Genomic DNA, 50275 nt, shown 5'->3' on the forward strand with positions numbered 1-50275 from the left:
TCATAGTTGACTCCTCGTTTTTGAGTCAACTAAAGCAAAAACCTTTCCAAAATTATACATTTAAGAATTATTTAAAATTTCATTGGATTTGGCTGGAAAAAAATTATTTTAGCTTCAACATTAATAGCATCATTAGCTTATGCTGGTGATAATGCTGTATTAAACAGTGCTTCACTAGGAATTCAAGCAGGTACAATGGGGGCTGGTTTAGATTACTCTAAAAAAATAGAAGCATTGGGTGATAAAACAGTTTTTAAAGTAGCAGTTGCAGGGTTTAATTATAGCACTGATTATGATGATACTAGTGTCCATTATGATGCAGATTTAAAACTTGCGAATATTGGTCTCTTGCTTGATTACCATCCATTCTCTGGAGGTTTCTATATAAGTGCAGGTGCATACTATAACGGAAACAGCATTGATTTTCAAGCAACACCTACAAATGGAACTTATGATATCAATGGCAACACATATGATGCCACTGAACTTGGATATCTTAAAGGTGAAACCAACTTTAATAAGTTTGCTCCATTTATTGGTATAGGTTATGATAACTCTATTTTTGGAAATGGAAATTTATTTTTAAGTTCAAAATTAGGTGCAATGTATCAAGGCTCTCCAAATATTGATCTGACTGGAGTTTGTGGACAGGCAATTGAAGGTACTGCTAAGTGTGTTCAACTTCAAAATGACATTGAGATAGAACAGCAATCTCTTAATGATGATGCAGATAGCTTCAAATGGTGGCCTGTAATTAGTGTAGGTGTTACATACAAGTTTTAAAATTTTACATTAAAATAACACTCCCTTTTCAGGGAGTATCTACAAAAAACAACTATATCTTTTATTGAATATTTATAGAGAATATAGGAAGTAACATAGCTGTTACAATAAACCCTATTACTCCCCCTACAAACAGCATTAATGCTGGTTCAAGAAGAGAAAGCAGTACATCTAATCTATCTTTATTCTCTTCAAAGTATAGCTCTGAAAGATTTTGCAATATTGGTGATACTTCACTTGTCTCTTCACCTATTGCTATAGCTTGCAAGAAAGATGGATCTACTTGAAACTCTTCAGACTTTAATGCAATAGATAACTTTTTCCCTTCTACTACTTTTTGAGCTGAATCAAGAAAAAGAGACTTTATGACACTGTTATTTAAAATTTGTGCTGAAAGGTTTATAGCTTGAACAAAAGGTACACCTGACTGCACCAAAACTGCAGCCATATATGAAAATTTTCCAAGCTCATTTTTTTCAATCATTGGACCAAAAAATGGTATAGAAAGTAAAACTCTATCAACCGCAGTACGAAATGCAGGTATTTTGGCTCTTGAAATATAAAATAGTATGATTGCAGATATTAATACTACAAGCATATGCACCCAATAATTTGAAAATATATTGCCCGCATTAATAACAAATTTTGTAATAGGAGGCAACTCCTGTCCCATTTGCGTAAATATGTTTGCAATTTTAGGAACAACATAAGAGATCATAAAAGCAACCATACCAATAGAAGCAATTAAAATAAATGCTGGGTAAGCGAATGCTCCTTGGATCTGTTTATTGATCCGCTCTCTCTCTTTTAAGAAAGTAGACATCTTTTGTAAAACACCAGCTAAAATTCCGCTCTCTTCAGATACTTTGATTGCTTGTTTGTAAAATGCCGGCAGAATTACTACAGACTGTTTTTCCATTGCACCATAGAGTGTTTTTCCCTCATCAATGGCAGTAATAAGCGTTTGAAGAAAAGTCTCTATCTTTTTGTGATGCTCATACTGGTTTTTAAGTAGACCAAGTGCTTTAACTAGTGGAATTCCAGCTTTAATAAAAATGGCAAGGTCTCTGCTTATAACTGCCAACTCTGAAGGTTTAATGCGATAAGCACGTTTTAAAGAGAGCTTAGGAAGTAAAGATTGTTCAGCTTTAATATCTGTATAGAAAATACCTTGAGATTTTAACCTTTGTTTAACCTCATCTATACTCTCTGCCTCTAATTGACCTTTACGCTTTTGACCCTTTTTATCTATGCCTCTGTATTGGTAAATCATTCGTAAGCTTTCAGTTTAATATCTATCACTCTGTCTCTTGCAGATTCTACATCATTAAACCTTACCGGATCTGCATAGGCAAACATAAGTAAAGCCCCTTTGCCATCATCTACAATAATCTCGTCACCAGCCCCATTTTTTCTAACTTTATATCGAAAATATACAGGTATTGGCTTTTGATCTTCATCTATAACCGGATCAAACTCTACCTCTTTTAGAGTTTCATCAGGCATTAATCTATAAACTATTGGCTTTTTCTTAAATAGTTGTAAACTCATTTTTGAAAGTTCATTGTCAAAATAGATTTTGCACTTTTTTGAGTTATCTTCTAAACACACTACTTCTGCTGATTTATAAAATCTGCTATCTCGCAAAATTTTTGGCAAATCAGAGAGTTTTATCTTTTTTTCTTCATTTTGAGAAAATTTAACAGCAACCAATGCATATATGAAGCCAATTATTACAATAACCAACATTAGTTCAAAGAGGGTGAATCCCCCTTTGAATCTATCTATTTGCATTCAGAGAGACGTATATCTTTATTCTCTTCACTGCCGCCCTCTTTACCATCGGCACCTAAAGAGATGAGTTCAGGCTTTCCATCCTCTTCAAGATAGACAAAAGGATGCCCCCAAGGATCTTTTGGCAAGTTATTATCTTCTAGATAACCAGATTTTGCATAGTTTGGCAGGTCGTCAGGAGATGGATTTTTTATAAGAGCTTCAAGTCCCTCTTCAGTTGTAGGGTATCTTCCATTATCTACTTTAAACATTTTTAGAGCTTGTGAAATATTTTTCATCTGAATACAGACTAGTTTCTGTTTTGCCTCTTCACTTTTTCCCGTTAAACTTGGCATAACAAGTGCTGCAAGCAACCCAAGAATAATAATAACTATCATCAATTCCATCAATGTAAATGCACCACGTTGTTTATAAACCCTACTCTTATTCATCATAAACTCAACCCCTTATATTGTATAAATATTGATGGCGCATTATAGCATATTAATAATGTATTAGTTTTTGAGTAAAACCTCTGCTATATTTGATTTAAGCTCTTCTGGAGTGCCTTGTATGTGAGGTGGGAACTGTGTACGATTAAAGGTTCTTTGACGTTTTGCCAGTTGTCGTGTGTGTATGCTGATCAACTCTTTAGCATCTTTTAATGAACACTTTCCATCAAAATAGTCCAAAATCTCTTTCACTCCTATAGCTTTCATAGGGTTATGGTTTCTGCCATATTTGTATTCAAGATTGGCAATTTCATCTACCAATCCCATTTCAAACATTTGATTAGTTCGTAACTCTATGCGTCTGTTTAAAACTTCTTTATCTATGCTTATCTCAAAAAGCTCAAGATCTTTTGCTACAGGTTTTGGAGGATTGTTTTTAAAGTATAAAGATGGAGCAGTACCTGTTTGGTAAAAAATTGTAAGAGCTTTCTCTATGCGGTACCTATCTGTGGGCATTAAATTTTTTGCATACACTTCATCAATTTTACTTAAAAAAGAGTAAGCCTTTTGCAGATCGCCCATCTCTTCTTCTACTTTTTTCTTTGTCTCTTCATCTATCTTTGGAAGTTCAGAAATTCCTTCTATAAGAGTTTTAAGATAAAAACCTGTTCCACCGACTATAATTAAATTTTTATTTTGCTCTTTGCAAAAGTCAACAGACTCTTTGTAGAGATCTATAAAGAGTGCTACATTAAATGGTGTATCTACATCTATTACATCAATCCCAAAGTGCAGTATGTCACCTCTTTCAGTTATAGTTGGTTTTGCAGAGGCTATGTCTATCTCTCTATAAAGAGCCAAAGAGTCCAGTGAGAGTATGACACAGTTATAATTTCTTGCCAACTCTAAAGATAGCGCGCTTTTACCTGATGCTGTCGGACCTAAAATAGCTATAGTTTTTATCTTATAACCTTTTATTTGGTGTTATTTACTGCCAATGTTTCAATGTTTGAGATTATATGATAAAATTCATTTAAAAAAAAAGGTGGGTTTTGAGATTAGTTAAATGGTATAAAGATTTTAACGAGCTTATTATGTTTCAACACTCTGTCTTTAGCTTGCCTTTTATTTTCATTGCAATGATAGTATCTGCTAATGGATGGTTTGGTTGGAAGCTTTTACTTCTTGGCGTTCTTGCAGCAGTCAGTGCAAGAAATTTTGCGATGCTTGTAAATCGTTACTTAGACAGAGATATTGATGCAAAGAATCCACGTACAAAAAATCGCCCTAATGTAGATGGTCGCTTTTCTGAAACTCAGCTACGTATTTTGATAATAGTAAATGCAATATTTTTTATTGCTGTGGCGTATGTTATAAATGATCTTGCCTTTTGGCTATCTTTCCCTATTTTACTTATTCTTGGCGGATACTCCTGGTTTAAACGTTTTTCTGAAATGGCACATTTGGTTTTGGGTCTCTCTCTTGGTTTGGCTCCTATCGCCGGTGCCATTGCTGTTGAAGGGACCATTCCTATGTGGTCTGTTATGCTTGCAGTAGGTGTAATGTTTTGGGTTGCAGGATTTGATCTGCTCTATTCACTGCAAGATATGGAGTTTGACAAAAAAGAGGGGCTCTACTCTATTCCTTCCCGTTATGGAAGTGATGCAACTATGTTTTTGGCAAAAATATTTCATACTATAGCAGTGCTTTTTTGGGCATTTTTTGTATCAACAGCAGAACTTGGATTTTTTGCTTGGTTGGCTGTTATTGCATCAGCAGGAATGCTTGCATATGAGCATCATATAGTTAACAAAGATTTTACAAAGATTGACAGAGCCTTTTTTACTGTAAACGGATATTTGGGATTTATTGTACTTGGGCTAATAATAGTTGACAGGATAGTGCAATGAATAGTGAAAAGATAAGATTGATTCCAGCTCCTTTAGAGATTTGTTATAACATTGCAGATAAAAATGCTGAAGCTTATGAGAGAGAGTATCAACTACTTAGTGAAACTGATGATGATCCAATAGGGCAATGGCTTAAAATTGCCAAAGCAAAGGGTGAAACAAAAGAGAGTGATCCTGTACTTCTTAATCTTTTAGTAGAGCTTCACCGTAAAGTCGATCAACTCACCCAGCTAGTAAAAAATGAAACCCCTGAACGCATTGAACTTCCTCACTCTACAGAGATAGAATCTATAGGATTTGAGCATTTTCAGCTTAAAGAGCCAAGATTTAAAGCGGGTGAGCAATATTATGGCAGGATTGAAATGCCTATTTTTCCTAAAAGAGATGTTCCTGTATGGTTTGTAGCTTTAGATGAGAAGATTGCACGAATAGAGAGAATTCATGACAGAGATGAAAAAGAGTGGAACAGTTATGTTGTTGCACGAGAACGGGTTATGATCAGGGAGATGAAGCGTATATGATTTTTTACTTTTTCATTTGGAATTCATCTTAGGTAAAAAGTAGATTTTGATGAAAGGCTATATGTGAATGAGATAGTACTAATGATCGCAGCATTAGCAACTGTTATGCTGATTGTGATCATATATTTAACAATTAAAGATAAAGAGAGTACAAGAAAGATAGCAATGCTAGAAACAGGCATTGATACATTAAATCAAGAGCTTTTTAGAATAACCAAAGAGATAGAATCTCTTAAAAAAGAGTTAAAAGAGTCAGATGAAAAGGTTTTGGAAATAGATACAGAGATGATAGACTCTATAGTGCATAACAAGCTAAAACCATTTGCTGTGCAGATGCAAAATATGGATGAAAAGATAACCTTTTTATCTGAAGATCTATTTGAAAATCTTGAACGCATCCAAAATCAGATGAGACATATAACATTTGCCAATGACCATACAGTACCTAGCGAAAAACAGATTTTACAGTTGCATTCACAGGGAATGGATGCTGAAAGCATTGCAAAACAGCTTCGCCTTGGAAAAGGTGAAGTAGAATTAGTATTGAAGTTCTCAAAAATCCATGCTTAATGTTCATCCAGAGTGGCAAGAGACCATAAAAACTGCATATAATGCATTAGATGAAGATTACAGAAACTTCATAGAAAATGGTGATTTTATTCCTGCACGCTCTAAAATATTCAATGCCTTTAAAACTCTTCCAAAATCAAAAGTAAAATATATCCTTTTTGGTCAAGACCCCTATCCAAGAGAAAAATCAGCTACAGGACATGCATTTATAGATGGTGCTGTAAAGAAAATTTTTAGTGACAAAGGGTTAAGCAAAGAGGTTAACAGAGCTACAAGTTTAAGAAACTTTGTAAAAATGGCACTGGTAGCTGACGGTTTTCTTAGTCCAGATGATCTTTCTCAAGAAGCTATAGCAAAAATAGACAAATCTTCTTTAATAGATACCATAGATGAGTTAAGGTGTAATTTTGAAAAGAGTGGCGTACTTTTACTAAATGCTGCACTACTATTTGAAAATAAAAAGGCTTCTAATTCTCATGCAAAGTCTTGGAGACCATTTATGCGTGTATTGCTAGAGAAATTAGATCAAGATGTCGAACTGATCCTATTTGGCAATTTGGCAAAAATGATCAAAAAAATTCCTGAATCTTCAAGATTTTTGCATCATGAAATGGAGCATCCATACAATCATACATTTATTTTAAACCCAAAAGCACAAGATTTGTTTGGACAAATGAAACTTTTGCAAAAAAAATAGAATTTTTTTCAAAAAACTCTTGAAATTGTAAAAAAAAAAGTGTATAATTCCCGTCCACAAAGAGAGATGCGCTCGTAGCTCAGCTGGATAGAGCACTGGTTTGCGGTACCAGCGGTCGCACGTTCGAATCGTGCCGGGCGCGCCATTTCAAACTCCAACCTACAATTTTAAATCTTTTAACTTTTCATCCAATTTAGATGTTTTTTAAACTGAGAAGGATCAAAAACTTTATCTGTATATACTCTAACATTTCCAAGTCTTGCACGTTTTAGTACAGAGTTATAAAAGTTCTCTTCTTGCCCTTTTCTCTTCTCCCTTTGATAAATATTTACAATCAATGCTCGTGCCGTACGTCCAAAATAGTCAACTATTGCATCATATTTATAAACAAAAGAAAGACCGTCCAATCGATGAACATATTTGCATTCAACTGTACCTATGCGATTATTTTCAATAAATAGAACATCGAACTCATTTATAACGTGGCTTTGTTCTTTTGAATGAGCTAAAAAGTCTATTTTACAACCCATTTTTACATCTTCAAATCCTGCCTCTTTACATTTCCAATATACATACTCTTCAAAAAGCTGACCTTGAAGTCTTCTTTTATTATGCTCATATTTAAGTTTGTTATTTTCAAGAATATCAATGCGGTTAAGAAGTTTCATTATGTCGTTGTAATGATTGTATGGAAAATCTTTACTATTGTTTAGTAAAGCTCTGCGAACATTTTGAAATCTTTCCTCATTCTCAAAAAGCTTGCAAACACTCTCTTTATCTTTTATAAACTCCTTTTCATCTATATACTCTACTATCTCATAACCTAGCATTGAACAGTATGTTTCTATATCCATTTCATCAGCGCTCTTTGTTGTAACTCTGCCATTTTCAATTTTGAAAATAGTATTGTCATATGCGTCATAACTTAAAAGAGCAGCTCTGTTTTGCAGAAAGAAAGAACCTAATATAATAGTAGGAGCAGCATTGGCATCAGATGAGAAAAAGATAACCTTCATACTATCTTTTGTAACTTTTTTGTAAAGATTGTGAATGCTCTCTATAGCTGTTTCATAAAAAGTCTCTGTATCAACAGACCAATTTAGTCCTAGTTTTTTACTGAAATGTTGCAAATTTCTCTTAAAACGAAAAGCTCGTCTCTGCTCCTCTTTATTATTATCTATAAGCAAAACAATTTCTCTTATTTCATCTCTAAGCGTATATATAGCTCCAAGTGATTGCGCTATATCTTCCCCTAAAAGCAATACAAGACGCACAGAAAATCCTTTATTGACTGTAATTAGACTGTTTGCATTATATTAGGAGTTTAATAAATATTGACTTTTCCAAAAAATTACTTAACAAAAAGAAAATTGATAATTAAGCGGTTTTAGTTGGCTTAGTCAAAGTAGTGATGTTTATGAGTGTCCAATGTGTGAGAGTAAGGATATTGTTATCATTAAAAGCGATGTTAAAGAGGAAAAATGAGTAAAAAGCTTTTTTTACTGGGTGGTTATGATGATCTGGCTATACTTATTCATACAATCTTAAAAGAGGTGATAAGTTGAATATTGAAGATAAAATAGTTGAAAAAATTAATTCTATTGAAGATGTTAAGAAAGATTTTCACAAACTATGGATAAACAAAGATAGTTTTAAGAAACATATTGAAAAAAGATTAAAACTGTCCCATATAAAAGATAAAGATGATTATATTTTTAAAACTATTGATTGTGTAATCAATGCAGATGAATATATATTGGCAATTCATAAAGATAGTTGGAATAATTTATGCTACAATAAAAATAATAACTGGGCTGTCATTTTTAATGAAAATGGCGAGATTATGACAAGTTATAAAGTTGAACCTGACAAAAAAGGTTTTGAAGAGCTTCATAAAGAGGTTGGTGGGAAAATAGAAAAAGGGGAAGTAGATGAGAGAGTTAGAGAAGCTTTTAAAAGATTACGAGAACGATATAAATCATTGGGAAAGTGATTTTGGAGAGGGGCATCTTTTTTTAGCTAATAGAGAAGCATTGATTCCTTTTGAAAAAACAAAAGAGGTGATTGAACTTGATAAAAAAGCTTTAAATGTTATTGAAAAAGATAAAAGCAAAGGAAGCGACAAACTATTTTTACTAAAATTAAGAGATATTATTTTAAACAATATTAACAAAAAAATAGATGAATCTTCTAAGGTGGCTTAACCTTCCTATTAAACCACCGCCTAACTCTAATCTTACATTATTAATACTTTTTTACTTTTAAGTTTCTGATTCTTTACCGGCAGGAGAGACAAATTGATCATTAAGTTTTCTAATGGCTGCTCTGCTGTAATCCATTATATTTTCCAGCTTATCAACTACTCGTTGGCTCCAGCCTTTGCCCCAGACACGCAATACAGGTCTAAACCATTTTGTATTGTATTCTATAGCTTTTGCTATTGCCTGATCTTTTTCTGCCCAGCGTTTAATTTCTAAATTTGCGTAAACTTTTCTTACTTTAAAGTGTATAAATATAATCAAAACAGTAATAGCAGCAGATATACCGCCTATAACTTCTACAGATGTTGGAAGTATGCCTGTCATAAAAAGTGCACCTGCACCACCTATGAAAATTAAGCTTAAAAGAGTATCGGTAATGACTACTCTTTTACCCCATCTACTAAGAGATTCACGAAGCTTTGGAAGTTTGTTATTGATTATATCTTTTGCAAAGTCTTCAAGTGCTTTAGAGATTCTGTAGGCACGCTCTACTTTAACTCCCTCCATACGCTCCAAAATATGATTTAAATCTTCATCTCTCTTGCGTTTAAGTCTCTCTGCAATAGATGGATCATCAATAGGATTCATAGCTTCTTCACTATATATTGCAAAGAAGTTGCCTGAAATCAGCCCTTTTTGTGAAAGAGCTCTCTGCCACGAGCCAATAACATCTTCAAGGTTATCTTCTCTTGCTGTTGTATCTATCTGATTAAGAATATAGAGTATCTTATCTCCATCTCTATGGCGTACTGTCTTTCCGACAAGATGCTCAAGTGTATCACGCATTGCTCCAGGTTCAGGATGGCGAGCATCAAAGAAGATAAGAACAAGATCAGACATATCTATGATGTGACTGGTAATACGAAGAATAGAATCACGCTGACTGTCAGCATCAAAACCAGGAGAGTCTATCAATATTCCGCCTTTAATGGCATCAGACTTGACAGTTTTAAGTTGAAGATATAGGTTTACACGACTTCCTTCACCCTGCTCTACCTTTTCTACCTCTTCGCTGATATTGTAAAAAGGAAATCTAGGATCAGCATCTAGTGCCAAGCCTGGCAAAGTAGTAACTTTCTCATTATTGCTGTAACAGATAACAGTAAATTTATCATCTACTGCCTGATTACCGCTTTGCTGAACTTTTTGTCCAAGGTATTCGTTGATAAAAGTAGATTTCCCTGCTGAAAAAGTTCCTAAGATAGAGATTAATGGCCACCAAGAGATATTTGCCGTATAACTCTCATCCTGAGCCAACAGTCCAAGAGAGTGAGCTACTTTATCAAGATTTTCATACTCATTTATTACATCCAAAAGGACAGGGTTTTCCTCTTTAAGATGCTGCTTTAATTTTTTGTATCGCTCATTAGGTGTCATTGACTCTCCTTTTAAAAAATTATCTCTTCATTTTCAATAATCTGATCCTCTTTAGGCAGTGGAGATTTGTCGGTATATATCAAATCTTTACCATTTTGCATTACGTGATAAACTCCTTCAGGCTCTTTAAATTTTCTTTTAAACTCAGGATGAATTTGTATGAGTTTTTGATAAAAATACCTTACAACCGGTGCAGCTGTCCTTCCACCTGTTTCACGTCTTGCAAGAGGTGTATTGTTATCATTACCAAACCATACAACAGCTTCTACATCTGGTGTAAATGAACAAAACCATGTATCAACACTTTTGTTTGTAGTTCCTGTTTTACCTGCTACATCCATACCTTTAACACGAGCATTTCGCCCAGTTCCTCTTTTAACAATATCTCGCAAAATATCAACCATCAAGTAAGCTTGTGATTCTGAGTAAATCTTTTTTACTTTAGCATTATAATGTTTAATCAAACGACTATTATTGTCATATATATTTGTCACAAGTCTTGGTTCGTGCAATCGTCCCATATCTGCAAATACTGTATATAGTCTTGCTACCTGCAGAGGAGAAAGAGCAATATTTCCAAGAGCTATAGAAAGATTGTATGGTAAATTCTTCACTCCTAAAGGGCTCAACTTTTTATGTAGAGTCATTATGCCTATCTCGCTGACTAGATTTATGGTAGCAAGGTTTCTAGAGTGTATAAGGGCTTCTCTTAAAGTGATCATCCCCTTATAATCTTTCTCATAGTTTTTAGGCTGCCAAAGCTTTTTGGTATCTCCACTTTCAAAACGGTAGGTACGTGCAATATCTGCAACCTTACTTTCTGGATTATACCCCAGCTCAAGTGCTGTCTGATAGATAAATGGTTTAAAAGCAGAACCTACCTGCCGTCTGGATGATACAGCACGGTTAAATGCACTTTTTTTATAATCAACGCCACCTACCATAGCCAAGATATCTCCACTTCTACCATCTAGAACAACCATTGCTCCGTTAAATACTGAAGTGTTAGTATCATCATTTTGGTGTCGTTTTAAATATGCATCATACCCATAATTAAGTGCAGATTTAGCCATCTGCTGATACTCTAAATCTATGGCAGTTTCAATTTTATAACCGCCTCTGCGAATATCAGGATACTCCTTTTGCAGCATATTCATAACAGCATCTACAATGTAAGGTGCTCTGTTTTTTGTTAATGTATCATCATATACTTTTGGAGCCTCTTTTATCTCTCTTAAATATGTCTCTTCATCTATCCATCCAAGAGCTTTCATACGATTTAAAACACGGTTTGCCCTTGCCATTGCATTGGCATAATGACGAGTCGGATCGTATGCGCTTGGAGCTTTTGGCAATCCTACAAGTACCGCTATCTCTTTTAGCGTCAACTCATCTAAATCTTTACGAAAATACCCATATGCAGCTGTTCTTATGCCATAATACCCATGACCAAAAAAGACAGCGTTTAGATACCTCTCTAGTATCTCCTCTTTTGAAAGTAGTTGTTCAAGGCGAATAGCAAGAAGAGCCTCTTTTATCTTTCTTTCTATCTTCTTCTTACGGGTAAGCAGTGTTGATTTGATGAGCTGTTGAGTAAGCGTAGATGCACCCTCTACCATTTTACGGGCTTTGATATCTTTTATAATTGCTCTAAAAATTGCCTCTGGATTTACTCCGTGATGTTCATAAAAAAGAGTATCTTCTATGGCAACAAGAGCTTCTATTACTCGACCTGGAATCTCTTTGTACGGTACATAGAGACGATGCTCCTTTTCAAATACATTAGCTAAAAGTTTACCGTTTCTATCAAAAATCTGTGTAGTTTTGGGAGGATTATAGTGTACTAAAGGCTCTACTTCATGGGCAATTTCAAAGTAAAAATATACCAAATACCCAAAAACTGCAAACCCTGCCAAAAAGAGTAATCTAACAATCCATCTAAATAAAAACCTTATCATTTTCTAAACTCCCGATTTGCAAAACCAGCTTCTATGAGTGCTTTAGTATACTCTTTTGATGGAGCTCTTAAAACCTCATCCATTAATCCTGTTTCTACGACTTTTCCTCTTTTTATAACTGTAATTTCACTGCAAAGTTTTGAAGCTGTAGATATGTCGTGTGTTACAAAAAGCATCTTGAACTTCAACTCTTCTTGCAATTTTAGTAAAAGTTTTACAATAACTTCTCTAAGATCCGCATCAAGTGCTGTTGTAGGTTCATCCAGTAACAGTAACTTAGGATTTGTTGAAAGTGCCATAGCTATGACTACTCTTTGCAACTGCCCACCTGAAAGTTCTGGAGGAAAGCGGTTTAAGAGTTTACTCTCCAGCCCTACCTGCTCCATCATTTGTGGTGCCAAATCTTGAGAAATAATCCACTGATCTTTAATTTTTGTTAGAGGAGAAAGTGCTGTAAATGGATTTTGCGGAACATAACCTAATGTTTTACCACGCTCCAACTTAAAGTCACTTTCCGTCTTCATTTGTGCTTTAAAGCCTTTTGGCAACATTTGCAGCAGTGCTTTAAGGGTAAGGCTCTTTCCACTACCACTCTCACCAACAAGAGCCAATGAGTTTGCAATTGAAAAATTTATATCAACATATATTTGGTTATCTTTGCTGATTTTAAGAGAATGGCAGTGAAATATATTCATAAAGCACCTTAATGCTATAAAATTTTTTTTAAATTTGTATCAAATAATAACTTAATTAGTACAAAAAACCAAAAAGCCAAAGTGGTATTTTAGTTTTATACCCTATCTCAATATCATCAACTGCTAAAAAACTATTTGGCAAATCTTTAATTTGATCAAAGCTCTTATTTTTACCACCAATCTCTACTATATATTTTTCATCAATTAAAAAGTCTCCTATTTTTGAGTAGTTTACTTTATGATTAATCGATATTGAATTAATAAAAAATTGTTCTCTTACTGTTCCAATCTCAGAATTTTTACAAAAAGTGTAAGTCAAATTTGGATTATCAAGATATAGTTTTGCAGGTTTTTTAAAGTGGCTTTGCTTTTTGTTTAACATATCAACTCTGCATAAAACATTTCCAAGAGTCAGATAGTGAATATATCTATAAAGAGTCTCTCTACCTATTCCAATATCTTTTGCAAGATTTGTTAAGTTTAGTTCATAAGGTTTTGATAGACACAAAAGCTTAATCAGTTGTTTTAGCTTATCGATATTTGCTATATCTATATGGAAAATATACAATAGATCGTTTTCTATTACTGTGTTGATGCTCTCTTCAACTTTAAGTTTATAACTTTTTGGAGCTTCAAAATAGTATGGATAATACCCAAACTCAAGATACTCTTTAAAATATACAAATGGTTTAAACTCTTTTGTAAGACTATTGGCTATATTTGTATGATTTTCTAAAATTTCATCAAGGGTAAAACTTTGAAAACTCTTACCTAGCTTTAGCTCTAAAAACTCTCTAAAACTTAATCCTTTAAATCTATATAACACTGCCCTTCTGCTAAGATCTGCTTTGCTATGTTCTAAACTTATTGCACTGCTTCCGCTAAAGAGAACTTTTAAGTCTAAAAAATCGTAAATCTCTTTTAACTCTATCTCAAAATTTTTGATTTTATGAATCTCGTCAATTGCTAAAATCTCTCCGCCATATCTGCTAAACTCTTCTGCAATATCATAGAGTTTAACTCCTGAAGCCATTATGCTATCTGCACTAAAGTAGAGAGTTTTATCGAAATCAAACTCTTTTAAGTATTGAATCAAAAAAGTGGTCTTACCAATTCCTCTTGCTCCAAGCACTCCTATTAGTCTATTGTCAAAGTCTATCTTTTCATAAAAATATCTTTTATAGGTAGAAGTTATGAGTTTTGAGATTTTATCATACTTAATTCTAAGTTCATCTAACATTTTTAGCCTTAAATGTCTTATCTATAGAACAAAATTGTATATAAATGTCTGTTAAAGCAAGCTTTTATCTCAAGCAAGCATCAATCTGATCAAAAAGTTTTCTGTAATGTTTAGGTTTTACAGATGTACGTAAAATAATTCGTAAAATTGGCTTGCTTACAGTAGGGGGACGGATGGCTCCTACTTCAAACTTTTGAGATTTTAAAATATCTCTTATTCGCATAGTAGTCTCAATGTCTGGTATCTCTACTGGAACTATCATCCCTTCTGGGTATACTCCCATCTTGGCTCTAACTTGATCTTTTAGACGATCTATCTTTCTTTTTAGCTTCTCTTTTTTTCTCATAATATAGTCAAAGTTAGTTGATGCTAAAGCTATGTCAAAAAGTGAAGGTGCTGTAGCGTAGATCAATGATTTGGCGCGATTGTGCAAAAAACTTACTATCTCACGTGAGCCTAAAATATAAGCTCCATAACTTCCATAAGCTTTTCCAAGTGTACCCATCTTGATATGAAGGGAATTAGGCTTGATGTTGTAATGATCAAATACCCCAAGCAGATTTGGTCCTACAGTACCACTACTGTGAGCCTCGTCAACGATCATCAATGCATCAAACTTTTCACTTATCTCAAAAAACTCTCGTCTAACCATATCACCTTCCATAGAGTATATCCCCTCTACAGCAATGATACGGCGACCTTTTAGCTGTGTAGAGTTTAACTTTTTTAAAAGATCATCTGGATCATTATGTTTAAACAGTACTACTTTACCCTGCACCAGTTTTGTAGCCACCATTCCACTTGCATGGTAACTCTCATCTATAAAAAGAACGTCAGACCTTCTAACAAGTGCTTCAATAAGCCCAAGATTTGCTAAAAAACCACTACCTACTACAACACCGGCTTCAAATTGGTTTGCTTTACAAAGAGCATCTTCAAACTCTTGATGAATAGGATGATAGCCACCTACAAAAAGAGAGGATTTTGGTGCGTGGTATGGATAGTGAGATAACTTTTTAAAGGCAAGTTTTAAGAGTTTTGATTTATGTGCAAGACCAAGATAGTCATTGCTTGCCATATCAATAGATTCAAAATCAGAAGAGATTGGCTGGCGAAACCGCCCTGCTTTTTTTAGTGCTGTAAGTTCTTTTTCATACATTATAAATGTTACTACTTTTCATAAAACTAATTTAAGATTTTATTTAATATAATGCCAAAAGGAAGGGGGCATTAAAGCCCCTTTATCTTTATGCTTACCCGTAGATTCCAGACTCTAAAGGTAAGCTTTAAGACAAATCGCTTCAAAAGCGACCTCCTTTTGGCTATTTCCCCCTAACGGGGGAGTTTATTATATCAAAAAGCTATAACCATCTTAAAATCTTCTCAACTGTCAAACCCATTGCACACGACTCTAAGCCTTCGACACTTTTTATGTAAGGTTTACAAAAACCTTCAACCATACAGGCTCCGGCTTTACCACGCCACTCACCACTTTCAATGTAGTTTTTTAGATCAGTTTCATCAAACTCTGCAAATCTATAAACAGTTTGAGAAAGGTCTATAAACATTTTACTCTTCGATTTATAAGCCATACAGGTAATAATAGCCACATCGCTTCCGCTTTGCAGTTTTAAAAGCTCTAACGCCTCTGCTTCATCTTTTGCTTTACGTAAAATCTTGCCGTGAGCCGTTACAACTGTATCTGCACACAAGATTGGTAAATCTAATCCAAAACAGCTCTCACACGCTTGCATCTTTCCCATAGCAGCGTGATAGACAAAATCTTTAGGCACTGTATACTCTAATGTATCTTCATCAAAATCACACCCCACCTGCTTAAAAGCTATACCACTATTTTTGAGTATACTTGCACGAGTAGGAGATGAAGAGCCAAGAAGTAACATCTGTTAAAACCCTCTTAATGTAATGCCAACTGCCAATGCAACAACACCAAGTGCAATATTCAAAGGAAGCATAAAGTTAGGAATAGGCGACAACTGCTCTTTTGCACCAGCCAAATCACCTGAGACAAATAGTCTTTCAGCTTTATTGCGTTTAATAAACATTAGTGAATAGTTAATTGTCATAATTGTCCAAATTGCCTCTTTGACATGCACCATTCCATACAGAGGTGTTCCTTTAAAGCCCATACCTATTGCCATAATACCGCCGGTAATAATTAAAATTACTATAAACGGTAAAACAATCATAAAGAGACGCTGCATTATCTCCAATGTTCTTGCCATCCGCACTTTTGGATCTTCTATGTGTTGTAAACTTGGATGAACAGCACCTCTTATAGCTATCATACCACCAACCCAAACAAAAGCACTAAGAACATGCAAAAATAGTATAAAAAAAGCATAATCAGCAAAAATTGTAATAATAGCCTCTTTCATAATCCCTCCCCCTTTTGCATCTATTACAAATTCTCTTTCAAATAAGCCATCGCTTTCTCTTTAGCCTCACCAATCTTAGAAGCATCTTTCCCGCCGGCTTGAGCAAAATCGTCACGACCGCCGCCACCGCCGCCAAGGATTGGTGCTATCTGCTTAACCCAGGCTCCAGCTTTTACAGATGTGTTTTTCTGTCCAGCGGCGATTAGAACCTTCTCACCTTTTCTTTGGAAAAGCATTACAGCCACTTTGTCGTGTGCATTTTTCAAATCATCGATCATAGCTTTAATGTCACCGCCTTCAACCTCATCGACTACAACAGTAACACCATTTATTGTTTCAGCTTTTACATCGCTTTTTTTACTCTTTTGAGCTTCAACTAACTCCTGTTTTAACTGTTTAATTTGAGATTTAAGCTTTTCAATGCCAAGAATAGGATCTTTAGCTTTAAGCTCACTCTCTACTTTTGCAAGTGTGCCACGCATATTTTTAACAACTTCATACGCTGAATGACCACACACTGCCTCAATTCGACGAACACCGGCACTAACACCACTCTCTTTTGTGATAAGAAACATTCCAATTTCAGCAGTATTACGTACGTGCGTTCCACCACAAAGCTCAATACTACTGTCGCCAAAGCTTACTACACGCACCTTGTCGCCATACTTCTCTCCAAAGAGAGCCATTGCGCCTTTTGCCTTGGCTGACTCTATATCCATCTCTTCTGTTTCACCATCAATGCCACGTTCAACTCTGTCATTTACCCACTTCTCAACAGAAGCAATCTCTTCAGCACTCAAAGCTTTTGGATGGCTAAAGTCAAAGCGCAAACGATCAGCCTCTACAAGTGAACCGGCTTGACTTACGTGATCTCCCAAAATCTCTCTCAATGCACTGTGAAGCAAGTGAGTTGCACTATGATGTTTTGCTATCTCGTGGCGTGATGTATCTACAACAGCTTTAACAAGATCTTTTTCGCAAACTTTTGTAACTGCTTTGATTTTAGAAAGATTTAAATCAAAGAATTTTTTTGTATCAAGAACTTCAGCAACTGTTTCGCAAGTATCTATGCTTTGCAATACTCCAACATCTCCAGCTTGTCCACCACTTTCAGCATAAAAAGGAGTAGTATCAAGCATTACCCAACCACTCTGCTCTGGCTCTAGAGATTCAACACGCTCAAATGAGTCATTTAGCAGAGCAACTACTTTGCTCTCACTTGTTAAACTCTCATACCCTACAAAACTGTTTTTGCCAAACTCCTCTATAAGAGCTTTAAAGTCACCCTCAACCTTGGCATCACCGCTTCCCTTCCAAGCTGCTTTAGCACGCTGGCGCTGTTCTTGCATCAAACGCTCAAATTCAGCAATATCAACATCTATGCCTCTATCTTTAAGCATATCCTGCGTCAAATCGAGCGGGAAGCCGTAAGTGTCATAAAGTTTGAAAGCAACAGAACCGCTAAAGAGATTTTTAGTGTTTGCCAACTCTTTTTCAAACAGCTCTATACCTGCTGAGATTGTCGCAAAGAAACGCTCCTCTTCTAACTGCATCAACTGCTTGACTGTCTCTTTCTTATCTACAAGGTAGGTGTAGTGTCCGCCCATTATCTCAACCAACACATCAACCAGTTTGCACATAAACGGCTCACGCAGACCAAGCATATAGCCATGGCGTACTGCACGGCGAAGAATACGGCGAAGCACATAACCGCGCCCTTCATTAGAGAAGTTCACACCTTGAGCCAATAAAAATGTTGTTGAGCGTAAGTGATCAGCAATTACACGGTAACTTGCACCACTCTCATATACATACGGCTTACCAACCATCTTTTCAACAGCACGGATAATTGGCATAAAGAGTTCTGTGTCATAATTGCTTAGTTTACCCTCTTTAACTGCCATAACACGTTCAAGACCCATACCGGTGTCGATTGAAGGCTTTGGAAGAGGTGTTAAATTGCCATCTTTATCACGCTCGTATTGCATAAAGACAAGGTTCCAAATCTCTAAGAACCTGTCTCCGTCACCTCCCATGTAGTCTTCTGGACCATTAAAGTGCTCTTGACCCTGATCATAAAAAATTTCACTACACGGTCCACAAGGTCCTGTATCTCCCATTTGCCAGAAGTTATCTTTATCACCCATACGCAAAATGCGATCAGGTGCAACATATTTTGCCCAAATCTCTGCAGCTTCGTCATCACTCTCATGTACTGTAACCCAAAGCTTTTCAACAGGAAGTTCAAGCACTTCAGTTACAAACTCCCACGCATAGGCTATGGCATCCTCTTTGAAGTAATCGCCAAAACTAAAGTTTCCAAGCATCTCAAAGAATGTATGATGACGTGCCGTATGACCAACATTTTCAAGGTCGTTATGCTTACCACCTGCACGAATGCAAGTTTGACAACTTGCCGCTCTAGGAGGATTTGGCACAGGTACTTCACCTGTAAAAACTGTTTTAAAAGGCACCATACCTGCATTGGTAAAAAGAAGCGTCGCATCATCAGGAACCAGCGGCGCACTCTCATAAATCTTATGCCCTTTAGAGGCGAAAAAATCCAAAAAAGCTCGTCTTATATCCATCTTTTTATTACCTTGAAAAAAAATTACTCTGATTTTATCGAAATTCTTTTGAAACATCCATTTGTCGATATTTATATCTTCATTTTTATTTCTATTTTCAACTAAAAATCATATAATATTTTGATACAATTGACTTTTTAATTCAAGGTATGAATATTTTGTAGGAGAAAAAATGCAACAAATAGATGTGAACTCAGATGAGTTTCAAGCTGAATTGGAAAAGACTTGGAAATTTGTTGAAAAAGTAAATAAACAGTTTGGCTTTGTTCAAAATCCGGATAGTGAGATAAACGATGGTGTTGCAATGGGGCTTGCTAGAAATAAGCTTATATATGGTAAGCGATACTGCCCTTGTTTTATGGTTATAGGTGAAACACCAGAAGAGAGAAAAGCAGCAGATAACCGCATCTGTCCTTGTAAACCTGCATTAGAAAAAGAGATTCCTGAACAAGGTTACTGCCACTGTGGTATCTTCTGTACTCCAGAGTATGCACAAAAACATGCAAAAGAGGATGCTGCAGAAGAAGCTGCACATCTTCACTCAAGAGGATTAAGCAAAGAAGAGGCTCAATTACTTCTTGAAAAAGATCAATTAGATGGTGACGAGCTTGAAGCATTAATCGAAGCAAGAGATCTGGGAATGGTTAAATTTGAACTAATTGATGTTCGGGAGCAGATGGAATTTCAGATGGGTCATATTAAAGGAACTGATGAGTTATGGCCAACTTCTCAATTTTATGATTGGTTTGAAAAGATTCAAAATAAAAAAGATGATTATATGATTCTTTATTGCCATACAGGAAGCAGAAGTTATCAAGTTCAACATATAATGAAAGCTCAAGGCTTTAAACATATTGGCAACCTTATGCATGGTATTGTCTCATATAATGGAGAAATTGTAAGATAAATTATTATCTGTCTATGCATAGTTTCATTAATTTATGACTCTATGCATAGAAATAGCTCTAAATTAAAATTACTACTCTACATAAATCCAAAAACTTTCATATCTTGAAATATTATTTTCAACCCTAGGTAAAGAATCACCTATTAAGTTATCAATTTCACTGTTTGATGTATATACAAACCACTGATTGTTTTTATACAAATACAGTATTTTCAGTACTTTATTTTGAGAATTAATTAAAGTATCTATTTGTTCTGGTGTTTTGTCTTCATTTACTCCAACCAAGTACCATCCTGAAGTATATAATGTTGCAAAATCATCTGGATCATTTTGTAATTCATCTAAAGAAAAAAGTATGGTTGTTGATGTAGTAGTTTTTACTACAAACCCCTCTTTAGAATTTAAGTCTTCAAATCTGTCTATTTTTACAGAATTACTGATCTCATTTGTATTATCCCAAAGAGCCCATCTATTCCCAAGATATTTAAAAATATACTTTATACTTGGTTTACCAAAAGTAGTATTTAAATCTTGTGAATGCAAAGATGCTTTTACAGGTAAAGATATAAAGTTCCAGCCTTCATTTAATGCAACAGACAAATTTCCTTCTGTTACAACAATATTTAAACTCTTTTTTATAGTATAACCACTATCAGTAATTACAGTACACTTAACTTCATAATTTCCAGGATTCTTGTAAACGTGTAAAACATAAGAGTCTCCATCTACACTTGTCCCATCTCCAAGTTCCCAATATATTGACTCTACGGAGCCAAAAAGGGGATTTAAGTAATAACTAAGATTTATATCTAAAGGGGCCGTACCAACTGTTTTATTAGATATAATATCAAGAGCATTAACTACTTGCAAATTGAAAGATTGTGTATCTGATGCTCCTTCTTCATCAAAAAGAGTCAACGTAATAGTTGTGTTACCTTCCATATCAGGTTTAGATGATACTTGTATATATATTGGACTGTTATAATCAGCTTGAGTAAGCCATTGTGTATTCCAAGTTTTATTTATATCTACTAATGATGTATTGCTTGACTCTATACTCAAATTCAGATCATCTCCTTCAATATCATTTAAATCAAGTGATATATTAAAGTCATCAAAATTTACTGGTTTTAGTATATCATCAATTAAAGATATAGAAGGAGCATCATTTTGTTCCTGAATATAAACAGTATAAATTACAGTATCTGTTATTCCATTTACATCAACTTTTAGTGTTAGAGTAATAGTTCCTGATTGGTTGGGCTTTGGAGTGACAATAAGTACACCATCTTCAATAACTACATCTACAATCGATGGATCTGAAACAGTTACTTCAAAATTACTGTCATCTAAAGGTTGTTCTACTCCTTCAACAATCAAAGGAATTTCAAAGCTGGTAGAATCTTCTACTATTGTAGTTTCATTACTCTCTAAATGCCAAATAGGAATTGATATCCAGTTAGAAGAATTTAAATCAATAGTAAATAAATTATTAGTGCTATTTATAACAGTTTTAAAGTCATTTGAACCATTATTTTCACTATATAGTTTACCATCACTAAAATTGTACCAGTAACTTAATGTTTGATTCTCTTCTAAGTCGATCCTTATACTAAAATTATTATCAGGATTATATACTGGAGCTGAAATATTCATATCTCCATCATAAATATTATTTATCAAATTTGGATCTATTGAAAAGTTTTCATAATTGCCATCAACTCCAACAATCTGTATATTAGTTATATTATGTTCACTTAAATTAATATTTAAAAGACTTAGATTTATATATATTGGGTCTACAAATACTGTAATAAATTGTAAACTTTCATTATTTTCACCTTGTAATAAAATTGTTGTCTCTCCTACTGATTTATTTGTTGGTGAAACTTTCAAAGTTGTATTTGAATAAATAAGAGTTGCAATAGCAGTTTCTGGGTCTAGAGAAATAGTATTATCATAACTTCCAGAATATTTAGGAAGCGTAATGTTGGCACTGTTATCTGCATTAATATGGATATTTTCTATTTTTGGCCATAAAGTAGAATTAATGACTTGATTTAAAATATCATCTCTTGCTGCTGCATTTAGCATAATCTCCATCTCTGTATCACCAACACTTTTATATATACTTCTATATACAAAACCACCATCATGTGAAGATAGAGCAAAAGCATTTTCATCAAAAATATAACCTTCTACATTTGGCATTAAGACTATGATATCTGGGGAATTAGCATAGGTTAGATTGTCATCTTCATTATATCTGTATGTTTTGTCCGATAATCTTATCCAACTTCCGGCATTTGAATTTATTATATTTCCATATATATCTTTTTCCATCAATATGCCTGAAGTATTATTTTCAAATACAAGATATTTTGAGCTGTTTAATTCATTAAAATATATAGCCATTTTACCTGAACTGTTTCTATCATTTATAAATGTATCTATAGAGGTATAATTGTTATTATCATAATCTTTTTCTAATCCAATAAGTACAAAATCATCTTTCAATATTTTTTTAACTGTCAGATATCCTTTTGCATCATTTGAAAAATTAAAATCTATATAATTTTCACTATATACACTTTGTAAAAGTTCAGACTCTAATATATTGACTAATTTAACTTCCATAATAGAGTATGTATCACTTTCATTTGATTCATAAACTGTAACAACATTTTGCTCATCTATATTAAAAGATAAATTATTATGATACACAGGACCAGTTATTGAGGTATTGGTAAAGTTATATTTTATCTCTCTTATTATCTCATCTTCTAAAGCAACTTTTCCTGTATCTATATCATAATACCCATTTTCATCTATATAGCCGTCAATCCAATATAAATTTAAAGGCAACTGGTAAAAGATTGATTGATTATCATCATACTCTTGCAAAGATATTCTTTTTCTAATATTGTACAGGTGAACTTTATTCACATTTTCAAAACTATACCAATTATTACTATCTAAATTTAGAAAAAGAGTATTATTTGTTGCATCTATTTTAGTAGTAAAATTAGTATCGTCTTTATTTATATAAAGTTTAAAATCACTAAAATTAAGCCAATATTGGGAACTGTCATTTAGATCGAAACGAATAGAGTAATTGTGGTCATAAGGAATATTATCTTTTAAAATTATAGTATTACTGTCACTTATAGAACCAGATAAAAGTATTTGCGAACCATTTTCATCTACAAGATAAATAGAAGTAATATTGCGCTCAATATTGGTAAGATCAAGCCTTAAATCAAAATGTTTTGCATACTTTAATGCTCTATTGTAGTAATCATAATAACTTATATAAACTTCATCATCTTTATTAAATGTCACATAACTTTCAAAAAACTGTTTTACTCCATTTGCACCTGGCTCTATATTTTCGACACTCCATTCTCCTTGCCTATTACTTGCATACAACAGTTCATTACCTTCCATGTATGTAATATGTACTTTTGCATTAGAATCAACATTTATGGACTCTATATATAGGTCTGAATTGGAGGTAAGATTTACTATCTCTTTAGTCCAGTTGCCATCTTTATTTGTAAGATATATAACTTCATATTCATTTATATCAGGATTTGCCACATATACAATATGAACAGATTGATTTTTATCAACAGTAATAACAGGCTCATAATATGTAGTATAACCTGTATTTTCTTTTACAATCGAACCATTTTTATCTGTTGCATACCATATTTGATCTTCAATTAAATATACAATATGAAACTTTTTCTCATCATCAATGTCGAGATTACCGGCATATAGATTTGAATTATGATCTATTACAGTTTGTACAAAATCTCCAGATAAATTGCTCTCTAAAGTAAGATTCATTTCATTAATGTTTGAATCATATAGGTCTAAAAGCATATATACATTAGAATTTTTATCTATATTGATATTTCTAACATTAGAATTTTCAATACCAGTTTTAATAATCTGTTTATCCAAACTATTATTGCCAACTGAGGCATAAGTTAAATTACCATCAAATGTTAAATAGACAATATGGCTTATATTATTTTCATCTATACGAATATTACTTATTGGCTTTAATCCTGATTTAACTGTATCTATATTCCGATCTACTGTTGTCTCATTTGCCTCATTTTCTGAAATAAGTTTCAATGAGGTTGAAAGACTTGAATAGATATCATAGTTATCTAGATATGCTATATGGTATTTTCCATAGTTATCAACTGTAATAGTGCTGTATCTACCAATATCTTTACCACTATCTACTGTTTGCTGCACCCAACTATCCGAAACATTACTAATATATTTAAGATTATTTTGTGAAAGATAAGTAAGATGAACTTTATTGTTGTTATCTGTAATCAATGAGGTGTAAATATTGTAATCACTACTCCCTTCATACATTACATCAAAAATTTGTCCATAATCTATATTCTCATCAAGAGTATTGATGCTCCAGTCAGTACCATTAAAATCAGCAAGTTTCAATGCTCCGCTGTTAGTGTGATAATTATATAAATAACTGATGTAAATCGTATCATTTTTATCTATTGCAATTGAAGTATAACTCTTTTTTTCTAAAGTAGCCGTCGAAACAGTATCTATTTGCCAATCGCTATCTTTTTTTGCATGTCTTATATAGTAATAACCATTTTCATCACTGCTTGCATAACTTATATGTACTATATTTTTGCTGTCAACTGCTATTGAGGAATATTCACCAACTATTGCATTGGCAGTTGAGTCAACTGTCTCACTTTGCCAACTTCCTCCTGAATTTGTTGCATAACGCAATACTACATCACCACCTACTATACCATCATAGCTTATGTGTATACTATCATTTGCATCAACAACTATAGATGAAAAAGTATTGGCATTTTCATCTATATTAGTTATATCCCAGCTACCGGAACTATTTGTTGCATATGATAAATTACCATCAATAATAAAGCTTATATGAGCAGTACCATCTGCTTCAACAGCTATAGAGGTATCTACAGCATAAATATACTCTTTCGAATACACAAAATCGGATGTCCAAATACCACCATTATTAGTAGCAAATTTAATACTGTTATTTATAGCATCAAAATAACTTACATAGAGTTTATCATTAGAATCTATTGCTATAGAAGCCTTACTTCCAACAGAAAGATTATCATCAATTATTTCATAATGCCAAGTTATGCCGTCAAAAAAAGCATGATAAAGCTTATCACCACCATAAACTATATGTGTTGTATTATTGCTATCAACGGTTACAGATCGTTGAGATGGTAGTTTTATAAATTTTGGATTATATGCAAAGTCAATTTTCCAATTGTTTAAAATATAAGTGCTTTGACTTGCTACTGCATCTTGTAAGATAAAACTGATAAAAAATAGAAAAATAGAAAATATTTTTTTCATTGTTTAGTTCCTCCAAAAACCCCTATTGCTGAACCATTAGATATACTATCTAATTGAAAACTACCTCCAATACTTTCAACATTTGGACCATAAAAACCTCCATTAATATTTCCACTAATTCCTTCAACATCACTATCACTACTTGAAGCTATACTATTACTTTCAAAATAGTAAGGAGTTACTAAACCATCTGTAATCTCAAATTTCCAGGTTGGTTCATCAGCAGCTTGAAATTGCATTACACCTGAAAGTGTCTGAGCACCAAAATCTATACTCATATCAAATGTTCCTGTTGCAATTTTACCGTTTGTAATAGCGGCTACATCACCTGAATAACTAGCTGTAATATGATCTGTAATATATCCTTCAACTGCTTCTGCCGGCGAAACTGTACCATTAACCCAAGTATCTACAGGATTATTTTCATTATCCATCCAGTATCCAAATGACATATAGTCATCACTATATAATGTTTCTTCTAAACCACTATCTTCAATAGTATCTATATCCACAGTTGTTTCACCATTTGAAGGATTAGGAATATCTACTTCAACTGTTGTACTTTGCGATGGATCATAAACTTCTGTATTAGGTGGACTTGATATGCTTCCTGCTTCAGCATCTGTTCCTGCTGTCTCACTATCTGTAGGATTCGGTATATTCTCTGATACAGTTTCTATTTCATTATTCACTGTATTTATAATATCATTTGAGTTTTGTGTATTAACAGTATCTTCTGTAATTTCTACAATGGTATCTATATTTTCAGCTATTCTTACTATATCTGTATCTGTTACAATTACTGCATCAGAGATTTGATTTGAATGTTGTTCTATTGCAATATCAAGATTTTGATTATCAGTAGTTTTATTCTCTGTATCAGCTACTAGCTTTTCATCATTGGAAACATCTTGATTACTACTAGTTGTCTCATTGCTTTGCTCAGTTTTAAAAGTTTCATCTTTCTGCTCTTTTTCTGTAGAAGTTTTTTTTATTTCTTTATTTTTTTTATCTTCTTTTGCTTTCTTTTTACTAAATTCATCAATATCTCCAGCTACAAAGTCTCTTGGAGGTGTAGGAGAAGAGTTTGGTTTTACTTCTGTTATCTTTCCAGCCTCAACATAAACACTTTTACCATTAAAATTAGACATAACACTTATAGCTCCCTGAGTACAAGCTATTTTATCACCTTTAATAGGGGATGCTTCAATAATAATTTCTGTACCTCTAATACCTATAGTTGCATTCTTCGTTTTTAACTTAAACTTTTTAGGTGCTATTTTTCCTATTTTTCCTGTAATTGTTCTAAACAAACCTTTTGTCATACCAAATGATACTTTTGATTTTTTAGAATCCTCAAAAAGATACTCTTTTATTGAAAATTTACTATTTCTTCCAATAGTTACAACTGTTTTATCATTAAATATCAACTGTACTTTACTATTTTCTTTAGTTATAACAATATCTTTATCTTCTATAGAACTACCAGTATTGGCTATGATTTTTTTTCCAGACCTTTGAATATAAGCTTCTCCTTTAACAGCAGCAACCACTCCAACCTTAGCAACTAAACTATATGCTGAAATCATAAAAATAATAAATGCAATCAATAACTTTTTCATAGCTAAAACTCTTTAATAATATTTATATTTGCATAACTTTTTTTATATGCAGAAGATGGATGATTTGAATAATTTTTTATATGTCCTATACTACCCTGAAATATAAATCCTTTACTCATTTTTTTAGTAAAACTGATTGAAAAATTGTAGTACCTGTCTTTTCTTTTTGTTCCATAAAGAGAATCTATATCTTTGTATTTAATATCTCTATACAATAGTTTTAGACCAAAACTTTTATCTTCAGTAAATTTATATACAGTACCTAACCCAAGAGCAATTGCATCTAAATCAATATTTGTTAAAACACTATCAATTTTTCTCTCTTGTTGGTAACTAATTGTTGGATTAATAAAAAACTTATTACTTAACTTTTTTTGTATCGATAAAAATATTTCATAAAAATTTGCATCTCTCTCCTTATTTAATAAACTTTCAGGTATTTTTCTTTGAAATTTTAATGAAATTTTGTACATAAAAGTTTTTGACAACATATATTGTAAAGATGGAGAGAAGTAAAAAGTATGTAGATATGGATTAGAACCATAAAACATTCTTTCATAGCCAATAGCTAAATCTACTAAATATTTATTTTTCCTATAAGAAATAGCAGGAGAGTAACTATAAAAAAATATATTTTTATCTGAATATTTCTCCATTGTTTTCAAAAAAAACAAAAAGTTATTTTTTAAAGCAAAACCTCCAGGATTACCAATATCATACAGATGATTTAATATGAGTATCTCTTGATGAGCATAATCACTGTCATATGTAACAGTATTGTCAAGATTTATCTGTAATTTTGGAATATAATATTGTTCATCAACAGGAGAGTTGTTTACATTGGAGTCATAAGATATTCCGACAACTGCTATTGCTTTTAAAAAAGATTTTTTTCTAGATTTTTCAATTGCTTTCAAATATTTTTTTACATTTAGTTTTACCTGTACAGGAATGTTCTCTTTTAATATTTCTTCAAAAAGATTTTTTGATTTATCTAGTTTTTTAGTTTCAAAATATATCTTTGCAATTTCTAACTTTGCTCTAATATTAGTAGGTTCAAGCATTAAAACTCTCTCAAATGCACTAATAGCCTCTTCAAATTTTCCTAGTTTATATGCACTTCTTCCAAGATAGTATTGCCATTTAATATTTTTTAAATTATTTAATAAATATCTATTTAATACCTCATAAGACTTTTCATATTTACCATTTTTATAGTAGTAAATTGCTCTCTTTAATTTTTGGTCTTCTTTTTTATTTATATTTGAATAATTTTTTAAATTACTTCTACTACTGTGTAATTCTGTACTATTATTTCCTGCATTAAGAATAGAATAAAAAAGAAGTAAAATAAAAATCTTTTTCACACTTTTTACCTTAAATATAAAATGCAACTTTTTTCATTTTACTTTAGAGTAGATTATGGTAAACTTAATTTACTTAATAGAAAAAAATTATATTATAAAGTAAATTTTTGTTTAAAATAACTGGAGTTAAAAGCTAATGATACTATGAATAAAAAAAAATTATACATCATATCTACTTCCATAATAGTTACACTTTCAATAATATTCGGATATTTATATCATTATGAATTACTTAATCCTTTTGATAAAAAAATAGTAGATCTAATGTTCAAAATTAGAGGCTATCAAATACCTAGTAAAGATATTGTCATCATAGATATTGATGAAAAAAGTTTGAATGAACTAGGACAATGGCCCTGGTCTCGCAATAAAGTTGCAAAAATTTTATACAATCTTAAAAATGCTGGAGCCGGAATAATAGGTCTTGACATCGTTTTTTCAGAACAAGACAACAGTTCTCCTAAAAAAATTTTAACAGAGCTTGGAATAGAATATCAAAATGCTCCCGATTATGATGAAATACTTGCAAAAGCAGTTTCTGAAACACCAACTATTCTTGGATATATATTTGATTTTGAAAATGACAGTAATCTAGAAGGGAGTTCTCCTGAAATTCCTGTTATTTTTATAGAAAAAAATCGTCCAAAAGAGTTAGATTTTATAATTAAAGCAAAACGTGCAATACTAAATATTCCAATTATTCAAAACAACGCTTATTCTAGTGGTTTTTTCAATACAATTCCAGATAACGATGGTATTGTTCGTACAGTCCCACTTATAGTACGTTACGATGACTCTATTTATCCATCTTTGTCATTAGAAATTGTGCGAGCTATAATTGGAGTTAATAAAGTTTATATTAATTATACTTCATCCGGTGTCACATCTGTACAAATGAATGATTTAATCATACCAACCGATCGTTTTGGAAGATTGCTTGTTAATTTTAAAGGACCAGCTAAAAGTTATACTTATCTTTCTGCCTCAGATATATATAACAATAAATTTAACTATGATCTTATTAATGGAAAAATTGTATTAATTGGAACTTCAGCATCAGGATTACTAGATCTTCGAGCTACTCCATATGATAGTACATTTCCAGGAATTGAAATTCACGCAAATACCATTGACAACTTAATAAATCAAACATTTATCACTATACCTGACTGGATAGAAGTTGCTGATATTTTAGTAATGATTACAATATGCTTAATATCTGTAATTATATTCTCAATAACACCTCCATTTTTATTAACACTATTTATACCTCTTATTTTTGGAGGTTTTTTTATATTTTTATATAAAATGCTTTTTGAATATCATATTTTACTTAATACTATATTTCCATTACTTCTTTTAATATCACTATTTTCTATTTCAACAATAATTAATTATTTTTATGAAATACGTATTAAAGAGATTATAAAAGACAAATTTGCAAAAAAAGTTTCTCCTCAAGTTGTAGAGGAGTTACTTAACAGTCCTGAATCTGATGCATTTGATATAAAAGAGAAGGAAATTACAATATTTTTTAGTGATATTAGATCTTTTACTTCAATTTCAGAACAGATAGGAAACCCTAAACGTCTTATTGAATTACTTAACAGATATATGACACCAATGGTAGATATTATTATAAACAATAAAGGAACAATTGATAAATTTATTGGTGATGCAATTATGGCTTACTGGAATGCACCACAAAATTTAGATAATCACCAAGATGCAGCTGTAACATCTGCTCTTGAACAGCTGCAAATGCTTGAAAACCTTAATAATTCATTTAAAACTGAAGGACTGCCTGTTATAAACATAGGAATTGGAATTCATACAGGATTAGCAACAGTTGGGGAAATGGGTTCACAAGGACGGAACGATTATACTGTAATTGGTGATAATGTAAACCTTGCTTCAAGACTTGAGGGATTAAATAAATATTATGGAACTCAACTTATCATTTCACACTTTACAAAAGACAAACTTCATAAAACATATATTACACGCGAACTAGATACCGTGTTAGTAAAAGGGAAAAAACATCCAGTTACTATATACGAAGTTCTTGGATTTGGAACTCCAGATGAGAAGTTGAAAAAAGAATTAAACTTATATGAAAAAGCCTTATCTAAATATAAAAATAGAGATTTTACTGATGCAAAATATTTTTTTGAAATAATCTATAAAAATTCTCCAAAAACTCTTTATAAAATATATATTGAACGTTGCAACAACTTTATTAAACATCCTAATAAATTTAATGCAATTTATGAATTTACTACCAAGTAAGTGAAACTTCATCAATCTGTTCAGGATGTAAATGTTTTTTAGCATATTCAAGATAAATTTTTTTTTCATAAAAAAACTTTACCATATCATAATCTAACTCATTATCTTTTGCCATAAAATAGAGAATTTTCATTGCTTCAGAAAGTTTTTTTGGTGTCTTATATGGACGATCCGGTGCAGTCAATGCTTCAAATATATCTGCAATAGCTAAAATTCTTGCTTCAAATGGAATTTCATCACCCTTTAATCCATTAGGATACCCTTTTCCATTTAGTTTTTCATGGTGAGCACCTGCAATTTCTGGAATACGGCTATATTTTTTAGGAAACGAAAGCCTTTTTAAAATCTTTTGTGTTTCAATAACATGATCCATAATTTTTTTTCTCTCTTGGTCAGTTAATGTACCTTTTCTGACACTAAGAGCTTCATATTCATCTTGTTCAATAAGTTTATTTAATTTGCCATCAATTTCTACAAATATTTCATCATATATCTTTTTAAGTCTTTCAACTTTTTCATCACTAAAAAACTCACTCCCTCTATTTGACTCTTCTAAAAAATTCGTAATTTCATCTAAAATTTTATTATCAGAGTATTTGCTATTAATATACTCTTTCTTATATGTTTTGCCAATATCTCTTTTTAATATTTCTATTTTTAATTTTATGCAATTAATTCGATCATAAATACTTTCAAGCTTTGTCTGTTTGTTTATTAAAAAATCAGGTGTTGATATTTTGCCAATATCATGCATTAATGCTGAAAGATAGATCTGTTGCAACTCTTCATCATTAAAATATATATCTTTATATATGCCACTATTATCTGAGACTATTGCTTTTGCAAGCATCATAGTAATTTCAACCATACGGCGAATATGGTCACCTGTAAATGGTGATTTTTCATCTAATGTAGTAGCAAGAGAGTTTAGAAAAGATATTAACATATGCTCTAAATCATATATTAAAAGCTGATTGCGCATTAAAAGTGCTGCTTGTGAAGCCAATGATTTAGTAATATTCTCATCATCTTTACTAAAAGGAACTATATCTCCAAGATTATTTTGTCTATTAATAAGTTGAAGTACTCCTATTACTTCACCTTCATGATTTTTCATAGGTATAACAAGCATAGATTTTGATCTATATCCTGTCATTTGATCAAACTTTTTTGTACCACTGAAGTTATAACGCTTATCATTATATACATCTGCTATATTTATAACCTTGCCAGTTAAAGCAGATGCAGCAGCAACCATTTCCCAATTTTTGTCTCCATTTTCATGGTATAAAGGAACAAGAGGCCAATCTGGTTTATCTTCTGAATTTAATCCTTTATTTATTTGCAAAGTTTCATTTTGAATTATTTGAAATTCAAGATTTTTATGCTCTTGATCCATAATATAAAGAGTCCCGCCATCAGCATTTGTAAACTCTCTTGCTGCATACACAATCATATTAAAAAGTCTGTTTTTATCAGTTTGTGCTGTCAACATTGTTCCAATATGCATTAAACGAGCAAAATTTTCATCAGAATTTTCAAATTTATCTATATTTTTATGTAGTCCGCTTTCATAGTCTATGAAATCACCATCATCAATTACTGTTACACCTATTTGTGAAAGTTTTATAGACTTTTCTATGTTTTGTAAAATCTCCTGTTTATGTGATGGTTTTATATGATTTATATATATATTTATATCTTTTCGTTTTAGATTAGAAAGTTGTTTTTCCAATATTGAAGGAGTAAGATGACAACTTACTTTTGCTAAAGACTCATATCCATTAGGAAATGATACTTCAAAAATAGCAGCAGTAATATTACTATTTCTATTTATCTCTTCTGTAATTGAAGGACAAAGATAAGTATCAGATGAAAATAGTATTGAGTTTTTGCCATTATCTATAATATATCCACAACTTCCTTCCATATGATGGTTTTTTATTGGTATTAATGATAAATCCCTTATTTTAAAACGCTGACCATACGATAATGGTACTAAAGTTACAACAGGTTCTCCCCTGTCATTAATAGCTATTTTTGTATAATCAGTCCAAATTTCATTACAAAAAATATGATTTTTTATATTTGAAAGAGTCTTTTCAATCCCATAAATATAAAATGTTTTATCTCTTTTATCAAAAATACTATCTATTAGATATGGAATATCATTTATATGATCAAGATGTGAATGAGTTAAAAATAGATGATTGATCTCAGTAAAGTCATATTTATAACCTTTAATTATATTACCTGCATCTATTAAAATATCTTGAGCAACCTGAATACAAGTAGTAAAACACTCTTTTGTCTTACCACCATATGATCCTAAAAATTTAATTCCTTCCATTAGAAGCCTTTTTTAACTCTGGTTCTGGCTTACCAAAATAGTACCCTTGAAATTGTTCTATTCCAATATCTTTAGCAGCTTTAAAAACCTCTTCACTACTTACAAATTCAGCTACAGTTCCAACTCCAAGAGCTTTAGAAAACTGAACTATTGATTTTACAATTTGATATGATTTTTCATCATTAGGAAGATTTCTGATCAATGATCCGTCTATCTTTATAAAATCAGGTTGAAGTGTTGCAAGATATGAGAAGTTTGAATAACCTGTTCCAAAATCATCAATCGCTATCTTTGCACCTAAACTCCTTATTGTCTCAACAAAACGCTGAGCTTCTTCATAACCATCCATACTTTCACTCTCAAGTAGTTCAAAAATAATTCTCTCAGGTTCAGGAAATCTTTTCACTTCCTCATAAATCATGTTCATAGTATCTCTATTAAGCAAATCTATAATACTCAAATTTATTGATACTGCATAAGGTAATGATTTAAATTGCTCAAAACTTTTTTGAACTACTACTCTTGTTAAAGAGTGGTAATATTTTGATCTTTTAACCACATCTAAAAAGAGCCCAGGAGGTACTATATTGCCACTCATATCGATCATTCTAACCAATGATTCATATTTGATTATATTACCATCTTTATCAACAATAGGCTGATAATATGGAACAATATGATCTGACAATATAGCTATTCTAACTGCTTTAAGCATCTCAATATTTTGCTTCTCTTCAGCTCTTTGTTGTGGTTTTTTATCATAAACATAAACATCAATATGCCTATTTTCTGCTTCGTGTACAGCTATATCTGCTTCTTCAAGCAAAAATTCATTAGATGTACTAACACCCACATGAACTTCAATATTTATATCAAAGTCTAACTCTTCAAAAATAAATGTACCCTCTTCTATATCTATAACTATATTTTTCAAACATTCAACAAACTCATCAAGAGTCCTATCTTTAAATCCAAGTAGAACAAACTCATCTGAACCACTTCTATATAATTTTAACTCCCCATTATACTCTTCAATCATTGCAGAAATTCGTTGAGAAAGTGCAAGTAAAATCTGATTTCCTACCTCAACTCCATAAGTATCATTTATTGATTTAAATCTGTAAATATCAATAAGTGCCAATTTACAATCAGGCATAGATTTAATATCTTTCTCTAATGCAACTCTATTTGGAATTTTTAATTCAGGATCCATTAATATTTGCGACTCAAGTTCACGCCTAACCTCTTCTAACTCTTTTGTTCTGGAAGCAACAGCCTCTTTTAACTGTGTATAATAACTACGCAACATTTTTCCAAGTTCAATAAGATCATTTTTAATTAATGAAATTTCATCATCTCCCTTTTCGGGTTTTATTTTGTCAACAATATCAAATTGTTTATGCCTAAAAGCTTCACTCAATTTATATACTGAATCTATTCTTGACTTTAAACGTCTTGCAATAATATACATTACTAAACCAAAAAGCAAAATCACGGCTAAAACTATAGAGCCATGCATCAGCATTCCAGTTAAAAAGTTTTTATTATATTCTGAAATAGGATGAAGTACTCCTACTTTTCCTATCTCCTCACCTCTAAAACCTATAAGTGACTGAAGTGTAAGCAAATACTCTTCATCCTTAAAATCAATTGTCTGTACTCTTTTTGAAAAATCAATTTTTTCTATTATTGTGTTATTTACACCTTTTGTTTTTGCACCCAAAAGCCAATCATTCCAAGATTTTCCCAAATTAGCATAATATTTGTATGCATTAGGTGAAAGATAACGTAATGCCTCTAACCTATAAGTTAAAAAAACAGGAACTTGTACTAACTTTCCTAAAAAATCAGGGAGCCACTCTAACTTTGCACCAAGAGAAAGCCCTCCAAGTATTGTTCCATTTTTATCAAAAATAGGATATGTAGAACGTACCCCTGCATAAGATTTGCATACCATTAAGTGGTCACTTGGCTTAAATGAACTAGTAACCCAAACAATATCACCACGCACATTTTTTACATTTATAGGCTTAATTGAACTATTTGAAAAATTATAAAAGTTTTCTGCAGGAGGTTTAAAAAAGTGAATTTCATAAAGTAGTTTTTTACTATATGCAAGTTTCCAAAAACTACTTAAATGTTTTTCTATAATTTCAGGCTTATTATAAAGATAAGCATCGATTACCTCTTTATCATTTGCAATCATCATTGACAAAAGATGCAACTGCTCCTTTTTTAACCTTAGTAGTAAATTCAAATCACTAGAATCAGTTTTTAAAAAAGTTTGTTTATATTTTTCTAACCCACTATAATAGTTTGTTATCTCAGCAAGAAAATATAAAACTACTATAAATAGCGTAGTCAATATAACAAAGCGGAAAGAAATTTTCATTTATTGTAGTCCATCATAAAAAATTGTAAAATAGAGCATTACTTATTTTAAACTTATATTTTAACATTTCCTATATTATCATAGTAACATTAAAAAAAAATATAAACCTACTTAGGCTTTAACTAAATCAAGAATAGTTTTTACAATCTTACAAGCTCCATTTTGACTTATCATTGTTCCAAGTCTCTTACTAACTACTTCTATATTTGAGTCAATAATATTTAAAAAAATATCTCTCTCCAACATATTTTGTCTTACAACCCAACCTGCATTCATTCCAACATGGTAAGCAGCATTATAGTATTGATGATCTCCTGCAGCATAAGGGTAAGGAATAAACAGAGTTGGAATTTGAGCAGCGGTAAGTTCCCACAATGTACTAGCTCCTGCACGACTTACAGCAAGATCTGCTTTTTCAATACGTAAATAAATCTCTTTATCAAATGCAAAAACATCTGCTTCTATATTTAATTTTTTATACTCTTTACTTACACGCTCATAATCACGCTTGCCAGTCTGATGAATAATTCCAATTCCCAGTTTTTGAAGTTCTGGAGCAAGTTGCAAAGCAAAATCGTTAATTGCCTTGGCTCCTTGACTTCCTCCTAAAAAAATAACTCTTTTAACTTCAGATCGCACACGAGCAGTTTTAAAAAAGTTTTCACTAACAGGGTAATCTACAGGGTCACTGCCATATGAAGAGAAAAAGTGTTTAGAAAAAGGTTTTAAAATCTTATTTAAACGACCTGTGAGAGCATTTTGTTCATGTATAAAAAGTGGTATTCTTATCAAAATAGCAGCAAATGATGCAGGAGCAGCAGAAAAACCGCCTACACTGAGAACTGCATCAATATTGTGAGCTTTCATAAACTCTTTTGCCTGCAGCATTGATTTGAATATTTGTGATATAGAGTAAAGTTTGTCTAGCCCTTTTTGATTGACTACACCTCTAGTAGGAAGAAAGAGCTTATCTTTAAAATCATCATCTTTTTCAAACCAGGCTCTGTCTTGTCCACTTTCAGAGCCTATGTAGTATGTATTTATACCACGCTTTAAAAGCTCATCTTTCACAGACCTGACAATAGCTAAATGCCCACCAGTTCCACCACCAGTTAAAAGAATGTTACAATGTTGCATAAATATCTTCCAGCATTCCTAGAAGCTTTTCATAACTTATATTTGAGTCACTCTTTAAAATCTCTTGCATTACGACATTATCTTCTTTCCCATTCCAAACCTTCTTGTAAGAACCCTCTTTATAGCCGTGTTGCTGTCTAAATTGGTTGAGTGCATTTTTACCTATATAAAGTCGATATACATCATCAAAACTCATTCCTGTAGCATCAACACACTCCCAAAATTGACCAATAAGTTCTTCTTGATATACTTCATCATCAGTTTTGATCAATGCCAGTGCCATCAATGTCTCAAATGGTTCTAACAACTCATCTATTCTGCTGTTTTCACTCTCACTCCACTCTTTTGGAAGTTTTATACTGCTATTTTTCATTACTGAGACTGCAAGTTTAGCTGCATCTTCACTACTTTGAAATTGTAAAAGATAACTCATTACAAAGTGCCAAATATCAACCATCTCTATCTTGATATTTTCCAAATCTATTCCACCGGCAATATTTTTCCAATGCTTCCAGCTAAAACTATCGATTAATTCTGCACTCTCCATAACAATACAACGTTTCCAATTTATAACTTTTCCCTGCTTGGTAACACCATCACGCCAATGAGGTCCGTTTGTATCGTCATTCAACCTCTCTTGCAATTTAAACATCTCTACCATTTTCTCAGTCATGCTAAGGCTCCTTCGTAAGTTTGCTCTTTAAATATTAGTTTCATTTTTATACATAAAAATGTAGTAGCTTCCTTTTGTTTTTCCAATTTTTTTTAAAACACCTTTTTTAACTAGGTTAGATAAAATCTCTCTTGCTCTTCTCTCTTTTATGTTTAAAATTTTTTCTACATCATTTGAAACTATTTTTTCATTTTGTTTTAGAACTCTAACTATTTTTTCTTCTTCAAAAGATAATTCGGCGATATTCGGCACTTTTTCGGCGCTATTCGGCACTTTTTCACCAGTTTTCCTATAAAAAACTATACTTATAAAATTTCCACTCTCATCTATTTCAAATTTGATTCCTTTTTCATCACATAATTTTTTAATCTTTCCAATGCCACTACCCCAACTTTCAATATATTTTAGTTCTCTAAATAAATTTGCCAAGACTCTGTTTCTAAGTTCACTTCTCCCACTCATCACTTCTTCAAGAGTTAGTCCATTTGGAAAACCACCTGGTGAAACAATCTCAACCATATCATCATAAACAGCTACTTTTATATCACTATTTCTTGTATAATCTCTATGTATAACTGCATTTAAAAGTGCTTCTCTAAGAGCAATCAAAGGAATTTCTAGCTCCTCTTTTAGTTGCAAACCTTCAACTTTTGCAAACAGATTTAGATGATTTTGTAAAAATTGTAAAGTATTATTTAAATTACTAAAGAGATCTTTATTAAACTCTTTTTTATCTATAAATATCTCTTTCGTAACTCCTCTAAATCTCGCACACTTGATTGTGCTATTGTCAAATTTACCAAGGGTTATACATAAAGCATTTGTAGGTAAATCACTACTATTTAAACTTTTAATCAGCTTCAAGTTTTTTAACTTTTTGTAGTCGCAACTTTTGCCTATTTTTTCAAACTCATTATAAATGATATTAAAATTTAAATTATCTAAACCTATTTCAAAATTCTCTTCTTCATCAAAACTTTTATTAAATCTTTGTCTTTGAAGCTCTGTTATCATTACCTCATCTGCAACTCTATTTGTTGATCCAACTCTAATTATTGTACCTTTTAGCTTACCTTTGTTTTTTAAGTAATATGGTAAAAGTGAACCACGAAATACTTCAACTACTAAAACAACTTTCCCATCTATATTTTGAGCATAAATTTCTGGTAAAATATTTGGATAACACAAATCACTTACAATTGAGCTAATCTTTTCTTCATACTCAAAAACTCTATCTTCATCAATTCCAATAATTTCTCTTTTATCATTTACTCCAACTATGATCTTTCCGCCACTAGTATTGCTAAAAGCAATAACAGTTTTTGCAATTGCTTCATTTGATGGTAGTTTCTCTTTTAATTCAAGTTTTTTACTTTCACCTTTTTGGATTTCTTGTTTTAACATCTTATTATCTTTTTAATACGTTATATATTCATCTCTACATTTTAACTTTCTTGCTCATAGAAAGAGCCAGACCAACTCCTATTGACATAGCAACAATTTGAGAACCGCCATAACTTAAAAATGGTACAGCAATACCTTTAAGAGGTATAACCCCGCTGATACCAAGGGCATTTATTAAAAATGCAAAACCTATGATCATTGCTAAACCAGCACAATAGAGATAATTGACATTGTTATCACTTCGTCCAGCAATTTTAAGTAGTCTAAAAATAACAACCATCAAAAGCATTACAACAGCTGCTACACCAAGGACTCCTATCTCTTCAGCCATCCCTGCAAGCACGAAATCCGTATGTACTTCACTTAAAAAGCCAAGTTTTAAAACTCCATTTCCAAGACCAACCCCAAAGAGTCCACCATTGTGAATTGCGTGTAAAGAGTTACTGATCTGGTACGGCTCTTCTGCCAAATTTACTTTTGGAACTGCACTTGCCCATTGAGGAAAAATCTTGGCAATACTGTTTTGAATCATATAGTACCAGCCTTTAAAACGCTCAATACGGTGGGGAGAGGTAACAACAAACCCTGCTATAGCAATTGCTCCAACAAGAATAGATGCACCAAAAAACTTTAAACTGCTACCTGCAAATATCATCATTCCCAAAAGTGTAAGTGCCAGCAAAACTACCTGTCCCAAGTCATTTTGAAAAATAGCAATTATAAACATTACAGCAATAAATATTATGAAATATGGCAACAGCATGGAAAGCTCTTCTTTTAGGGTATATCGAAACTCTTTTGAGCGTTCCATATGTTTAGGTAATACTTTACGGGAAAAACTCCATGCAATGAAATAGGCAAATCCAATCTTAAAAAACTCAACAGGTGCCAAAGATAGTGGACCTAAGCGAATCCATCGTTTTGCCCCTCCAACTTCTCTGGCTATAGACTCAGGCAAAAACGGAATAGCAATCATCATTAATGCAGAGATAATAAAAATAGAAAATCCAATTTTTGTAGCTACTTTGTTTGAATCTTGTCGTGCAATAAACCACATTAAAAAAATTCCAATCATTCCAGCACTAAATTGACGTATAAAAAAGTGCCATGGCTGTACATTAAAAAGTAGCACAGTATATGCTGAGAGCGAATAACTGAAAATTATTCCAATAACAATTAAAGCAGTAGTAGCTAAAAATAGAGGTCTGTCTATCATGTTTTCTCGTAAAAGATTTTTTGATATTATATGCTACTTTAACTGATAAAAGGTTTGTCTCTTATGATACTCCATAATCTATTACTTACAATTTTGTTTCTGCTCTTACTAAATGGATGTGAATCAACAAACCATAATGTTGAGAAACCAATAGAACCATCATTTATTCAATACTCCGTAAAATCATATAAACAGACAATGCAAATTTTAGACAGATTGGGATATACACAAGAAAAATTTAAAAAAGGAATGAAAAAAATACCAAAAGTTTTAATAACTCATATAGCAATGAGATGGGGAAGAGATGCAAAAAAGATTCCTGTATCTACCAAAAAAAGTATCTTTTTAAGGTTAATGGCATCTGAAGCTCTTATTGCCAATGAAGAGGTAAAAAAAGATAGAGAAAAACTTTTGTCAATTATAAATAAAATTGGACACAGCCCAATAACTCGTCAAGAGTCTGAATGGCTTAGAAATATAGCTAAAAAGTATAAAGTTATAAAGTCTGATTCAGATATTTTGTCAAAAAAAGAGATTAATAAACTTGTTCAAAGAGTTGATACTGTTCCTCCATCTTTAATAGTCGCTCAAGGTGCAATAGAGAGTGGATGGGGTACATCCAGATTTGCAGTTGAAGGAAATGCTCTCTTTGGTCAGTGGAGCTTTAGCAATAAAGCACTAAAACCAAAAAATCAACGTAAACACCTTGGAAACTATGGTCTTGCAACATTTGATACACCGCTTGATTCAATAAGATCATATATTTTAAATTTAAATACTCATCCGGCATATAAAGAGTTTCGCAAACGAAGGATGATGCTAAGAAAAGCCAACCTTCCGCTAACAGGCATAGCACTGACAGATACACTAAAATCATACTCAGAAAGAGGAGAAGAGTATGTTAATGACTTAAACCGCTTAATAAAGTCAAATCACCTTGAATGGTTGGATTATGCACAGTTAAGCAGTGAAAAACCTGTTATAATTCATCCAGAAGAGTAGATAAATCAAAAATTTGGAATGGTTTTTGCTTGGATAAATTTACAGTTGACAGGAGGGTTTAGATGGAGATAAATCACGCACATACCTTAATGGCTAAAGCTCTTGATTATAGGGCATTAAGACAAGATTTAATAAGCTCAAACATTGCAAATGTAGATACACCTTTTTATCGTTCAAGAGATATTCTTTTTGAAGATGCTTTAGTAAAAGAGCGTGAAAAACTTCATAACCTTCCATCTAAAAAGTTGCAAATGGCTGTAACAAGTCCAATGCACCTTCAAGGTAACGAGAATGATTTTCCTCCAAAAGCAGAGATTTTCTTCCGCGATGGACATATGGCAAGAAATGATGGAAATACCGTTGACCTTGATGTAGAGACAACCGAAATGGCAAAAAACGGTACTATGTACAATGCATTGGTTATGGCATTAAAGAAAAACAGTATGCTATTTAAAAGTGTCATAGACTCTTCAGCAAAAATATAAAGGGATTGATAGATGAGTTTTTTAAACAGTTTTGATATAAACGGTTACGGACTTTCAGCGCAACGTTTCCGTGTAAATGTCATCAGCTCAAACATCGCCAATGCAAACACAACACGCACAGATGAAGGCGGTCCATACAGAAGACGAGAAGTTGTTTTTAAATCTTTCAATTTTGATAAAGTTTTAAATAGTAAAATTGAAGAAAAGAGTGATTTTCTTCCATATGAAGATCCTTTGGATGAAGGAATGGAAAACAAAACGGCAGTTCCACCTTTAATGGGTGTATTAGTTGACAAAGTTGTACGTGACGACAGTGAACCTAAAATGAAATATGACCCTTCTCATCCAGATGCTAATGCCGAAGGGTATGTTGCCTATCCAAATATTAACCCTGTCGTCGAAATGGCCGATCTTATAGAAGCTACAAGAGCTTACCAAGCAAATGTAGCAGCATTTCAAAGTGTCAAATCAATGGCAACAAGTGCAATAGATCTGCTAAAAGCGTAGTTAACAAGGATTAAGTGATGGATAAAAACATTCAGAGTATTGGGCAGCTTTCAACAAATGATCTGCTTCAATCTAAAAACAAGAGTACAGCTAAAGTTGAAGGTAGTAGTTTTGGCGATGTTCTCAAAAAGTCCATCGGAGAGGTAAACGATATACAAAAAGCCGGTGAAAAAGCGATGGAAGATATGGCAACCGGACAAGTAAAAGATTTGCATCAAGCTGCACTGGCTATTGACAAAGCTGAAATGAATATGAAACTTATGCTTGAAGTAAGAAACAAAGCTATAAACGCTTACAAAGAGATTCTGCGTACACAAATCTAACAGGACTGCCGTGTCAAATTTTTTCTCATCTTCAAAAGAACTGGACGAACGTATTGGTAAAAAGACCAAACTTCTCCTGCTTCTTATTATATTTACTTTTGGTATATTTGTCTTTATTGGCTCTATCTCACACACTGCTATAAAAGAACGCCATATTCCACGACTTGTTATCAGTGAAACAAACAGAGCTTTACGTGGAGATATACTGAGTAAAGAGGGTTTTAAACTAGCATTTAGCCAAAAACTATATAAAGCTATGGTAAATACCTACAACATTGATCCTGACAAAAAAGATCTTTTTATAAAACTTTTTAGCATCTACAGTGGAATTAGTGAAAAGACAATTAGAAAACGGGTAAGCAAAAAGGGAAATGTTGTTCTATCTTACTCTATAGATGCTAACCGAGCCAAATATCTAAAAGAGTTGGCACGAAAACTTCGAATTTTAAAAGTATTTATTCCATATGAAGATAAAAAAGGTCATATCATCAAGTATGGTCTTAGCCTTACAGAGAGTGGAGAATCAAGAATTTTTTCATACAAAGATAGCTTTGAACCTATTTTAGGCTTTATGAAAAAGAGTGAAGATGATGGCTTTACCAGACCAATTGGTGTTAAAGGATTGGAAAAGTCATACCAAGAGGCACTACGTCCCATACAAAATGGCATTGTTGAAGGATTAAGAGATATTGGAAACAGTATTATTTTAGATGGAAACAGTTTTGTTAAACCACCTATTAATGGAATGACCCTTCTTTTGAATATTCCAATGAGTCTGCAAAAAAGCATTGAAGTAGTTTTACAGAAAGCTAAACGTGAATTGCAGGCAAAAGAGATTGTAGCCATTGTTATGGATTCTAAAACAGGAAAAATCAGAGCAATGGCAACTTCAAACAGATTTGATCCAAGCCACATAAGAAAGAGAGATTACCCTTCACTAAATGTAACTGCTATAGAATATACTTACGAGCCAGGTTCTGTTATAAAACCAATCACATTCTCTTTATTACTGCAAAATCACAGAGTAAATCCATATGACATTGTTAGAACCTATAATGGTCGCTATAAACTTGGACGCAAAATCATTACTGACGAACATAGAGAAGAGTGGATGAGTGCAGAAAATGTCATAGTTTACTCTTCAAACATAGGAATTGCTCAGCTGGCTCAACGTCTTGATGGAATTGACTTTATTGAAGGATTTAAAAAATTTGGGTTTACCCAAAAAACAGGCATAGACCTTCCATATGAACATGTTGGAATTATGCCAAATACTCTACAGATGGAAAATGAAATTTACAAAGCTACTGTAGGCTATGGGTATGGAATAAGAACTACACTCATACAACTAGTATGTGCATATAATGCTTTCAACAACAATGGTCGTATTTTAGAACCTAAAATTGTAGATACCATCATAGACCATACAGGTAAAAGGTACCAAGTTGAATCATTTACAGAGCCAAAACAAGCTATAACTGCAGCAACTGCGACACAGATGAATAAAATACTTCAAAAAGTTGTAAAGAAAGGAACAGGTAAAAAAGCCAGAACAGAAGGTTTAATTATTGGTGGAAAAACCGGTACTGCTCACATAGCTTCTAAAAAAGGTGGTTATGCTCAACTATATAACAGTACCTTCATAGGATTTGCTAATGATAAAAAACATCGCTATACTATAGGTGTACTGGTTAGAGAGCCTAAAAAACCACATAGCTACTATGCTTCACAATCTGCTGTACCCGTCTTTAAACAAATTGTTGATGTTTTGGTTGAGCAGGGAGAGTTGATCCCTGAACGCTCAAACCCATAAATTATCTATAAGACGAGTCTTCCCTACTTTTGCCGCAACAAGAATAATACTGTTTTGTATCTTAACTTTTTTCAAAGGTCTAAAGTCTCTATCTACAATGGCAATATACTCTACATCTATATCTTTCATAATTTCAGACATTTTAGCTTCAATTACTTCACTTGAAAATTCACCCGCCATAATAAGCCTTGAAGCAGCTTTTAAAGCACGTGAAATTGACAAAGCACGCTCTCTTTCCTCAGCAGAGAGATATACATTTCGGCTACTAAGAGCTAATCCGTCATCTTCTCTAACTGTCTCAACAGGAACTATCTCATAAGGTAAAAAGAGATCTTTAGCCATCTTTTGCAAAATTACAAGTTGCTGTGCATCTTTCTTTCCAAAATATGCTCTGTCAGGCTGTACAAGATTTAAAAGTTTCATTACAATCTGAACAACTCCGTCAAAGTGTCCAGGACGACGATTACCCTCTAAAATATACCCAAGGTAGGAAGGAGCTTTAAGCTTAACCTCATCAGAGTGGTACATAGAAGAGATTTCTGGCATAAATAGAATATCAACTCCGGCAACTTCACAAATCTTTTTGTCAGCCTCTTCTCGTCTTGGGTATTTGTCCAAATCCTCACCAGGCAAAAACTGAGTTGGGTTTACAAATATAGATACAACTACATTATCATTCTCAGCTCTAGCCTTTTGTATAAGAGAGAGATGACCTTGATGCAAAGCACCCATTGTAGGAACAAATCCTACACTGCCTGAAAATTTACTAATAGCATCTTTAAGTTCTTTTATATCTTTTGCAATTTTCATCAATAACCTTTATATAAAGTAAACATCTGTAAGCGACTTAATATAGTATAATTACGCAATTATATCAAAGGGATGAGTCCAATGGATAGTTATGAATTTTCAGAACTTATGAAAAAACTCAAGACAAAAGTTGAAAATATCAAAAATATTATTAAACCAGATACAATTAAGAAGAGACTGGCTGAAATCTCTGAAATGGAGATGCAAGAAGACTTTTGGAGTGATGCCAAAAAGGCTGGTGATATTCAAAAAGAGAAGAACCGATTAGAGCGCATCTTGAAACGATATGAAGATGCTGAAGGTGCAGTGAGTGATGCTCTGGATCTTTTTGAAATGGCAACAGAAGAGAAAGATGAAGAGACTCTGGAGCAACTCTTTTCAGAAGCACCTGAAATAGAAGAGCGTGTTAATAAAGTAGAGATAGAAGTTATGCTAAGCGGTCCACATGATGCAAACAATGCCATCGTCTCCATTCATCCAGGTGCAGGTGGTACAGAGAGCCAAGATTGGGCAAGCATACTTTATAGAATGTATCTAAGATGGGCAGAAAGACATGGCTTTAAAGTTGAAGTTCTAGACTACCAAGAGGGTGAAGAAGCAGGCATAAAAGATGTAAGTTTCATCATTAAAGGTGAAAATGCTTACGGGTACTTGAAAGTTGAGAATGGAATTCACCGCTTGGTTAGAATAAGCCCATTTGACTCAAATGCAAGACGGCATACATCTTTTACATCTGTTATGGTTTCACCTGAAATTGATGATGACATAGATATTGAAATAGAAGATAAAGATTTGCGCATAGACACATACCGTGCTTCTGGTGCAGGTGGTCAGCACGTCAACAAAACTGAAAGTGCTATACGCATTACGCATATACCTACAGGCATCGTTGTACAGTGCCAAAATGACCGCAGTCAGCACAAAAACAAAGCAACTGCAATGAAAATGCTAAAGTCAAGACTTTATGAGCTAGAGCTTGAAAAGAAAAAAGCTGAAGCAGATGGCATAGAAAAGAGTGAAATTGGCTGGGGACACCAGATACGATCTTATGTTTTAGCTCCTTACCAACAAGTAAAAGATACACGAAGCGGTCAAGCATTCAGCAATGTAGATGCCATACTAGATGGTGACATAGACAAACTCATAGAAGGTGTGCTAATAGCCGAAGCAGAAAAAGGCAAACAGGAGTAAAAATGAGTGCAGGATGGAGTTGCTCACACCAAATTGGAAATATCTGCGATCTAATAAACAGACCTTGCGAACCAGGTATGAAAGGCTGCACCCTTTATGGGAAAGCAGTCTTTGCAGACCCTAAAACGCCATCAAACGAAGCAGTACGCCGCAGAGAAGAGATGCAAAGAAAAAAAGAGATGGAAGAGCTTATGAAAAATGCGGCAAAAGGGTTTTAACTATCCTAACAAACCATAATTAAGGAAACGCTTCAAATTTTGTATAAATCCAAAATAAATATAAAGAAGGATTTACAATAATGAAAGCACAGGCAAATATAACAATATTTGCCATTTATTACAAAAGTGTTTATATGCAATATAATTGAAAAAGTGATAGCACATTGAAGCATTACACTCCACTGACTTTATCTTACACAATTATTGGTTTTTTTGGTTGCCACTTAGACAGCGTATTAGATATAATAAGAGTATGAGTCCCGAAGATGAGGTTCGGGGGAAAGGAGATATTATGGGCTGGGGAGCATTTTTATTAGGACTTTTAATCGGTAGTGCAGATACTGGTCCTGAAGAGGGAGCCAAACCAAGAAACACTGGTCCAGAAGGAACTTTTCTTGGTCCAAACGATCGCAGAACTCAGCGTGAAAAAAATCACAAAGCTCAAGAGTATGCTGATATTGCTTTAGAGAGATTACCACAATATGTAAGAATGTATAATGCACCAAACCAAGATCAGCTTGATAATGTACTAAAAGCTTTTGAGAGTGCTGCAAAATTAGAACTTAAAGGCGGTACAAATGTAATTAGAATGGATCAGGATATTGGCAAAAGCAATGCACAAGCTCTTAAAGAGTGGAATGATATTAGAGAGTATTTTGCAATTGGCTTGGCTGAGGTTGCTAGACTATTTGGAGGACGTGTATATAACGCCTTGACTGAACACTACTCTGACTACTTCCTAATGGAAGTTAGAAAGTTTGTGGCAAAGCATCCATTAATTGATGAAGGGGTATTACAAGATAGATATTGGTTGTTTGAACAACATAGAATGAGATTTGGACAAAGTTGGCTTAAAAGAGGAGATGAAGAAACTGCTCGAAAAATTGCCAACATAAAAACAAACTATGAATTATTCAAATTTACTGCTGAAAAAGAAATTGAAAGACGACAAAAAAAATTATTAGATTTAAATATTCCAAGAGAAAAGTGGAAACCTCTTTTAGAAAAATATAAAGACATCCGATTGCAAGACAGAATTCCTACAATGGATGAATTTAAAAGATCATGGGATATAGCCACATCTCTTGATAAAATGATTGATTAATTGCTTGTAATCATCTGATCAACAACCCTCACATTAGAGCCCTCTCTGAAGTTAAGCCTAGAAGCCCAAGTTGTCTCCGTCATTCCATCAGATGACGGAGCAAGAGGGTTTGAGCCTGTTCTTTTTGCACTAGTTGGTATTTTTACCACCTTATCATTTTTTTCTAATCTGTATGCTGCATCATTTATCCTTCTTAAATCCCTATTAATACCTTCCCCATTCATTCCCTTTATAAACATATTTTTACCTGCCTTGGCAACAGTTGCAGTATTAATAACATTTCCTACAGTATCTGCAATATACACACCCGTTAAGAGCCCAGTTCTTCCAGTACCTGATTTTACCGCTGCATCCCAAGTTGCAGAAGTTGCAGCATCATGTCTTAAGTGTGTTTTGTTACTTACGCCACTGTCTTTCTTCATAAATATATTAAACGATCCTTGCCCTCCCCTATCTCCAGGTTTGTATGTATAATTCACTTCGAACCCATCACTATCTATGAAAGTACCAGCTAATGCTTTTGTAGCTTCAAACATTGCATGTCGTTTTTCAAATAGACTTGCATTTAAGAAATCTCCGCCCGCAAATGTATCAAGTATCTCCCTACCTGCTTCATCTTGTCTATAATATTCCTCATCAAGATTTTCATCTCCCATCATATTGGCAGCCAAATATTTAGAAACAGTATTTGAGCTTGCATTAATTGCTGCTTGTCCTCCTATATCCTCAGTAGTTCCCCATGTTACTTCCATTGTCTTTTGATATATTTCCCCTTCTTACCCTTGTGTAATTATTGGTTTTTTTGGTTGCCACTTAGACAGCGTATTAGATATAATAAGAGTATGAGTCCCGAAGATGAGGTTCGGGGGAAAGGAGTTAGTTATGAGTAACGGAATGTCTGTTGGAGCACAATTTGGTGCAGCTTATCTTTTTGGATGGGCGCTTAACAAACTTCAAAACCGAGACAATGAAGGTTGTAAAGCATATTTTTTAGAAGGCACTATATACACTCCAAAACAACATTGCAAAAAAATTATTGAAGCTGCACAACTTATACTTGAAAATATAGATTTGTTTATTAAAGAGAGCAAGAGAGACAAAGAATCTCTTGAATATGGACGCTCTAACCTTTCTCTTATGGAGTGGATAGCAACTTATGAACTTAGAGATGGGCTAGATGAAAAAGACTATGAAGAGACATATTGGGAACTTCAAGGCATAATGGTTCACACATTTCATGCAATAAAAGTCTTGTTAGGAGATGAAATATATAACAATGTTGTAAGTATGTTTAAAATGAATTATAACTTTAAATTTTTACCTGAACATATTGAGAAATATCTCAATGCAACTTATACACATATTGACTCTAAAGGCAAAGAGATAAAAACAACATATAATGGTGCTTTACAACTTATGAAAGAAGATGTAATGGCTACAGCTTATGCTAACGGATTAGATGATAGCTTCATAGATGAGTTGGAAATGGTTAGAACTATGGAAGAGTTTAGCAACATAAAAATTAAAATTAAAGAAGCGATATGGGAGAAAAAATGCAAAGAACTAAAAATAGAAGAGGAGAAATGGGTACCTTTATTAAAAAAATATAAAAACACTCCAAAAAACAATAAAAAAAGAAGAGTGATAAGCACAGCAATCAATAGACTAATTAAAGAATATAGTCAGTCTGACAACTTAAATTTATTGGAGTAATAGTTATTGTTACACCTTAACAAATACTACACCCCATATAAAAATTTTTGATTAATTTGGCAATACTACCATATTAACATTAACCTCATCACTTCCTCCACTCTCTCCCTGTCCTCTCTGCGGCTTAGTGAAAAATCTATCTTTAGCAGCTTTAATTCTCTTGTTTAATCCGCCATAAGTTTCTTGTGTTTTTTCAAAAGTTTTTCCCTTAGCTAAATAATCCATCCCTTTAAATAACTTACTTCCTGGTAAAAGAGACATTGCAACATCAGATACTGTTTTTACCAATTCATAAAAACAATACAGAATCTTTAAATTAGCATAATAATAATTTATCATGTTAAATTATTATCAGTAATAAAACATTATATTACAGAATTTAAAAATAATTAGTTTTATTTTCATTTGATTTCTTATGATATTGACTAATTTAGTAACTTTTTAATATAATTTCTTTTCTTAAAATAAAACATGGGAGAAAAAATGTATAAAAAAATTGCAGTTTCCTTAGCTTGTGCATCTATTCTATTTACAGGATGTGCTACCACAGAAATACAAACAAAAGCAAAAATGACAAGAACTATATTCCTTGATCCTGTTGCAAAGTCTCAAAGAACTGTATTTGTCGCTATTAGAAATACTTCAGGAAATGACTTAGAACTTGAAGATAAAATTATCTCAGGCTTAAAGAAAAAAGGTTATCGAGTTGTTGATGATCCAGCTAATGCAAAATATATTTTAATGGCAAATGTACTGTTTGCTGATCAGCCAAATCCAATGAAATTTTAAATAATTCTTAAATGTATAATTTTGGAAAGGTTTTTGCTTTAGTTGACTCAAAAACGAGGAGTCAACTATGAAACGATACACAAAGGCAAAAACATTGCTTGAATCACTAATGACAATACCAGACTATAGAGTAGATATAGGAAAAGTAGAGTATCCCCTAGCAGAAGTACTATTTATGGTGATATTTGCACTATTAAAAGGGAATACTACATTTAAAGAGATTTTTGGCTGGATGATATACAATAAAGATAATCCGGTGTTAAAAGAGATTTTCGAAAAAGATGAAGTTAAAATGCCTTCAAAATCTACACTGCACAATATATTAACAAATA

45 protein-coding genes and 1 tRNA gene are annotated in these 50275 nt (G+C 32.8%); 21 read left to right on the forward strand and 25 right to left on the reverse strand.

The window, feature by feature from the left end:
• The first annotated feature begins 195 nt into the window (after positions 1 to 195).
• Positions 196 to 783, forward strand: coding sequence for a hypothetical protein (locus tag BM227_RS05740; protein WP_092912047.1), 588 nt, complete (start codon positions 196 to 198; stop codon positions 781 to 783).
• A gap of 61 nt (positions 784 to 844) precedes the next feature.
• On the opposite strand, the gene BM227_RS05745 is transcribed toward BM227_RS05740, so the two are convergent.
• The 4 genes from BM227_RS05745 to miaA are packed head-to-tail and all read right to left on the reverse strand — an operon-like array spanning position 845 to position 3986.
• Entirely contained in the window at positions 845 to 2056 is a 1212-nt protein-coding gene (locus BM227_RS05745; protein ID WP_092912049.1) for a type II secretion system F family protein, read from the reverse strand.
• Positions 2053 to 2577: a prepilin-type N-terminal cleavage/methylation domain-containing protein gene (locus BM227_RS05750; protein ID WP_092912050.1), complete on the reverse strand. Its 525-nt coding sequence runs from the start codon at positions 2575 to 2577 to the stop codon at positions 2053 to 2055. Before BM227_RS05750 ends, BM227_RS05745 begins: the two co-directional genes overlap by 4 nt.
• Entirely contained in the window at positions 2568 to 3011 is a 444-nt protein-coding gene (gene gspG / locus BM227_RS05755) for a type II secretion system major pseudopilin GspG (protein ID WP_317066831.1), read from the reverse strand. Before gspG ends, BM227_RS05750 begins: the two co-directional genes overlap by 10 nt.
• A gap of 60 nt (positions 3012 to 3071) precedes the next feature.
• Complete coding sequence (gene miaA / locus BM227_RS05760) at positions 3072 to 3986, reverse strand: tRNA (adenosine(37)-N6)-dimethylallyltransferase MiaA (RefSeq protein ID WP_342707888.1); 915 nt, start codon at positions 3984 to 3986, stop codon at positions 3072 to 3074.
• 74 nt (positions 3987 to 4060) lie between these two features.
• On the opposite strand from miaA, the gene mqnP reads away from it, so the two are divergent.
• From mqnP to BM227_RS05785, 5 genes are all read left to right on the forward strand, one after another.
• The gene (gene mqnP, locus BM227_RS05765) at positions 4061 to 4918 is read left to right on the forward strand and encodes a menaquinone biosynthesis prenyltransferase MqnP (protein WP_281244304.1); all 858 of its coding nucleotides are present in this window, start codon (positions 4061 to 4063) and stop codon (positions 4916 to 4918) included.
• Complete coding sequence (locus tag BM227_RS05770) at positions 4915 to 5439, forward strand: hypothetical protein (protein ID WP_245757026.1); 525 nt, start codon at positions 4915 to 4917, stop codon at positions 5437 to 5439. The genes mqnP and BM227_RS05770 overlap by 4 nt, the downstream gene beginning before the upstream one ends.
• A 63-nt stretch (positions 5440 to 5502) precedes the next feature.
• Positions 5503 to 6009 carry a DUF6115 domain-containing protein gene (locus BM227_RS05775; RefSeq protein WP_092912054.1) on the forward strand — a complete coding sequence of 169 codons (507 nt, stop codon included), beginning with the start codon at positions 5503 to 5505 and terminating at the stop codon, positions 6007 to 6009.
• Positions 6002 to 6706, forward strand: coding sequence for a uracil-DNA glycosylase family protein (locus BM227_RS05780; RefSeq protein ID WP_092912056.1), 705 nt, complete (start codon positions 6002 to 6004; stop codon positions 6704 to 6706). The genes BM227_RS05775 and BM227_RS05780 overlap by 8 nt, the downstream gene beginning before the upstream one ends.
• A 68-nt stretch (positions 6707 to 6774) precedes the next feature.
• Positions 6775 to 6851, forward strand: a tRNA-Arg gene (locus BM227_RS05785).
• A gap of 31 nt (positions 6852 to 6882) precedes the next feature.
• Here the strand turns inward: BM227_RS05785 and BM227_RS05790 are convergent.
• Positions 6883 to 7980 carry a Card1-like endonuclease domain-containing protein gene (locus BM227_RS05790; protein WP_092912058.1) on the reverse strand — a complete coding sequence of 366 codons (1098 nt, stop codon included), beginning with the start codon at positions 7978 to 7980 and terminating at the stop codon, positions 6883 to 6885.
• Positions 7981 to 8267: 287 nt separating this feature from the next.
• Between BM227_RS05790 and BM227_RS05795 the strand changes: the two genes are divergently transcribed.
• Both BM227_RS05795 and BM227_RS05800 read left to right on the forward strand, forming a co-directional pair.
• The gene (locus tag BM227_RS05795) at positions 8268 to 8699 is read left to right on the forward strand and encodes a hypothetical protein (RefSeq protein ID WP_092912059.1); all 432 of its coding nucleotides are present in this window, start codon (positions 8268 to 8270) and stop codon (positions 8697 to 8699) included.
• Positions 8638 to 8910, forward strand: coding sequence for a hypothetical protein (locus BM227_RS05800; protein ID WP_092912061.1), 273 nt, complete (start codon positions 8638 to 8640; stop codon positions 8908 to 8910). Before BM227_RS05795 ends, BM227_RS05800 begins: the two co-directional genes overlap by 62 nt.
• Before the next feature lie 57 nt (positions 8911 to 8967).
• Here the strand turns inward: BM227_RS05800 and BM227_RS05805 are convergent, their stop codons facing one another.
• From BM227_RS05805 to alaS, 8 genes are all read right to left on the reverse strand, one after another.
• The gene (locus BM227_RS05805; RefSeq protein ID WP_092912063.1) at positions 8968 to 10344 is read right to left on the reverse strand and encodes a dynamin family protein; all 1377 of its coding nucleotides are present in this window, start codon (positions 10342 to 10344) and stop codon (positions 8968 to 8970) included.
• A gap of 11 nt (positions 10345 to 10355) precedes the next feature.
• Entirely contained in the window at positions 10356 to 12302 is a 1947-nt protein-coding gene (locus BM227_RS05810; RefSeq protein WP_092912065.1) for a transglycosylase domain-containing protein, read from the reverse strand.
• On the reverse strand, positions 12299 to 12997 hold the full coding sequence (locus BM227_RS05815) for an ATP-binding cassette domain-containing protein (RefSeq protein WP_092912067.1): 699 nt from the start codon (positions 12995 to 12997) through the stop codon (positions 12299 to 12301). The genes BM227_RS05810 and BM227_RS05815 overlap by 4 nt, the downstream gene beginning before the upstream one ends.
• 55 nt (positions 12998 to 13052) lie before the next feature.
• A complete protein-coding gene (locus BM227_RS05820; RefSeq protein ID WP_092912068.1) occupies positions 13053 to 14237 on the reverse strand; it encodes an ATP-binding protein in 1185 nt (394 codons plus the stop codon).
• A 64-nt stretch (positions 14238 to 14301) separates the two neighbouring features.
• Positions 14302 to 15396 (reverse strand): aminotransferase class I/II-fold pyridoxal phosphate-dependent enzyme, encoded by a 1095-nt coding sequence (locus tag BM227_RS05825; RefSeq protein WP_092912070.1) that lies wholly within the window; start codon positions 15394 to 15396, stop codon positions 14302 to 14304.
• A 202-nt stretch (positions 15397 to 15598) separates the two neighbouring features.
• Positions 15599 to 16141 carry a septum formation inhibitor Maf gene (gene maf / locus BM227_RS05830; RefSeq protein WP_092912072.1) on the reverse strand — a complete coding sequence of 181 codons (543 nt, stop codon included), beginning with the start codon at positions 16139 to 16141 and terminating at the stop codon, positions 15599 to 15601.
• A 3-nt stretch (positions 16142 to 16144) separates the two neighbouring features.
• On the reverse strand, positions 16145 to 16636 hold the full coding sequence (locus tag BM227_RS05835; RefSeq protein WP_092912073.1) for a hypothetical protein: 492 nt from the start codon (positions 16634 to 16636) through the stop codon (positions 16145 to 16147).
• A 23-nt stretch (positions 16637 to 16659) separates the two neighbouring features.
• Complete coding sequence (gene alaS, locus BM227_RS05840; RefSeq protein ID WP_092912075.1) at positions 16660 to 19224, reverse strand: alanine--tRNA ligase; 2565 nt, start codon at positions 19222 to 19224, stop codon at positions 16660 to 16662.
• A 172-nt stretch (positions 19225 to 19396) separates the two neighbouring features.
• Between alaS and BM227_RS05845 the strand changes: the two genes are divergently transcribed.
• Positions 19397 to 20131: a ferredoxin-thioredoxin reductase catalytic domain-containing protein gene (locus tag BM227_RS05845; RefSeq protein ID WP_092912076.1), complete on the forward strand. Its 735-nt coding sequence runs from the start codon at positions 19397 to 19399 to the stop codon at positions 20129 to 20131.
• A gap of 72 nt (positions 20132 to 20203) precedes the next feature.
• Here the strand turns inward: BM227_RS05845 and BM227_RS05850 are convergent, their stop codons facing one another.
• Genes BM227_RS05850 through BM227_RS05860 form a run of 3 tightly spaced genes read right to left on the reverse strand, consistent with a single transcriptional unit; the run spans position 20204 to position 28526 of the window.
• The gene (locus BM227_RS05850) at positions 20204 to 25537 is read right to left on the reverse strand and encodes a PKD domain-containing protein (RefSeq protein ID WP_092912078.1); all 5334 of its coding nucleotides are present in this window, start codon (positions 25535 to 25537) and stop codon (positions 20204 to 20206) included.
• The gene (locus BM227_RS05855) at positions 25534 to 27159 is read right to left on the reverse strand and encodes a FecR family protein (protein ID WP_092912079.1); all 1626 of its coding nucleotides are present in this window, start codon (positions 27157 to 27159) and stop codon (positions 25534 to 25536) included. The genes BM227_RS05850 and BM227_RS05855 overlap by 4 nt, the downstream gene beginning before the upstream one ends.
• A 2-nt stretch (positions 27160 to 27161) precedes the next feature.
• A complete protein-coding gene (locus BM227_RS05860) occupies positions 27162 to 28526 on the reverse strand; it encodes a porin family protein (RefSeq protein WP_177202001.1) in 1365 nt (454 codons plus the stop codon).
• A 144-nt stretch (positions 28527 to 28670) separates the two neighbouring features.
• Between BM227_RS05860 and BM227_RS05865 the strand changes: the two genes are divergently transcribed.
• Positions 28671 to 30815, forward strand: a complete 2145-nt coding sequence (locus BM227_RS05865; RefSeq protein ID WP_092912082.1) for a CHASE2 domain-containing protein — start codon at positions 28671 to 28673, stop codon at positions 30813 to 30815.
• On the opposite strand, the gene BM227_RS05870 is transcribed toward BM227_RS05865, so the two are convergent.
• The 6 genes from BM227_RS05870 to BM227_RS05895 form a co-directional block, all read right to left on the reverse strand.
• Positions 30805 to 33165, reverse strand: a complete 2361-nt coding sequence (locus BM227_RS05870) for an HD domain-containing phosphohydrolase (protein WP_092912084.1) — start codon at positions 33163 to 33165, stop codon at positions 30805 to 30807. The genes BM227_RS05865 and BM227_RS05870 overlap by 11 nt on opposite strands.
• On the reverse strand, positions 33152 to 35557 hold the full coding sequence (locus tag BM227_RS05875) for an EAL domain-containing protein (protein WP_092912085.1): 2406 nt from the start codon (positions 35555 to 35557) through the stop codon (positions 33152 to 33154). The genes BM227_RS05870 and BM227_RS05875 overlap by 14 nt, the downstream gene beginning before the upstream one ends.
• Positions 35558 to 35668: 111 nt before the next feature.
• Positions 35669 to 36694: an undecaprenyldiphospho-muramoylpentapeptide beta-N-acetylglucosaminyltransferase gene (gene murG / locus BM227_RS05880; protein ID WP_092912087.1), complete on the reverse strand. Its 1026-nt coding sequence runs from the start codon at positions 36692 to 36694 to the stop codon at positions 35669 to 35671.
• Positions 36681 to 37367 (reverse strand): dUTP diphosphatase, encoded by a 687-nt coding sequence (locus tag BM227_RS05885; RefSeq protein WP_092912089.1) that lies wholly within the window; start codon positions 37365 to 37367, stop codon positions 36681 to 36683. The genes murG and BM227_RS05885 overlap by 14 nt, the downstream gene beginning before the upstream one ends.
• Before the next feature lie 27 nt (positions 37368 to 37394).
• Complete coding sequence (locus BM227_RS05890; protein ID WP_092912091.1) at positions 37395 to 38771, reverse strand: RNA-binding domain-containing protein; 1377 nt, start codon at positions 38769 to 38771, stop codon at positions 37395 to 37397.
• 34 nt (positions 38772 to 38805) lie between these two features.
• Positions 38806 to 39987: an FtsW/RodA/SpoVE family cell cycle protein gene (locus tag BM227_RS05895; protein WP_092912093.1), complete on the reverse strand. Its 1182-nt coding sequence runs from the start codon at positions 39985 to 39987 to the stop codon at positions 38806 to 38808.
• Between the two features lie 63 nt (positions 39988 to 40050).
• Here BM227_RS05895 and BM227_RS05900 point away from each other — a divergent pair, with 63 nt between their 5' ends.
• The 5 genes from BM227_RS05900 to BM227_RS05920 all read left to right on the forward strand — a co-directional run bounded on the left by BM227_RS05900 (position 40051) and on the right by BM227_RS05920 (position 44117).
• Positions 40051 to 40989: a glucosaminidase domain-containing protein gene (locus tag BM227_RS05900; RefSeq protein ID WP_092912095.1), complete on the forward strand. Its 939-nt coding sequence runs from the start codon at positions 40051 to 40053 to the stop codon at positions 40987 to 40989.
• A 62-nt stretch (positions 40990 to 41051) separates the two neighbouring features.
• Complete coding sequence (flgB, locus tag BM227_RS05905) at positions 41052 to 41474, forward strand: flagellar basal body rod protein FlgB (RefSeq protein ID WP_092912097.1); 423 nt, start codon at positions 41052 to 41054, stop codon at positions 41472 to 41474.
• Between the two features lie 12 nt (positions 41475 to 41486).
• Positions 41487 to 41981 carry a flagellar basal body rod protein FlgC gene (gene flgC, locus BM227_RS05910; RefSeq protein WP_092912099.1) on the forward strand — a complete coding sequence of 165 codons (495 nt, stop codon included), beginning with the start codon at positions 41487 to 41489 and terminating at the stop codon, positions 41979 to 41981.
• Positions 41982 to 41998: 17 nt separating this feature from the next.
• Positions 41999 to 42304, forward strand: a complete 306-nt coding sequence (gene fliE, locus BM227_RS05915; protein WP_092912101.1) for a flagellar hook-basal body complex protein FliE — start codon at positions 41999 to 42001, stop codon at positions 42302 to 42304.
• A 10-nt stretch (positions 42305 to 42314) separates the two neighbouring features.
• Entirely contained in the window at positions 42315 to 44117 is a 1803-nt protein-coding gene (locus BM227_RS05920; RefSeq protein WP_245757027.1) for a peptidoglycan D,D-transpeptidase FtsI family protein, read from the forward strand.
• Here the strand turns inward: BM227_RS05920 and panC are convergent.
• Positions 44106 to 44927: a pantoate--beta-alanine ligase gene (gene panC, locus BM227_RS05925; RefSeq protein WP_092912103.1), complete on the reverse strand. Its 822-nt coding sequence runs from the start codon at positions 44925 to 44927 to the stop codon at positions 44106 to 44108. The genes BM227_RS05920 and panC overlap by 12 nt on opposite strands.
• Positions 44928 to 45008: 81 nt before the next feature.
• On the opposite strand from panC, the gene prfB reads away from it, so the two are divergent.
• From prfB to BM227_RS05940, 3 genes are all read left to right on the forward strand, one after another.
• Positions 45009 to 46118 carry a peptide chain release factor 2 gene (gene prfB / locus BM227_RS05930; RefSeq protein ID WP_092912104.1) on the forward strand — a complete coding sequence of 370 codons (1110 nt, stop codon included), beginning with the start codon at positions 45009 to 45011 and terminating at the stop codon, positions 46116 to 46118.
• Between the two features lie 2 nt (positions 46119 to 46120).
• Positions 46121 to 46336 carry a hypothetical protein gene (locus BM227_RS05935; protein ID WP_092912106.1) on the forward strand — a complete coding sequence of 72 codons (216 nt, stop codon included), beginning with the start codon at positions 46121 to 46123 and terminating at the stop codon, positions 46334 to 46336.
• Positions 46337 to 46589: 253 nt separating this feature from the next.
• Positions 46590 to 47441: a hypothetical protein gene (locus tag BM227_RS05940; protein WP_143089697.1), complete on the forward strand. Its 852-nt coding sequence runs from the start codon at positions 46590 to 46592 to the stop codon at positions 47439 to 47441.
• On the opposite strand, the gene BM227_RS05945 is transcribed toward BM227_RS05940, so the two are convergent.
• The gene (locus BM227_RS05945) at positions 47438 to 48193 is read right to left on the reverse strand and encodes a hypothetical protein (RefSeq protein WP_092912110.1); all 756 of its coding nucleotides are present in this window, start codon (positions 48191 to 48193) and stop codon (positions 47438 to 47440) included. The genes BM227_RS05940 and BM227_RS05945 overlap by 4 nt on opposite strands.
• Positions 48194 to 48323: 130 nt before the next feature.
• On the opposite strand from BM227_RS05945, the gene BM227_RS05950 reads away from it, so the two are divergent.
• Positions 48324 to 49154, forward strand: a complete 831-nt coding sequence (locus tag BM227_RS05950) for a hypothetical protein (protein WP_092912112.1) — start codon at positions 48324 to 48326, stop codon at positions 49152 to 49154.
• Between the two features lie 51 nt (positions 49155 to 49205).
• Here BM227_RS05950 and BM227_RS05955 read toward each other — a convergent pair whose 3' ends face one another.
• Entirely contained in the window at positions 49206 to 49493 is a 288-nt protein-coding gene (locus tag BM227_RS05955; protein WP_143089698.1) for a hypothetical protein, read from the reverse strand.
• 144 nt (positions 49494 to 49637) lie between these two features.
• On the opposite strand from BM227_RS05955, the gene traT reads away from it, so the two are divergent.
• Both traT and BM227_RS05965 read left to right on the forward strand, forming a co-directional pair.
• Positions 49638 to 49943: a complement resistance protein TraT gene (gene traT / locus BM227_RS05960; RefSeq protein ID WP_177202002.1), complete on the forward strand. Its 306-nt coding sequence runs from the start codon at positions 49638 to 49640 to the stop codon at positions 49941 to 49943.
• Between the two features lie 67 nt (positions 49944 to 50010).
• Positions 50011 to 50275 (forward strand): transposase family protein (locus tag BM227_RS05965; RefSeq protein ID WP_143089699.1); only part of this gene is annotated, 265 nt, incomplete at its 3' end.

The sequence above is a fragment of the Hydrogenimonas thermophila genome, assembly GCF_900115615.1.
GTDB classification, from domain to species: Bacteria; Campylobacterota; Campylobacteria; order Campylobacterales; family Hydrogenimonadaceae; genus Hydrogenimonas; species Hydrogenimonas thermophila.

Coding starts and splice junctions, on each gene's coding strand:
- BM227_RS05850 (WP_092912078.1), bottom strand. CDS start 25,537: ATGAAAAAAATATTTTCTATTTTTCTATTTTTTATCAGTTTTATCTTA.
- BM227_RS05945 (WP_092912110.1), bottom strand. CDS start 48,193: ATGGAAGTAACATGGGGAACTACTGAGGATATAGGAGGACAAGCAGCA.
- BM227_RS05895 (WP_092912093.1), bottom strand. CDS start 39,987: ATGATAGACAGACCTCTATTTTTAGCTACTACTGCTTTAATTGTTATT.
- prfB (WP_092912104.1), top strand. CDS start 45,009: ATGGATAGTTATGAATTTTCAGAACTTATGAAAAAACTCAAGACAAAA.
- murG (WP_092912087.1), bottom strand. CDS start 36,694: ATGCAACATTGTAACATTCTTTTAACTGGTGGTGGAACTGGTGGGCAT.
- BM227_RS05770 (WP_245757026.1), top strand. CDS start 4,915: ATGAATAGTGAAAAGATAAGATTGATTCCAGCTCCTTTAGAGATTTGT.
- flgB (WP_092912097.1), top strand. CDS start 41,052: ATGGAGATAAATCACGCACATACCTTAATGGCTAAAGCTCTTGATTAT.
- BM227_RS05940 (WP_143089697.1), top strand. CDS start 46,590: ATGAGTCCCGAAGATGAGGTTCGGGGGAAAGGAGATATTATGGGCTGG.
- BM227_RS05855 (WP_092912079.1), bottom strand. CDS start 27,159: ATGAAAAAGTTATTGATTGCATTTATTATTTTTATGATTTCAGCATAT.
- BM227_RS05950 (WP_092912112.1), top strand. CDS start 48,324: ATGAGTAACGGAATGTCTGTTGGAGCACAATTTGGTGCAGCTTATCTT.
- BM227_RS05935 (WP_092912106.1), top strand. CDS start 46,121: ATGAGTGCAGGATGGAGTTGCTCACACCAAATTGGAAATATCTGCGAT.
- BM227_RS05885 (WP_092912089.1), bottom strand. CDS start 37,367: ATGACTGAGAAAATGGTAGAGATGTTTAAATTGCAAGAGAGGTTGAAT.
- BM227_RS05890 (WP_092912091.1), bottom strand. CDS start 38,771: ATGTTAAAACAAGAAATCCAAAAAGGTGAAAGTAAAAAACTTGAATTA.
- BM227_RS05810 (WP_092912065.1), bottom strand. CDS start 12,302: ATGATAAGGTTTTTATTTAGATGGATTGTTAGATTACTCTTTTTGGCA.
- gspG (WP_317066831.1), bottom strand. CDS start 3,011: ATGATGAATAAGAGTAGGGTTTATAAACAACGTGGTGCATTTACATTG.
- traT (WP_177202002.1), top strand. CDS start 49,638: ATGTATAAAAAAATTGCAGTTTCCTTAGCTTGTGCATCTATTCTATTT.
- BM227_RS05900 (WP_092912095.1), top strand. CDS start 40,051: ATGATACTCCATAATCTATTACTTACAATTTTGTTTCTGCTCTTACTA.
- BM227_RS05800 (WP_092912061.1), top strand. CDS start 8,638: ATGAGAGAGTTAGAGAAGCTTTTAAAAGATTACGAGAACGATATAAAT.
- BM227_RS05820 (WP_092912068.1), bottom strand. CDS start 14,237: ATGTTAGATGAACTTAGAATTAAGTATGATAAAATCTCAAAACTCATA.
- BM227_RS05815 (WP_092912067.1), bottom strand. CDS start 12,997: ATGAATATATTTCACTGCCATTCTCTTAAAATCAGCAAAGATAACCAA.
- BM227_RS05955 (WP_143089698.1), bottom strand. CDS start 49,493: ATGATAAATTATTATTATGCTAATTTAAAGATTCTGTATTGTTTTTAT.
- alaS (WP_092912075.1), bottom strand. CDS start 19,224: ATGGATATAAGACGAGCTTTTTTGGATTTTTTCGCCTCTAAAGGGCAT.
- BM227_RS05805 (WP_092912063.1), bottom strand. CDS start 10,344: ATGACACCTAATGAGCGATACAAAAAATTAAAGCAGCATCTTAAAGAG.
- BM227_RS05780 (WP_092912056.1), top strand. CDS start 6,002: ATGCTTAATGTTCATCCAGAGTGGCAAGAGACCATAAAAACTGCATAT.
- BM227_RS05865 (WP_092912082.1), top strand. CDS start 28,671: ATGAATAAAAAAAAATTATACATCATATCTACTTCCATAATAGTTACA.
- BM227_RS05870 (WP_092912084.1), bottom strand. CDS start 33,165: ATGGAAGGAATTAAATTTTTAGGATCATATGGTGGTAAGACAAAAGAG.
- BM227_RS05740 (WP_092912047.1), top strand. CDS start 196: ATGGGGGCTGGTTTAGATTACTCTAAAAAAATAGAAGCATTGGGTGAT.
- maf (WP_092912072.1), bottom strand. CDS start 16,141: ATGTTACTTCTTGGCTCTTCATCTCCTACTCGTGCAAGTATACTCAAA.
- flgC (WP_092912099.1), top strand. CDS start 41,487: ATGAGTTTTTTAAACAGTTTTGATATAAACGGTTACGGACTTTCAGCG.
- fliE (WP_092912101.1), top strand. CDS start 41,999: ATGGATAAAAACATTCAGAGTATTGGGCAGCTTTCAACAAATGATCTG.
- BM227_RS05750 (WP_092912050.1), bottom strand. CDS start 2,577: ATGCAAATAGATAGATTCAAAGGGGGATTCACCCTCTTTGAACTAATG.
- BM227_RS05875 (WP_092912085.1), bottom strand. CDS start 35,557: ATGAAAATTTCTTTCCGCTTTGTTATATTGACTACGCTATTTATAGTA.
- BM227_RS05825 (WP_092912070.1), bottom strand. CDS start 15,396: ATGTATGAAAAAGAACTTACAGCACTAAAAAAAGCAGGGCGGTTTCGC.
- BM227_RS05745 (WP_092912049.1), bottom strand. CDS start 2,056: ATGATTTACCAATACAGAGGCATAGATAAAAAGGGTCAAAAGCGTAAA.
- panC (WP_092912103.1), bottom strand. CDS start 44,927: ATGAAAATTGCAAAAGATATAAAAGAACTTAAAGATGCTATTAGTAAA.
- BM227_RS05845 (WP_092912076.1), top strand. CDS start 19,397: ATGCAACAAATAGATGTGAACTCAGATGAGTTTCAAGCTGAATTGGAA.
- BM227_RS05835 (WP_092912073.1), bottom strand. CDS start 16,636: ATGAAAGAGGCTATTATTACAATTTTTGCTGATTATGCTTTTTTTATA.